Annotated in this window: 51 protein-coding genes (1 of these 51 running past the window's edge); 28 read left to right on the forward strand and 23 right to left on the reverse strand. The window is 41.2% G+C overall.

Annotated elements, in window-relative coordinates; all coding sequences use genetic code 11:
• Positions 1 to 348 precede the first annotated feature (348 nt).
• The 3 genes from C9J41_RS16010 to gadC are packed head-to-tail and all read right to left on the reverse strand — an operon-like array spanning position 349 to position 4,237.
• Complete coding sequence (locus C9J41_RS16010; RefSeq protein WP_107294785.1) at positions 349 to 1,749, reverse strand: glutamate decarboxylase; 1,401 nt, start codon at positions 1,747 to 1,749, stop codon at positions 349 to 351.
• Positions 1,750 to 1,764: 15 nt separating this feature from the next.
• A complete protein-coding gene (gene glsA, locus C9J41_RS16015; protein WP_107294786.1) occupies positions 1,765 to 2,709 on the reverse strand; it encodes a glutaminase A in 945 nt (314 codons plus the stop codon).
• 10 nt (positions 2,710 to 2,719) lie between these two features.
• Positions 2,720 to 4,237, reverse strand: a complete 1,518-nt coding sequence (gadC, locus tag C9J41_RS16020; protein WP_107247502.1) for a putative glutamine/gamma-aminobutyrate antiporter GadC — start codon at positions 4,235 to 4,237, stop codon at positions 2,720 to 2,722.
• Positions 4,238 to 4,554: 317 nt separating this feature from the next.
• Between gadC and C9J41_RS16025 the strand changes: the two genes are divergently transcribed.
• Complete coding sequence (locus tag C9J41_RS16025; RefSeq protein ID WP_107207751.1) at positions 4,555 to 4,893, forward strand: hypothetical protein; 339 nt, start codon at positions 4,555 to 4,557, stop codon at positions 4,891 to 4,893.
• 78 nt (positions 4,894 to 4,971) lie between these two features.
• Here the strand turns inward: C9J41_RS16025 and dapD are convergent, their stop codons facing one another.
• Positions 4,972 to 6,003 (reverse strand): 2,3,4,5-tetrahydropyridine-2,6-dicarboxylate N-succinyltransferase, encoded by a 1,032-nt coding sequence (dapD, locus tag C9J41_RS16030; RefSeq protein ID WP_005371559.1) that lies wholly within the window; start codon positions 6,001 to 6,003, stop codon positions 4,972 to 4,974.
• 339 nt (positions 6,004 to 6,342) lie between these two features.
• Complete coding sequence (locus C9J41_RS16035; RefSeq protein WP_107207750.1) at positions 6,343 to 6,648, reverse strand: YebG family protein; 306 nt, start codon at positions 6,646 to 6,648, stop codon at positions 6,343 to 6,345.
• 81 nt (positions 6,649 to 6,729) lie between these two features.
• On the opposite strand from C9J41_RS16035, the gene C9J41_RS16040 reads away from it, so the two are divergent.
• Complete coding sequence (locus tag C9J41_RS16040) at positions 6,730 to 7,416, forward strand: DNA-3-methyladenine glycosylase I (protein WP_107207749.1); 687 nt, start codon at positions 6,730 to 6,732, stop codon at positions 7,414 to 7,416.
• 27 nt (positions 7,417 to 7,443) lie between these two features.
• Here the strand turns inward: C9J41_RS16040 and C9J41_RS16045 are convergent, their stop codons facing one another.
• A complete protein-coding gene (locus C9J41_RS16045; protein WP_107247503.1) occupies positions 7,444 to 8,331 on the reverse strand; it encodes a LysR substrate-binding domain-containing protein in 888 nt (295 codons plus the stop codon).
• Between the two features lie 209 nt (positions 8,332 to 8,540).
• Between C9J41_RS16045 and C9J41_RS16050 the strand changes: the two genes are divergently transcribed.
• The 4 genes from C9J41_RS16050 to recD all read left to right on the forward strand — a co-directional run bounded on the left by C9J41_RS16050 (position 8,541) and on the right by recD (position 19,127).
• Complete coding sequence (locus tag C9J41_RS16050) at positions 8,541 to 9,533, forward strand: TDT family transporter (RefSeq protein WP_107207747.1); 993 nt, start codon at positions 8,541 to 8,543, stop codon at positions 9,531 to 9,533.
• A 202-nt stretch (positions 9,534 to 9,735) separates the two neighbouring features.
• Positions 9,736 to 13,188: an exodeoxyribonuclease V subunit gamma gene (gene recC, locus C9J41_RS16055; protein WP_107294787.1), complete on the forward strand. Its 3,453-nt coding sequence runs from the start codon at positions 9,736 to 9,738 to the stop codon at positions 13,186 to 13,188.
• Between the two features lie 274 nt (positions 13,189 to 13,462).
• Positions 13,463 to 17,065, forward strand: coding sequence for an exodeoxyribonuclease V subunit beta (gene recB / locus C9J41_RS16060; protein ID WP_107294788.1), 3,603 nt, complete (start codon positions 13,463 to 13,465; stop codon positions 17,063 to 17,065).
• Positions 17,058 to 19,127 (forward strand): exodeoxyribonuclease V subunit alpha, encoded by a 2,070-nt coding sequence (gene recD / locus C9J41_RS16065; RefSeq protein WP_107287836.1) that lies wholly within the window; start codon positions 17,058 to 17,060, stop codon positions 19,125 to 19,127. Before recB ends, recD begins: the two co-directional genes overlap by 8 nt.
• A gap of 67 nt (positions 19,128 to 19,194) precedes the next feature.
• On the opposite strand, the gene C9J41_RS16070 is transcribed toward recD, so the two are convergent.
• The 3 genes from C9J41_RS16070 to argA form a co-directional block, all read right to left on the reverse strand.
• Positions 19,195 to 19,743 (reverse strand): disulfide bond formation protein B, encoded by a 549-nt coding sequence (locus C9J41_RS16070; protein WP_005371573.1) that lies wholly within the window; start codon positions 19,741 to 19,743, stop codon positions 19,195 to 19,197.
• A 13-nt stretch (positions 19,744 to 19,756) separates the two neighbouring features.
• Positions 19,757 to 19,912 (reverse strand): DUF5993 family protein, encoded by a 156-nt coding sequence (locus C9J41_RS22075; protein ID WP_005371575.1) that lies wholly within the window; start codon positions 19,910 to 19,912, stop codon positions 19,757 to 19,759.
• Between the two features lie 136 nt (positions 19,913 to 20,048).
• Positions 20,049 to 21,377, reverse strand: a complete 1,329-nt coding sequence (gene argA, locus C9J41_RS16075; RefSeq protein ID WP_107207743.1) for an amino-acid N-acetyltransferase — start codon at positions 21,375 to 21,377, stop codon at positions 20,049 to 20,051.
• Positions 21,378 to 21,547: 170 nt separating this feature from the next.
• Here argA and C9J41_RS16080 point away from each other — a divergent pair, with 170 nt between their 5' ends.
• The gene (locus tag C9J41_RS16080) at positions 21,548 to 21,958 is read left to right on the forward strand and encodes a DUF2850 domain-containing protein (protein ID WP_107207742.1); all 411 of its coding nucleotides are present in this window, start codon (positions 21,548 to 21,550) and stop codon (positions 21,956 to 21,958) included.
• Here C9J41_RS16080 and C9J41_RS16085 read toward each other — a convergent pair.
• Positions 21,955 to 22,170, reverse strand: coding sequence for a hypothetical protein (locus C9J41_RS16085; protein ID WP_005371580.1), 216 nt, complete (start codon positions 22,168 to 22,170; stop codon positions 21,955 to 21,957). The two genes, C9J41_RS16080 and C9J41_RS16085, sit on opposite strands and share 4 nt — an antisense overlap.
• A gap of 299 nt (positions 22,171 to 22,469) precedes the next feature.
• Here C9J41_RS16085 and mltA point away from each other — a divergent pair, with 299 nt between their 5' ends.
• Entirely contained in the window at positions 22,470 to 23,600 is a 1,131-nt protein-coding gene (gene mltA / locus C9J41_RS16090) for a murein transglycosylase A (RefSeq protein ID WP_107207741.1), read from the forward strand.
• Positions 23,601 to 23,721: 121 nt separating this feature from the next.
• Positions 23,722 to 24,531 carry a tRNA cyclic N6-threonylcarbamoyladenosine(37) synthase TcdA gene (gene tcdA, locus C9J41_RS16095; protein ID WP_045084836.1) on the forward strand — a complete coding sequence of 270 codons (810 nt, stop codon included), beginning with the start codon at positions 23,722 to 23,724 and terminating at the stop codon, positions 24,529 to 24,531.
• A gap of 84 nt (positions 24,532 to 24,615) precedes the next feature.
• Here tcdA and csdE read toward each other — a convergent pair whose 3' ends face one another.
• A complete protein-coding gene (csdE, locus tag C9J41_RS16100) occupies positions 24,616 to 25,050 on the reverse strand; it encodes a cysteine desulfurase sulfur acceptor subunit CsdE (protein ID WP_105060883.1) in 435 nt (144 codons plus the stop codon).
• A gap of 23 nt (positions 25,051 to 25,073) precedes the next feature.
• Entirely contained in the window at positions 25,074 to 26,294 is a 1,221-nt protein-coding gene (csdA, locus tag C9J41_RS16105; RefSeq protein ID WP_107261031.1) for a cysteine desulfurase CsdA, read from the reverse strand.
• A gap of 363 nt (positions 26,295 to 26,657) precedes the next feature.
• Here csdA and C9J41_RS16110 point away from each other — a divergent pair, with 363 nt between their 5' ends.
• From C9J41_RS16110 to C9J41_RS16130, 5 genes are read left to right on the forward strand one after another with little or no spacing between them, the layout of a single operon-like run.
• Positions 26,658 to 27,578, forward strand: coding sequence for a transcriptional regulator GcvA (locus C9J41_RS16110; protein WP_005371607.1), 921 nt, complete (start codon positions 26,658 to 26,660; stop codon positions 27,576 to 27,578).
• A complete protein-coding gene (locus tag C9J41_RS16115; protein ID WP_107247510.1) occupies positions 27,559 to 28,236 on the forward strand; it encodes an alpha/beta family hydrolase in 678 nt (225 codons plus the stop codon). The genes C9J41_RS16110 and C9J41_RS16115 overlap by 20 nt, the downstream gene beginning before the upstream one ends.
• A gap of 25 nt (positions 28,237 to 28,261) precedes the next feature.
• A complete protein-coding gene (locus tag C9J41_RS16120; RefSeq protein ID WP_039872794.1) occupies positions 28,262 to 28,621 on the forward strand; it encodes a DUF423 domain-containing protein in 360 nt (119 codons plus the stop codon).
• A 10-nt stretch (positions 28,622 to 28,631) separates the two neighbouring features.
• Complete coding sequence (gene rlmM / locus C9J41_RS16125; protein ID WP_107207738.1) at positions 28,632 to 29,717, forward strand: 23S rRNA (cytidine(2498)-2'-O)-methyltransferase RlmM; 1,086 nt, start codon at positions 28,632 to 28,634, stop codon at positions 29,715 to 29,717.
• A gap of 56 nt (positions 29,718 to 29,773) precedes the next feature.
• Complete coding sequence (locus tag C9J41_RS16130) at positions 29,774 to 30,790, forward strand: hypothetical protein (RefSeq protein WP_107294789.1); 1,017 nt, start codon at positions 29,774 to 29,776, stop codon at positions 30,788 to 30,790.
• Positions 30,791 to 30,857: 67 nt separating this feature from the next.
• Here C9J41_RS16130 and xni read toward each other — a convergent pair whose 3' ends face one another.
• The 5 genes from xni to queF form a co-directional block, all read right to left on the reverse strand.
• On the reverse strand, positions 30,858 to 31,631 hold the full coding sequence (xni, locus tag C9J41_RS16135) for a flap endonuclease Xni (RefSeq protein ID WP_107207736.1): 774 nt from the start codon (positions 31,629 to 31,631) through the stop codon (positions 30,858 to 30,860).
• 74 nt (positions 31,632 to 31,705) lie between these two features.
• Complete coding sequence (ppnN, locus tag C9J41_RS16140) at positions 31,706 to 33,079, reverse strand: nucleotide 5'-monophosphate nucleosidase PpnN (RefSeq protein WP_107247513.1); 1,374 nt, start codon at positions 33,077 to 33,079, stop codon at positions 31,706 to 31,708.
• Positions 33,080 to 33,350: 271 nt separating this feature from the next.
• Entirely contained in the window at positions 33,351 to 34,910 is a 1,560-nt protein-coding gene (locus C9J41_RS16145; protein WP_107294790.1) for a GGDEF domain-containing protein, read from the reverse strand.
• A 123-nt stretch (positions 34,911 to 35,033) separates the two neighbouring features.
• On the reverse strand, positions 35,034 to 37,313 hold the full coding sequence (locus tag C9J41_RS16150; RefSeq protein ID WP_107207733.1) for a tetratricopeptide repeat protein: 2,280 nt from the start codon (positions 37,311 to 37,313) through the stop codon (positions 35,034 to 35,036).
• Positions 37,314 to 37,428: 115 nt separating this feature from the next.
• Positions 37,429 to 38,277, reverse strand: coding sequence for an NADPH-dependent 7-cyano-7-deazaguanine reductase QueF (gene queF, locus C9J41_RS16155; RefSeq protein ID WP_107247514.1), 849 nt, complete (start codon positions 38,275 to 38,277; stop codon positions 37,429 to 37,431).
• A gap of 89 nt (positions 38,278 to 38,366) precedes the next feature.
• On the opposite strand from queF, the gene syd reads away from it, so the two are divergent.
• Together syd and C9J41_RS16165 are read left to right on the forward strand one after the other, a co-directional pair.
• Entirely contained in the window at positions 38,367 to 38,921 is a 555-nt protein-coding gene (gene syd, locus C9J41_RS16160) for a SecY-interacting protein (RefSeq protein ID WP_107207731.1), read from the forward strand.
• Positions 38,922 to 38,924: 3 nt separating this feature from the next.
• Positions 38,925 to 39,701, forward strand: coding sequence for a Zn-ribbon-containing protein (locus tag C9J41_RS16165; RefSeq protein ID WP_107247515.1), 777 nt, complete (start codon positions 38,925 to 38,927; stop codon positions 39,699 to 39,701).
• Between the two features lie 38 nt (positions 39,702 to 39,739).
• On the opposite strand, the gene C9J41_RS16170 is transcribed toward C9J41_RS16165, so the two are convergent.
• The 4 genes from C9J41_RS16170 to C9J41_RS16195 all read right to left on the reverse strand — a co-directional run bounded on the left by C9J41_RS16170 (position 39,740) and on the right by C9J41_RS16195 (position 43,814).
• Positions 39,740 to 40,012 (reverse strand): hypothetical protein, encoded by a 273-nt coding sequence (locus C9J41_RS16170; RefSeq protein ID WP_107207729.1) that lies wholly within the window; start codon positions 40,010 to 40,012, stop codon positions 39,740 to 39,742.
• Between the two features lie 31 nt (positions 40,013 to 40,043).
• On the reverse strand, positions 40,044 to 40,274 hold the full coding sequence (locus C9J41_RS16175; RefSeq protein ID WP_005371635.1) for a DUF2789 domain-containing protein: 231 nt from the start codon (positions 40,272 to 40,274) through the stop codon (positions 40,044 to 40,046).
• Between the two features lie 2,166 nt (positions 40,275 to 42,440).
• Entirely contained in the window at positions 42,441 to 42,755 is a 315-nt protein-coding gene (locus tag C9J41_RS16190) for a DUF3301 domain-containing protein (protein ID WP_107207728.1), read from the reverse strand.
• Between the two features lie 18 nt (positions 42,756 to 42,773).
• Positions 42,774 to 43,814 (reverse strand): DUF3549 family protein, encoded by a 1,041-nt coding sequence (locus tag C9J41_RS16195; protein ID WP_199187114.1) that lies wholly within the window; start codon positions 43,812 to 43,814, stop codon positions 42,774 to 42,776.
• 186 nt (positions 43,815 to 44,000) lie between these two features.
• Here C9J41_RS16195 and C9J41_RS16200 point away from each other — a divergent pair, with 186 nt between their 5' ends.
• The 3 genes from C9J41_RS16200 to C9J41_RS16210 all read left to right on the forward strand — a co-directional run bounded on the left by C9J41_RS16200 (position 44,001) and on the right by C9J41_RS16210 (position 45,606).
• A complete protein-coding gene (locus C9J41_RS16200; protein ID WP_107247517.1) occupies positions 44,001 to 44,321 on the forward strand; it encodes a YqcC family protein in 321 nt (106 codons plus the stop codon).
• 9 nt (positions 44,322 to 44,330) lie between these two features.
• Positions 44,331 to 45,068, forward strand: coding sequence for a tRNA pseudouridine(65) synthase TruC (gene truC, locus C9J41_RS16205; RefSeq protein WP_105060867.1), 738 nt, complete (start codon positions 44,331 to 44,333; stop codon positions 45,066 to 45,068).
• A gap of 91 nt (positions 45,069 to 45,159) precedes the next feature.
• Positions 45,160 to 45,606, forward strand: a complete 447-nt coding sequence (locus C9J41_RS16210; protein WP_107207727.1) for a flavodoxin — start codon at positions 45,160 to 45,162, stop codon at positions 45,604 to 45,606.
• A gap of 57 nt (positions 45,607 to 45,663) precedes the next feature.
• On the opposite strand, the gene glnD is transcribed toward C9J41_RS16210, so the two are convergent.
• Together glnD and map are read right to left on the reverse strand one after the other, a co-directional pair.
• Positions 45,664 to 48,285 (reverse strand): bifunctional uridylyltransferase/uridylyl-removing protein GlnD, encoded by a 2,622-nt coding sequence (gene glnD, locus C9J41_RS16215; RefSeq protein ID WP_107287841.1) that lies wholly within the window; start codon positions 48,283 to 48,285, stop codon positions 45,664 to 45,666.
• Between the two features lie 127 nt (positions 48,286 to 48,412).
• Positions 48,413 to 49,252 carry a type I methionyl aminopeptidase gene (gene map / locus C9J41_RS16220; RefSeq protein WP_107294791.1) on the reverse strand — a complete coding sequence of 280 codons (840 nt, stop codon included), beginning with the start codon at positions 49,250 to 49,252 and terminating at the stop codon, positions 48,413 to 48,415.
• 367 nt (positions 49,253 to 49,619) lie between these two features.
• On the opposite strand from map, the gene rpsB reads away from it, so the two are divergent.
• The 9 genes from rpsB to bamA form a co-directional block, all read left to right on the forward strand.
• Positions 49,620 to 50,348: a 30S ribosomal protein S2 gene (gene rpsB, locus C9J41_RS16225; RefSeq protein ID WP_005371655.1), complete on the forward strand. Its 729-nt coding sequence runs from the start codon at positions 49,620 to 49,622 to the stop codon at positions 50,346 to 50,348.
• Positions 50,349 to 50,465: 117 nt separating this feature from the next.
• Positions 50,466 to 51,311, forward strand: coding sequence for a translation elongation factor Ts (gene tsf / locus C9J41_RS16230; protein ID WP_107207724.1), 846 nt, complete (start codon positions 50,466 to 50,468; stop codon positions 51,309 to 51,311).
• An 89-nt stretch (positions 51,312 to 51,400) separates the two neighbouring features.
• Complete coding sequence (gene pyrH / locus C9J41_RS16235) at positions 51,401 to 52,129, forward strand: UMP kinase (RefSeq protein ID WP_005371658.1); 729 nt, start codon at positions 51,401 to 51,403, stop codon at positions 52,127 to 52,129.
• A 77-nt stretch (positions 52,130 to 52,206) separates the two neighbouring features.
• The gene (gene frr / locus C9J41_RS16240; protein WP_107207723.1) at positions 52,207 to 52,764 is read left to right on the forward strand and encodes a ribosome recycling factor; all 558 of its coding nucleotides are present in this window, start codon (positions 52,207 to 52,209) and stop codon (positions 52,762 to 52,764) included.
• Positions 52,765 to 52,839: 75 nt separating this feature from the next.
• Complete coding sequence (locus tag C9J41_RS16245; RefSeq protein WP_107207722.1) at positions 52,840 to 53,601, forward strand: isoprenyl transferase; 762 nt, start codon at positions 52,840 to 52,842, stop codon at positions 53,599 to 53,601.
• A 100-nt stretch (positions 53,602 to 53,701) separates the two neighbouring features.
• Positions 53,702 to 54,550 (forward strand): phosphatidate cytidylyltransferase, encoded by an 849-nt coding sequence (locus C9J41_RS16250; protein ID WP_107207721.1) that lies wholly within the window; start codon positions 53,702 to 53,704, stop codon positions 54,548 to 54,550.
• Positions 54,551 to 54,608: 58 nt separating this feature from the next.
• Entirely contained in the window at positions 54,609 to 55,805 is a 1,197-nt protein-coding gene (ispC, locus tag C9J41_RS16255) for a 1-deoxy-D-xylulose-5-phosphate reductoisomerase (RefSeq protein WP_107247519.1), read from the forward strand.
• Complete coding sequence (rseP, locus tag C9J41_RS16260; RefSeq protein ID WP_107247520.1) at positions 55,802 to 57,157, forward strand: sigma E protease regulator RseP; 1,356 nt, start codon at positions 55,802 to 55,804, stop codon at positions 57,155 to 57,157. The genes ispC and rseP overlap by 4 nt, the downstream gene beginning before the upstream one ends.
• Before the next feature lie 35 nt (positions 57,158 to 57,192).
• Positions 57,193 to 57,671 carry the beginning of an outer membrane protein assembly factor BamA gene (bamA, locus tag C9J41_RS16265; protein ID WP_107207718.1) on the forward strand. The gene runs 1,948 nt beyond the window's last position, so 479 of the gene's 2,427 nt are visible here — the first part of the coding sequence; it begins with the start codon at positions 57,193 to 57,195; its stop codon lies off the right edge, out of view.

Here is a 57,671-nt window from a genome sequence, read left to right on the forward strand (position 1 = left end):
CTGTTTTTAGTGACTGTTTTTAGTGACTGTTTTTAGTGACTGTTTTTAGTGACTGTTTTTAGTGACTGTTTTTAGTGACTGTTTTTAGTGACTGTTTTTAGTGACTGTTTTTAGTGACTGTTTTTAGTGACTGTTTTTAGGTTATTTTATGGGAGGGTTTAAATTATTTATTAAGACTCTTTTTATTTGTTTTTATCTGCAGATAAGCTGAAGGGGCGATTGAAAGGTTACTTTGATAATATTAAAGAGAATTTGGCGATTAATAATAGTAGGCGATTTTGGTTTATTAATATTAGTTAAATAAAGGCTGGCAAAACCAGCCTTTATTTAAAATAGATGTAAATATAATTAGCGACCACTATGATCAAATGTTTTTACATCTTCAGCAGTGCATTTAGCTTGTGCATGTGTATTTAGAAAATCAATTGAACGTTTAAAGTCAGCAATCAATAAATTAGCTAAATCAATCGTTAGACCTTGTTTAACTAAGATACGTTGTACCACAAGATCTTGCGCGTTTGCAGGTAAGCTATAAGCAGGCACTAACCAGCCACGAGTCCGTAGACGATCTGCTAAGTCATATAGGCTAAATGAAACATCAGCATCATTTTTTAAGCGCCATGAAATTGCTGGAATACCTTTTTCACGGTTACCGTCAAACAAGAATTCAAACAGATTAAATTTGTTTAACTCTTTGACGAGGTATTCGCATACATCGTAACTTGCATCATGAATACGTTTGTAGCCTTCATAACCTAAACGTAGGAAGTTGTAGTATTGCGCAATGATTTGTCCTGCAGGGCGAGAGAAATTCAAGGCGAAAGTCGGCATGTCACCACCTAAGTAGTTAACATGGAATACTAAGCCTTCAGGTAAATCTTCTTTACTACGCCATACAACCCAACCACAGCCTAAAGGTGCTAGACCGAATTTATGGCCAGAAGTACTTATTGATTTAACACGCTCTAAACGGAAGTCCCAAGGATCAATTTCTGGAGCACAAAATGGTGCTAGCATTGCGCCACTTGCACCGTCAACGTGGATATCGATAGAGTTACCAGTATCATGTTCGTAAGTATCTAGTGCATCAGATAACGGTTTTACTGTTTCGTATAAACCGGTGAAAGTTTGACCGAAAGTCGGTACCACCATGATAGTGTTTGCATCGACAAGCTCTAACATGTCTTCTGGCGTCATACAGTAATGACCATCAGCCATTTTTGTTTCACGCATTTCAATGTCCCAGTAGCGGGCAAATTTTTCCCAACAAACTTGGACTGGACCACAAACCATGTTTGGTTTATCGGTTGGTTGACCAAGAGCACGACGCTTTTCACGCCAGCGCCATAGGGCAGCCAAACCACCTAACATACATGCTTCACTAGAGCCTGTAGTTGAAGTACCGACGGTAGTTACTGATTCTGGTGAATTCCATAAATCCGCTAACATATGAACACAGCGACCTTCTATTTCAGCAGACTGAGGGTATTCATCTTTATCAATCATGTTCTTATCAATGGATAGATCCATTAATTTGTGCACTTCATCTTCTTCCCATGTTTGGCAGAAGGTGGCAAGGTTTTGACGTGCATTACCATCAAGATAAAGTTCGTCACGGATCATTTGATAGATCACGTTAGGTGCTTGTTCTTGCTGTGGTAGCTTGGTAGTTGCCGCAACGTTATGAATAGTATCTGAGCCATAGATTGGATCATTACCAGTTTTACGTGTTACTTCATGAAGAGCCATAATTTTCTTCCTACCTTAGTGTTGCTTACTGTTAAACAAGTTCCAGCCCATAGTTTGAGCGACATGTTTGATCATTAATTGTCCGCGTACGCTATTACCAAATTGGTCGATACGAGGTGAGAATGCAGCGAGTGCACCTACGTTTGGAATAATGGTAACTAAACCACCACCAACACCACTTTTTCCTGGTAAACCAACATCATAAGCCCAGTCGCCCGATGTGTCGTAAAGCCCTTCCATCATCATTTCAGCTAAGATATGAGAGGCATTTTCAGGGCTAACAAGCTGTTGTCCTGAAATTGGGTTTTTACCGCCATTAGCATAAGTGGCACCTACCGTTGCCAATTCAACAGTATTGAATAGCGTCGAACACTGACGGGTATAAACATCACACGCTTCAAGTGGATCAGAGTAGATACGGTTTGATGATTCTAGTAACAAAGCAATTGCCCGATTATGGGCATTGGTTGTTTGCTCTGACTGATTCACATCCTCTGAAAGCTCAATGTTCGCCCCAGCTAGCGCTGATTGAAACGCGAGAATTTTCTGCCAGCGTTGTTCTTTATCATCAGCTTCAATTAGGCTTACCGTTGCCATTGCACCTGCATTTACAAGCGGTGTCAGTGGTTTACCGTTATGGAGTTCAAGCGCCATCACTGAATTAAACGGTAAGCCCGTTGGTTCAGCACCGACTTTACTGTGAATGGCATCTGCACCTGATTGTTCTAGTGCTAACCCTAATGTCATGATCTTTGAGATAGATTCAATGGCATATTTATAGTCAACATCTTGGATTTTAATGACTTCGCCGGTGACAGAGACGAAAGCCAATCCACATAAATCAGATGGAACCGATGCTAGGAACGGGATGTAAGAAGCATTAGCGCCATCTTTGTTGCCTTTATGCAAATCAAACGCTTGTTGCATAACGGCAGCGACATCTTTTTTACAACACGACATATTCATTTCCTTACTGATTCAATGTGTGAGTAACTTTGTCTGATGGGTTAATTACACCTGGATGAACGTTTTCAATTTCCCAAGTGAATGGCGCAAAGTCTGTAACCGCTGGATCTTTCCAGTGAGGTTTGCGGGCTTTGTAGATAAATAGCGGAACAGATACAAAGATGATGGTTAGCACAACTAAGATACCTACGTATTCTTGAGGGCTACCGACAGAGATCTGACCGGGTGGAATGAATGAGAAGATGAAGGCAGTTAAAGAGCCAACAAAACCTACGCCACCAACAAACCACATACCACCATTACCACCAGGGATTTTGAATGCACGAGGGCGGTTTGGTTGGCTATAACGTAAGTGAATGGCAGCAGCAAACATCAATAGGTACATCACAAGATATAAGATCACTGTAAGCTGACTTAAGATCTGATAAGCCGCTTGTACAGAAGGAAGTACCACAAATACGACTGATAGAGCGGTAACAAGTAGACCTTGCATCAACATGATATGTGATGCCATGCCGTGTTTGTTTGTGTATTGCCAAAAACGAGGTAAGTAACCGCCTTTTGCCACAACAAGTAGTGCTGAAGAAGGACCAGCAACCCAACCAACAACACCCGCTAGTACGCCAAGAGCTAAACATCCAGCCATGACAGGCGCAGCCCAGCTAATACCAGCCCAAGCAAACATGTCATCGTAAGTAACAAGTAAGCTTTGAGTTAAGCTAATGTCTTTTTGAGGGATAACAAACGCAATCGCTAATGTACCGAGTACGAATACACATACCGTACCAAGTGCAGCGATACCGATAGCGATAGGGTAGTTACGTGGCGCATCATCAACTTCTTTAACGTGAATAGCGTTCATTTCCATACCGGCGTAGAACAAGAAGATGCTGGCAGCAAGAACAACATTATTAAAGTTAGAGAAGTCAGGAATGAGTTTATCCCAGCCTAATTGAATTTGTGGCGTATTACCGGCGAAGAAATAAGAAAAGCCTAATACAATTAATACGATACCAGGAATAACAGTACCAATTAAACCGCCCCATTTAGCGACTTTAGAGAAAGCTTCAGTACCACGTAGAGCAATGAAAGTGGCGATCCAATAAATAGCGAGAACAATGGCAAGTACGAAGAATTTATTTTCTGATAGGGCTTGGTCAAAGGTATGGTTAGGTCCCATAAAAGCAAGGGAAACAGAACCGAATGTTAGTGCTGTTGGGAACCAAACGGTCACCTCAATCCACAACATAAAAATAGCAACAAGCGCCAGTTTTGGACCAAATGCTTCACCTACCCAGCGGAAGATACCACCTTTTTCCGACCAACCTGTTGCGAGCTCTGCGGCAACCAGTGATACAGGAATAAGAAAAACAACCGCAGCAAAAATATAATAAAAGATTGAACTTAAACCATATTCCGCTTCAGCAGGAAGACCACGTAAACTCACCACGGCAACAATGTTTAACATTGCTAAGGCAAATACGCCGATCCTCCCTTTATTTATTTTGTCGTTACTAGCCATAAAAACCTACTTATATTTCCATATTTAACATGCGTGGGTTAGGTGTCCTTGTAGGCGTATAACATTTTAATAAACGTTATATGGAGACAGGTGTTACCTAATGGCAAGAAAAGTAGCATCAAGCATTTGCATTTAACATTCCTAAAAAAAATACTTTAAGTTGCAAATATTAATGTTGTTTTAATGAATAAAAAGAGTAGAAGTGGTTGTTTTTTATGCTTATCTAAATTAAATGAGCGCTTATTAGAAATAGAACAAATAAATTTACTTGATAGCATTAATCGGTCTATGAGATTCTAAGTTTAAGGATTTAATAGATGGATAATATAGTGAAATTCTTTTTTCAACGCAGTGAAACGGACTCTGAAATACGTATAGAACTGAAGACCGCCCCTTTTTATTTGTTATTAGCAATGATTGCTGGCTGGTTAGCTATTAGTTTTATTTTGAAATCTAATGAGGCTGGTTCAATCTTTTTACCGGTACTTATAGGTTTTATCATGCTGCGATTTTTTGCTTTAATTAAAGCGCAGAAAGAAGTACTAGGGGCGATGAAAGATCGTCGACTAACGACTCAAGGTAGTAAATTTTCTTTTAATAATCCGTTTATTTATATTATTAAAAAGAAAGTAGATAACACTAAACCAGAAAAATAAGTATTAATCTTTTATAAAAAAGCGGCTCACTAAAATAGTGAGCCGCTTTTTGTTATCGATTATCTATCGACAATAAAATTAGTTATTGCTGTGTAATTCGCTGTTTAGCTCAATCGCAGTTTTGTTGGTTAGACATTCGATTTGACCTGTCATAGAGTTACGACGGAACAGTAGATCAGGCTTACCAGCAAGATCGCGCGCTTTAACCACTTCTACAGGCTTACCGTTAGCATCAAGCATTTGTACTTTAGAGCCAGCAGTTACATATAGACCAGATTCGATAGTACAACGATCCCCCATAGGGAAACCAAGACCCGCGTTGGCACCTAGTAGGCTGTTTTCACCGATAGAAACCACTACTTTACCACCGCCAGAAAGGGTACCCATGATAGATGCACCCCCACCGATATCAGAGCCATCACCCACAACAACACCTGCAGAGATACGGCCTTCGACCATACTTACACCAGTAGTACCTGCGTTAAAGTTGATGAAACCTTCGTGCATAACTGTCGTACCTTCACCCACGTGTGCGCCAAGACGTACACGAGATGTATCAGCAATACGAACACCTGTTGGTACCACGTAGTCCACCATTTTAGGGAATTTATCAACACAATCGACAGTGATCGTTTCACCGTTTAAACGGGCTTCCATTTGACGATCAGCAAGCTCAGGAAGATCAATTGGACCTTTGTTTGTCCATGCGATGTTGTGCAGTAAGCCGAAGATACCGTCAAGCACAACGCCATGAGGCTTCACTAAACGGTGCGAGATAAGTTGCAGCTTTAAGAAACCTTCAGCAACAGATGATGGAGCGAGATCTGTTTTTAGCATCACCATAACAAGCGGCTGAGAAGACAGTGTTGCTTTTGCTGCAAACTGTGCACTTACTTCATCGTCTGCATCTTCAAATGCTGAAGCGATAGCTGCACATTGTTCTGGTGTTACTTCAATCGCTTGGTTGCCGCCACGGTAGCCAACAATCGTCGCAATATCTTTTACTAATTGTTCTGATGGATGAAGCGTTGGGGTTGGGAAAAACGCTTCAATGATTTTTCCATCACGGTTTTTAGTGGCTGTACCTAGGGCAAGTGAAAAGCTAGACATGGTTACCTGTTCTCCATTACAAAAAATGTGATGTTAAATACACCTTACAGTAAGGTGGAACATCAAGATAAGCCCGAGAAATCATTTGCAACGAGCAGATAACTCCCGATTAATAAAACCATAATAAAGACACTTGGTAAGATATAGAAGAGCCGAAAGAAAAATCAGAGCAAAATGATGTTTTTTTTACGAATCTGTTGGCTTAAAAGAAGGGAATAGCCCTTTAAGATGGGACAAATTACTGGCTGATATTTGCTGTAGAATTGAGTTTTTATTGCTGAGTTATAAAAAAACCTCCAGTGAGGAGGCTTTCAACAGCGAACGGGATAATTTTAAAAATTATGCTGCGTCTTCTTGCTCTGGGGTATCAGCAACAACTTCAGGTTTTGCGACCTTCTTTTTTGCTACTGGTTTTGCTTTTTTCGCGCCTAACGCAATTAATACTTCTTCACGCTTTTGCGCTAAGAACATAGATAGTTCTTCTTGCTTGGCTTCATCTTCGAAAAGCTCACTTTCGCTAAGTAAAGTAAACATCTCGTCAGCCATATCTAGCATTTTGTCGTATGCGTCGGCTTCGGATTTAGAGGTGAAAGTCATCTTTTCTTCTCCGTTGCGCTCAACTACATATTTGACGATAACAGCCATGGTCATCCTCTCCGAAATTGATTTACTGGCTGTTTATACAGTAGCATACTAGCTTCGTCCAGTGCTAAGCGTGTTAATGTGATGACCAAAGAAAAATTTGACCAAATTTACATCAGAGCAGCAGAAAGAAAAGGGGGCGATATCGCATTAGAACAGCGATTATCACTGCCACTTAGTTGCAACGAATTAAAAGCGATCACAGATGATCGGTGGCTTGCGTGTTTAACTCAAAAAATCTTTCAGTGCGGGATTCGCTGGCAGGTTGTACGCAATAAATGGGCTGGCTTTGAAGAGGTATTTTTTGGTTTTAATATTGAAAAAATGGGTTTAATGCCTGAGGAAATGTGGGAACGTAAAGCGCAAAATCCCGAAATTATTCGTGATTTAAAGAAGGTAATGACGATCCCTGAAAACGCCAATATGATCCACCGTGCAGCAGTTGAGCATGGTTCATTTGCCAATATGGTTGCCGAGTGGCCAGAGCAAGATATCGTTGGCTTATGGTTGTACTTAAAAAAACATGGCAAACGTCTAGGCGGCAAAACTGGTGCTTATAGTTTACGTGCGATGGGTAAAGACAGTTTCTTGTTTACCAAAGATGTGGAAAGTTATTTGCGTCATACGGATATTGTGGATGGTGGACGAGACACATTAAAATCATGGCGAAATGCGCAACATGCGTTTAATGATTGGCAACAAGAATCTGGCCGATCATTAACTGAGATCAGCCAAATCATTGCTTACAGTGTGGGTGATAATCGTGTTTAACTGATGTATTTAAGACGAGTATGACGGTTAATCAAATGTCCATTGCTGGCTAAATTGAATAAAAGATTCTAGCAATGGACTTTGGTACTTTTCTTTATGGAAAATCAGCCAATATTGGCGGCGCATATCTAATGGCATTGGCAGTAATACAATGCGCTTTTCTTCAACGGCATGTAATGCCGCACGTTGTGAAATACAGGTGATCCCAAGTCCTGCGGAAACACTATTGATAATCGCTTCTGTAGTATTTAGCTCAAAAGCTGGCGTCCAATGCTCTAAACGTGGCGCTAAGCGATTTAAGAAAAACTCACGTGTGCCAGAGCCTGTTTCGCGCAGAACCCATTCAGAATCTTCCAGATCAGATAAGCGTAATGCTTCAATTTTTGTCAGTGGATGATTAGGATGACAAGCCACCACCATATTATCTTCGAGCCACGGCTGCACAATAAGATCCGGGTGCTGTACTTTACCTTCAACAAAGCCCACATCTAATTCAAATTCAGTGAGTTTCTGACATACTTGCGCAGTGTTAGAAATAAACAGTTTTTGGTGACGATGTTGGGTCGCTGAGCGGAAATCTCGAATTAAAAAAGGTGTTAGCTGATTGCCTACAGTATCACTTGAACCGATTTTTAGCTCACCAGCAATAACATCGTCTTGATCAAACAGTTTTTCGATAGTGTTAGAACGCGCTAACAGTTCGTCAGCCAAAGGCAGTAGTTTCTTACCTTGTTCGTTGATCAGTAAGCGGTTGTTGTTGCGATCAAACAGTTTATGATCAAGCTGCTTTTCTAGCTCAGACAATGCCATGCTCACTGCTGGCTTGGATAGAAATAACTTTTCTGCGGCTGCGGTAATGGTACGTTCTTGGGCAACGGTTACGAAAACTTTCAATTGTTTTAGCGCTATATTCATAACTATCCTTTGTTGAAAACTCATTGTGCAAGGTCGTTATTTATCATTAATGACGGTAAAATTTCGCCTTTAAAATATTGGTTAAGTTTAACTTAACATGTGGTTAAATATATTCAGATATTCTAAAACAATCAAGCTGGATATACTTAGTTACATCAAAAGAAACAGACAATTCGCTAAGAGCTATCAGATAAAGGCGGAGAGAGAACATGATTAAGACGACGAAAAGAAAAGTAGCAGGGGCGCCAACGCCTATGGCAGGTTTAGCACTCGGTATTGGTAGTGTTTTATGGTGCTGGGAAAATGGTGCCACACTTCATGGTTATGCACAAATGACAGGTGCAGTCATTGCGGCATTGATGCTACTCGTTTTAGTTGCAAAATTTATATTCCATCCAAAATTATTATGGGGTGATTTATCTCACCATGTAGTGGGTAGTGTTGTACCAACATTTGCGATGGCATTAATGGTGGTATCAAAAGCGATTGGTTTATATGTATCAGCGCAAGCAGGTGCTTACCTTTGGTTATTCGCGGTAATTTTACACGTTATTTTCTTAACACTATTTATTTACCACCGTGCATGTGACTTCCACCTTCACCACATGGTGCCAAGTTGGTTTGTACCGCCAATCGGTATTATTGTTGCTGATGTGTCGTTCCCAGGTATTGCAGAGCTACACCCATTAGCAAACGTATTGTTAATCTTTGGTATGTTGTCATACGCAGTCATGCTTCCAATGATGATTTACCGCTTTATGTTCCGTGATGAAGTGCCAGATGCTGCAAAACCAACCATTGCGATTATGGCAGCGCCTGCTAGCCTATCACTCGCAGGTTATTTAACAGTAACGGCAAACCCATCACCAGTAGTGGTTGCATTACTAGCCGGTATTGCAGTATTGATGACAGCGGTAATTTACTTAGCTTTCTTCCGTTTATTACGCTTAGAGTTCAGCCCAGGTTACGCAGCTTTTACGTTCCCAATGGCAATTGGTGCAACAGCACTATTTAAAACTGCAGCGTGGATGAAAAATTACGGCTTTGATGCTCACTATGTGGCACAAGTTCACGGTCTAGCAACCATTGAGCTTTATATCGCAACGATTATCATTGGCTATGTAGCAATTCGTTATTTAGCATTTTATCGTCCATTCGGACTTCTTAAAAATAACAGTGAACACTGTCCACAAAATGTCTGATAGCGATGGTAATACAGGCAGATGAGTTAAGATTATTTGCCTGTACTATCACTGATGTTTTGTGTGTTGCCCGATCGAAAGATCGGGCTTTTTTTGTTTTAGGGCTAAGACAATATTGTTAATATTTCTGCCTGTATGTATTTACAGTGTTCAATTCATGGTAGACAATTTAGTTATTCATCACCTGCTGTGAGATACCTTAGTGTTTACCGTCTACCATTCAAATCAACTCGACTTGCTTAAATCTTTGCTGGTGGAGCTTATTAAGCTAAAGCCATTAGCCAATCCATTTGAAAAAGAACAGATTCTGGTACAAAGTCCAGGAATGTCGCAATGGTTAAAAATGGAATTAGCAAAGTCATTGGGTGTGGCTGCTAATATCGATTTTCCACTGCCAGCGACCTTTATTTGGAAGATGTTTACCCAGGTCCTCGCTGATGTACCAGAGCGCAGTGCATTTAACAAAGAAGCGATGACGTGGAAGTTAATGCAAGTGCTACCAGCACAGTTTGAGCAACCTGAATTTGAAGCGCTACAGCGGTATTTAGACGGTGATGACGACAATTTAAAGTGCTATCAGTTAGCTGAAAAAATTGCCGATATTTTTGACCAATATTTAGTGTATCGCCCTGAGTGGATCCAACAATGGGAAGCGGGGGAAACGGTCGCTGAATTAGAAGATGAACATCCTTGGCAGCCTATTTTATGGCAAGCACTGTACGATCAAACCTTGGCACTTGGACAATCGCCTTATCACCGTGCCAACTTGTACGAACACTTTATTGAAACGCTACAAAACTACAACGCATCACAAGGTAAAGAAGCATTAATAGCAGCGGGCCTACCACAGCGTTTATTTGTGTTTGGTATCTCATCCTTACCCCCTCGTTATCTAGATGCGCTTGCTGCTATTGGTGAGCATATTGATGTGCATTTAATGTTTACTAACCCTTGTCGTTATTACTGGGGAGATATTCGCGATCATAAGCATCTTGCGCGATTAGCAGCAAAGAATCGAGTTAAGTTACGAGCTATCGAAAATAGTATTGACGAAGTATTGAGTGACTACAAAGATGAAGATCTGACATCTTATGATGAGATGGTTGAAAAATTAAGTGGTAACAGTCTTCTAGCCTCAATGGGAAAACTGGGGCGTGATAATGTTTATTTATTATCCGGTATGAATGTAAATACAAACGATGATGGTTTTGTAGATATTGAGCCAGATAATTTATTGCATGCTATTCAATACGATATTCTTGAATTAATTGATCGTCAAAATGATGAGTTACTTGAATCTAGTGAGCATAAATTCTCAATTGCTGCAGATGATAACTCACTCTCTATTCATGCATGTCATAGCCCAATGCGTGAAGTTGAAGTACTTCACGACAAGTTGTTAGCGATGTTTGAGGCAAACCCTAACCTGAAACCACGCGATGTGATCGTGATGGTGGCAGACATCAATGCCTACAGCCCCGCCATCCAAGCGGTATTTGGTAATGCGCCGGGCAATCGTTATATTCCATTTTCGATTTCTGACCGAACCGCAGAGCAAGAAAACCCGATATTGTTGGCGTTTTTACGTTTGTTAACTTTGCCTGATAGTCGCTGTCATGCTTCAGAACTGTTAGAGCTATTAGAAGTGCCTGCGGTGATGAATAAGTTTGGTTTTGATAGCCAAAGCTTTGAGAAAGTAAAACAGTGGATCGAAGAAGCGGGAGTTCGCTGGGGCTTAGATCAGCATACATCGAGCCAATTTAATCTTCCTGAGCAGATGCAAAATACTTGGCTGTTTGGTATTCAGCGCATGCTGTTAGGTTATGCCATGCCCCATAATACTGGTTTGTTTGAAGGCATTTCTGCTTACGATCAAGTACAGGGGATTGATGCGGAGTTAGCTGGGCAGTTAGCTGGCTTTATTGATTGCTTAATTAGTTACCGTGAAGTGTTAGCACAGCCACATTTGGTGACAGAGTGGGCGGATACACTTAACCAAATGCTGGATGATTTTTTTGCGGTGGAATTAGAAGGCGAACTGGTTCTTAAATCTATTCGCGATAACTTACACCGCTTGCACGAACAACTCGATGATGCGGGTTATAAAGGTGAGATCACACCAGCAGTGCTAACTCAATATTTACGCGATAAGTTATCGGGTGAGCGAGTAAGCCAACGCTTCCTTGCTGGACAAGTGAATTTTTGTACCTTAATGCCAATGCGTTCGATCCCCTTTGATGTGGTGTGCTTGCTTGGCATGAATGATGGTGCTTACCCTCGAAATATTGCCCCTGAAGGGTTTGATTTAATGAATGGTCGCACTAAAGCGGGCGATCGTTCTCGTCGTGATGATGACCGTTATCTTTTCCTTGAAGCATTATTATCAGCGCAAGAAACCTTATATATCAGCTACGTGGGTCGCTCAATTCAAGACAACGCAGAAAAAATTGCGTCTGTGCTAGTCAGTGAGCTGGTGGAATATTGTCAGCAAGGTTATTGCTTAGAGGGGGATGAATCTCTTCCTGTCGATCAATCAGCCGAAAACATTAAACAAAAACTGATTGAGCACCATCCCTTAGTGCCATTTAGTCCGAGTGCTTTTATCGGGAGTAATAGCAGTTATGCCATTGAATGGCTACCCGCTGCTGCTCGTGAAGGGCAAGCGAGCCAACCTTTCCAATTAGGTGAACTTCCTCCAGAACCGATTGCCGATGATCAACAACAAGTATTAGAGCTTGCTGAGTTGCAGCGTTTCTGGCGTTTACCGGTACGTTATTTCTTTAACCGTCGTCTGAAAGTCTACTTTGAGCCGCCAATGGGATTATTGGAAGATGATGAACCGTTTGTGCTGAATCATCTTGAAAGTTATCACGTTAAAGATGAGCTATTAGCATTATTGCTTGATGCTCAAATGACCAATAAAGATCCGGATCAGATCTTCAGTCATTTCGCTCAAGAGCAAAAAGCAGCGGGCAAGTTACCTGTAGCGGCATTTGGTGATATTGATTTAGATGCCAGTCGTCTAGCAGTACGTGAGTTAGTTAGCCAGATTGAGCCATTAATTCATGCGCCATTAGATGATCAGGAAGTGGCAATAACACTAACGATAAATGGTCATGCCGTATTACTTCAAGGTTGGCTGAAACAGCGCTATCAATCAGGTTTAATGCGTTTTCGTAGTGGTAAAGTGCGCTCGGTAGATTTACTCGCGGCTTGGTGTGATCACTTATGTTTAGCGATTAGCCAGCCAGAATTGAACCAGAAAACACATATTATTGGTACCGATAAGCACCTTGTCATTAATGCGATCGAAGCGAGTAAAGCACAAGGTTATTTACAAGAGCTTATCGAGTTGTATTACCAAGGTTTGAATCAACCTTTAGCGTATTTTCCGAAAACAGCACATGCAGGTATTCAAGCGTGTGTTGATAAGCAAGGTAACTGGAAAGACGATGAACAAACCATCGAGAAAGCCTACAGCAAAATGGCAGATTGTTTTAACGATGGTTACTTCTTTGCAGGTGAAGGCGCGGATGAATACATCAATCGAGTATGGACACATTGGAATGATGAACTTGCACAGAATAGCTATGTGTTGGCACTGAAAGTACTACAGGCTGCAGTATTAAATAGTGAAGAAGTAAAGCCGGAATAAGGGGTAGTGTGGCCGCCAGCAAATCATTATTAGTTGTAGGGTGCTTGCTGTACGGCCACCGGTCCAGAGGTGACCAAGTTTCTGGCGCTGATACTAACCAACCGCTGTAATACAAACCGTGAGTAAGTTCTCACAATATTAGAATATAACAAGATTTGATCGCTCAATATTCGCTTATAAGTGTTTGATCACAGTAGTGATGTGAGCAAGATCACCTTGAGCTTCAAGGGATCATTGGAGTGATCGAGTTTTACGATATGGGACAAGTAAAATCATGACGGTACAAACGCAAACCAATATTTTGCAGCCAATGGCCTTTCCATTGCATGGTACACGTTTAATTGAAGCATCTGCCGGTACGGGCAAAACATTTACTATTGCCAGTTTATACCTGCGTCTATTACTCGGTCATGGTAATGCAGAAACGCGTCATGCTGTTGAATTAACGGTTGATCAAATACTGGTGGTGACTTTTACCGAAGCGGCAACGGCAGAGCTTCGCGATCGTATTCGTGGCCGTATTCACGATGCGCGTTTAGCGTTTAGTCGTGGTGTGAGTGGCGATCCCGTTATAGCCCCGTTACTGCAAGAGTATCCCGATCATAAAGCGGCAGCCAATATTTTACTGCAAGCTGAACGTCAAATGGATGAAGCGGCTATTTATACCATCCATGGTTTTTGTCAGCGAATGTTGACTCAAAACGCGTTTGAATCAGGCTGTCGTTTCAACAATGAATTTGTCACCGATGAAAGCCAATTGAAGAACTTGGTGGTTGCGGATTACTGGCGTAGTCATTTCTATCAGTTACCACGAGCGCTTGCTTGTCAGATCCGTGATTTATGGTCATCGCCGCATGCGCTATTAAAAGATATTGGCAATAGTTTAACAGGTGCTCCCGTTAAACTTTCTGTAGCGGCTATGACGGCAAGTTTAGAGCAGTTACATCAGCAAAATATCGAACGCATTAATGAATTTAAAGCATTATGGAAACAGCACTTCGCTGATTTAGAAGCGTTAATTGCCAATTCAGACGTGAATAAACGTAGCTATACCAAAAAGAGCCTACCAACGTGGCTCGCTCAAGTGAATGAATGGGCCAATCAATCGACTGAGAATTATGAATTACCGGATAAATTAGAGAAGTTTCACCAACAGGAACTGATCACTAAAACCCCGAAAGGTGAAGCACCACAGCATGCGGTATTTGTTGCGGTTGCAGATTTACTTGATAACCCAGCGACATTACGCGATCCCTTATTAGCGCACGCGATTGAACATTGTCGTATTTTACTGGCGGAGGCAAAAGCCCATAAAGGGTGGTTATCGTTTGATGATCTCTTAACGCAGTTAGGCGCTGCGATCGACAACGATCAAGATGATCTACTGGCAAGTAAGATCCGCAGCCAATATCCAGTTGCGATGATCGACGAATTCCAAGATACCGACCCCTTGCAGTACGGTATCTTCAGTTCGGTGTATCACGATCACCCTGAATGCGGATTGTTTATGATCGGTGATCCTAAGCAGGCGATTTATGCGTTTCGTGGGGCAGATATTTTTACTTATATTCAAGCCCGTCGTCAGGTTCAAGATCATTACACATTAGGTACCAACTGGCGTTCAACGGCAGATATGATTGCGTCGGTAAATAGTGTCTTTGATACCCCTAATAGCCCGTTTATTTATGATCAAGATATTACGTTTGACCCTGTTGGTCATAGTCCGAAAGCACCAGATCGTAGCTGGTGGCTAAACGGCGAACAACAACACGCGCTCACGTTCTGGTTGCAAGATAGCCTCGATGGTAAGCCTATTACCAAGGGCGATTATGAGTCGACGATGGCAACGGCGACAGCCGCACACATTCAGCATATTTTAGAGCAGTCACAACAAGGGCAAGGCTACTTTTTAGATAAAGAAACTCAACACCCAGTGCAAGCGGGTGATATAGCGGTGTTAGTACGTACAGGACGAGAAGGTAAGTTGGTGCGTGAAGCACTGGCAAAACAAGGGATTGCCAGTGTGTATTTATCTAATCGTGATAGCGTTTTTTCCACTGCTGAAGCGGCTGATGTACAGCGATTATTACAAGCGGTACTAACACCTGATGACGATCGCGCATTGCGTGCTGCGTTGGCGTCAGGGTTGTTTTCTTTAACCGCAATAGAGCTCGATACGCTTAATAATGATGAGAATGAGTGGGAAATTGCAGTAAATAGCTTTAAGCAATACCGTCAACAATGGCTCAAGCGTGGCGTGATGCCTATGCTACGAAGCGTGATGGCGAAAAACAATATTGCTGAGCGTTTATTAGTGGAAGAAGGCGGTGAACGTCGTTTAACTGACTTACTTCATATTGGTGAATTACTGCAAGAAGCGAGTCAAACCTTAGACAGTGATTATGCGCTATTACGTTGGTTGGCTGAAAATGTAGCTGAGCCAAACGGTAATTCTGATGAACAAATTTTGCGTTTAGAGTCCGAACGTAATTTGGTGCAGATTGTTACCATCCACAAATCAAAAGGATTGGAATACGATTTAGTCTTTATGCCGTTTGTTTGTAGCTATCGTGAAGTCGATAGTAAAGGCGAAGTGAAGTATCACGATGAAGACGATAACGTGACGATTTTAGATATTACCAAGCATGCTGATTCTATTTCTAAAGCTGATAAAGAACGCCTCGCAGAAGATTTACGTTTAATTTATGTAGCGTTAACTCGTGCAGTTTATGGCTGTTTTGTTGGTATGGCACCTGTACGTAATGGTCGCAGTAGCAAAGAGCCGACTGGATTACACAAATCAGCGATGGGGTATTTAATTCAAAATGGAGAAGAGTGCGGTGTTGCAGCACTAGAATTAGCACTGGCTAAGTTATCTGAAGCGCAACCGACGATCACTATTGCTGAACCTCCAGTATTACCTGTCGATAAGTGGGCAGGACAAAATGAGCAAACTGAGGCGTTGAATCGTCGTGAATTTGAGCGTCAGATTGAACGTAATTGGTGGATGACCAGTTACTCCAACTTGGTGAAACAAGGTCATCAAGCGCATCATGATAGCAGTTTAGATCTTCCTGGATTTGATATCGATTCTGTACAGAAAGAAACGCCAGAAAACAGTGAAACGGAGGTGGAGTTAGAGCCTGAATACTCTATTTACACTTTCCCTCGCGGTGCGCGTCCGGGGACATTTTTACATACGGTGTTTGAAGAAATTGAGTTTACTCGTCCTGTCGATAGCCCAGAAACTGTCGCTAAACTGACGGAGCTATTGCAACTTGAACATTACGAGTTAGCGTGGCTACCTGTATTGCAGCAATTAATTAACGATGTTTTGCACTGTCCATTAGATGGCGAACAATTGCGATTGGCAGAAAAAACACCACAACAACGTTTAACGGAAATGGAGTTTTTACTCCCGATTGAAATGTTGCAATCACCGCTACTCAATAAAGTCATTGCTAAGCATGATTCTATTTCCGCGAAAGCTGGTGAGCTTGGCTTTAGTACGGTCAGCGGTATGCTTAAAGGTTTTATTGACTTGGTGTTTGAACATCAGGGTAAATATTACGTATTAGACTGGAAATCGAATTATCTTGGTGATGATCCACAGGTGTATCGTGGTGAGCAGTTGGTTGAAGCGATGCGCGATCACCGCTATGACTTGCAGTATCAAATTTACGCCTTAGCGCTGCAACGTTTCTTGCGTAGCCGTATTCCAAACTACGACTATGAGACCCATTTCGGTGGTGTGTATTACTTGTTCCTACGTGGTATTCAAGCTGGTAGTGACAGTGGAATTTTCCATGCGAAACCATCGCAAGCATTGTTAGAAGAACTGGATTTATTAATTGATGGAGCATTACCTCATGCTTAAACGACTTCAAGCGTTAACCAAACAAGGTGTGTTGCGTCAGCTTGATTATCAGTTCGCAAAATTTGTCGCGCATCATAGCCCCGCAGATCAAGCTGATTTAGCCGCACTTGTGGCAGCTCTTGCCAGTAATGAATTAGGTAAGGGACATGTTTGCGTAGTGCTAGATACACTTTCGCTTCAGCGTTTATTTAGTTTGCCATCACGTGTTGCAATTGAGTTGTTAGAAGGCGTGCCTGAGCCTTCACAATGGGGAGAGCTATTAAGCCATTTTGCTGTGGTATCAAGTGTGCAAACAGGCAAGGTGCAAGCGACCCCCTTAGTTATTGAACATGGTCGTTTGTACCTCAGTCGTTATTGGCAATTTGAACAAACCGTTGCCAATAAAATCCTCATGATGGCAAACAATGCAGGCTCAGAGGATGTACGATTTAGTACGACTGAGCTCAACGTTATGCATCAGGCATTAGATGATTTATTTCCTGTGACTTACGGTTACTTGTATGAAGCCTTATCAACCGCGACAACAGCTGATGCACGCCAGAGATTAGTGTGTGACATGCTTGATGTGGTGAAACCAGAGCAAGTTGATTGGGCGAAAGTCGAGCATATTTTAGTCAATGCGACATCGCAAAAAGATCTTTCTCAATTAGATGGGGTGATACCACTTGATGCCTGCTTAAATTGGCAGAAAGTGGCAGCTGCAGTGGCATTGACACGTCAGTTTGCAGTGATTTCTGGCGGCCCAGGTACGGGTAAAACAACCACCGTCGCTAAATTACTTGCGGCATTAGTAATGCAAGCCGGTGATGAGCATGTACCTAATATTATGCTGGTGGCACCGACAGGTAAGGCGGCGGCACGTTTAACAGAATCGATTAGTTCTGCGGTGAAATCATTGCCCGTAGCGGCATCAGTGAAAGAGCGTATTCCGACTCAATCGAGTACGATCCACCGTTTATTGGGGGCAATTCCGGGACGCGTTGAATTTCGTCATCATAAAGATAATCCCTTACACCTTGATGTGTTAGTGGTTGATGAAGCCTCAATGGTTGATTTACCAATGATGGCACGATTGCTCGATGCGATGCCTGCTGGCGCGAAACTGATTTTATTAGGGGATAGAGATCAGTTGGCATCGGTTGAAGCGGGGGCTGTGCTCGGTGATATCTGCTCATTTGCTAATCAAGGTTATAGTGGAACGCAAGGGCAAGTGCTTAGCCAGTTGACGGGCTATGATCTTCATAGCACCTCACTCGACTTAAGTTTGGTGGCCGATTGTTTATGCATGCTACAAAAGAGTTACCGTTTCCACGCTCAATCTGGTATTGGTCAGTTAGCGAAAGCAATTAACAGCGGTCGTCCTGCGTTGGTGGAAAAAGTCTGGCAGCAAGGCTTTAAAGATATTCATCATTACGCCTTATCTTCTGACAGTTATCAGTCGATGATTAATCAAGTGACGACCTTCTACTTTGATTATTTAGATGCGATTGCCGAACAACGTGAGCCTAAATTGGTGCTAGATGCGTTTGCGAATGTGCGCTTGTTATGTGCATTGCGCGAAGGTGATTTTGGTGTTGTAGGGTTAAACTACCGGATAGAAAAAGAGTTAACTCACCGCGGTAAAATTAACCCAGGGGACGATACGTGGTATCAAGGTCGCCCAATTATGATCACCCGAAATGATCATGCCGTTGGTTTATATAACGGTGATATTGGTATCACTATGTTAGAGCCAGAAACGGACGCCGTCGATGGTGTGCGTCGTTTGAAGGTCTATTTTGAGATGCCTGATGGTACGATCCGTGGATTCTTGCCTAGTCGTATTCCAGAGCATGAAGTGGTGTATGCGATGACTATCCATAAATCACAAGGATCTGAATTTGCTGATACCGTAATGGTGTTGCCGAATGACTTTACACCGATCTTAACTCGAGAGTTGATTTATACCGGTATTACACGTGCAAAAGCGAGATTGTATCTTTACGCTCAACCAGACGTTATTCGTCGTAGTGTGCAAGTAAGAACTGAGCGGGCAAGTGGCTTATCTGAATTGTTAGTGTAAACCTGTATCTATCAATAAAAACGCCAGCATTTGTGCTGGCGTTTTTTATTGTTCGTTATTTAAGGTATTACTTAAACATGTCTAACAACCAGTAACTAACAGGGTTATCTGGACATTGGTAAGGGCCACATTCAAGGAATGTAGAAATAACATTAATTAGAACGGCCACAATCGCTAGAATACAAACAAACTTACCAAATTTGTTCATTTGATAATTTTCGCTTGTCCATTCTTTATTCCAAAGTAGGAGAAGTAGTGCGACACCGGCGATAGCCATAGCAAAGATCACAAATGCCCATGTGTAGTAGTGCATACCAAGGATCGGGCTACCAAAACCTGGTGTGCCAGGGATAACGTGTAGTGATACTTGGCGAAGCGCTGTCGCTGCACCAAATAATGCACCGACTAAGATCACACCATAATGGCGTTGCTGAGTGCCATAAACGACATTAAGCATAAAGCCGAACATTACCATAACAAAACCAAGACGCTGCAATAAACACAGTGGACAAGGTAATTCATTCCAAGCGACTTGTAATACTGAGCCCATTAATAATACAAAGGTAATACCTAATAGACCCAAGCTATTAAGAAGGGTTACATGTTTATTATTCATTAATCATTCCCCCCTATAATAAAATCGATAGTGAATCAGTGGCATGGTGATGAAACCAATACAAACCAATAATTACGGATGCGGCAAAGAATGCATATCCTACATTTTTTTTACCAATGAAAGCGCTGACCATTGCAATCAAAAGTAATAGAAATATTAAACTCATCATAAGTTGATTTAACCTGAAGTAATTTGTGTTTTTATAATGTTTGTAGCGTTATCTTAGTTGAGCATGTTTTTAGTAAAATAACTCTACACAGACAATTTTACGCTCTTAAGTCACCATTTTGTTAATTTTGTGTCAATTATTTTATTCTTGTGATGAGGATTTTTGATCTTCTTTGGTAATTATAAAGTGCTTTTTTTGCCATTGGCAGCCTATCTACATCACATTCAGAAAAGCCCTGTTCGCGGAACCAGTGTAAGCTTCGAGTGGTTAATACAAATAAGTGTTCGAGGTTTTGTTGGCGCGCTTGTAGGCATAACTCATTAAGCAGTAATACACCGCGATTATCATCCCTAAAGTCAGAATGAATCGCGACACAAGCCATTTCAGCCATTTTCTCTTCAGGAAAGGGATAAAGCGCAGCACAGCCGATAATTAAATTGTCACGCTCTACAATCGTAAATTGAGTAATTTCTTGCTCGAGTTGTTCTCGGGAGCGTCGAACTAAAATTCCGTCTTGCTCTAATGGTTGGATCAGATCTAGAATACCACCAATGTCGTTAATGTTGGCGCGTCGCACTTTTTCTGCGCTCGCCATTACAATTTGGGTACCGATACCATCAAGAGAAAAAAGCTCTTGAATTAATGCCCCATCTTCTTTGTAGCTGATCAGGTGGCTGCGAGGAACGCCAGCTCGACAAGCACTAATAGCACCACGTAAGAAACGCCCAGTACCACAGTCCTGCGCTCGCTGTGCGACAAGTTTTTGATGGATATGATCGGCTTCGTTTGGCAGTAATTCAGAGATAATTTCATTGTTATCGCCCACGACTCCTTGCTCTGAGCAGAAACCAATAAGTTTGTCGGCTTTTAAGCGGATAGCCACTTGGGTTGCGACTTCTTCAGAGGTGAGGTTAAAGCATTCTCCGGTTACTGAACTCGCGATTGGGCCGAGTAGTACAATGGAACCTTGCTCTAACTGACGTTTAATCGCATCGGTATCAATACGACGAATTTTTCCACTATGACAATAATCTACACCGTCATCGACCCCGAGAGGTTGGGCGATAATAAAATTACCACTAATGATATTAATCTGCGCGCCAGCCATTGGAGTATTATGGATCCCCATTGAAAAGCGAGCGGTGATATCTAACTGAAGTTGTCCCGCTGCTTGCTTGGCAATTTCTAATGCTCGTTCATCGGTAATACGGATCCCTTTATGATAAGGAGAATGACAATCTTGCTCTGCCAGTAATGTACTGATTTGTGGGCGAGCACCGTAGACAATAACGATTTGAATGCCTAGGCTATTAAGTAGTGCGATATCATTGACGATATTATCGAAATTGGGATCGGCAAATGCCTCTCCACCTACCATGATCACCATGGTTTTTCCAACATGCGCATTTAGGTAGGGAGCTGATTGTCTGAATCCTTTAACCAGCGGTGTACTACGTCTTTTCACTATCTGACATCCATGTACAAAAAATTTATATGGATAAAGTAAATTAATTTGTCAATTTGTACAGTATTTAAGTGATAGTATTTACAAGATGTTATGGCGGTGATCTTTAATTAACATTGCGAACAATCTGTTAGTTTAAATTGTATTAGTAGTTTTTGTGGAGGTGATAATTGGATAAAGTACAATCATCTAAAGTCAGTACTTATTATCTGATGACAAAACATTCACAAACAATTATTTTGATCTTGCTATTAGTCGCTGGTTTAGCACTCACTGGCCTGTTTGTATCTAAAGCAGCATTATCTTCTTGGCTAAAGTCCCCTTCATCTGAAGCCATATATGGCTATTGGAAAGAGCATGATGTCGCGCAATATGTGGCAGAAAGTTTTGAGATCCGCCCGCTGGGTATTTATCGTGATGGAAGGCTAGTGACGACACAGTATTGCTGGGATGGTCAAACATTGAGCTATCAATTAGGTGAACAGCATTACTCTTATCTTTATCATGATAATAACTTTATTCGTCAGCAGCCTGCACATTACATTTCTACATTTGTACGCACACCATTACTACTTAATTAGATCAGTTTTAGTAGCTCATGGATGGAACTTTGTTTGAGTGCTATTTGTCTCAAGAGATCAGCTATCTGTGGCGTACCGCCAAGACAATGCTGGATCACGTGGTTAATTTGGTGTTGAGGGACTCCTTCGCTAGTTAAATTTCTGATCCACTGGTATTCAATAGCATTGGGATCTAACAAGGTATCTTTGCCAACTTTAAGTGGTGATTGCATCTCTTTATATCCTTATGAGTGCGTTATTTTTATTATTAGTTTGTGAGTTGTTTATTTTTTGTGACGATTTTATTAAATCGCTTGTATGTGACAATAATATGACACTGGATGAATCATTAATAATATAAATATCTATATTCGTTGAATGAAAATGTAAGCACTGCAATGACATTTAGATATAAATATGACTTAAGATTATTGCGTTATATTGTTATTGATTTGCTACTATTGCCTTCATTCACATATATCTACCATATTAGCTGTATCTCGCATTTTAAAATTTTATAGGCTTATCTATCGTGTTACGTAAAGCAGCAATCGCTATTATTATGTTTGGTTTAGTTGGTTGCGCATCGAATAATGATGCACAATCAACCAATGAACAAACCGCTATTCAAAAAAATCCATTAGCTCACCAATATCTTGGTAACTATTTTCCACATGTATTAAATCGTGTTTCAACCATTAAGTCAGATAAGCAGCGCGATTACACAACCTTTGCTCCCCAAGCTGAAATGGTAGTCACACGTTCTCCCTCAATGGCACGCAAATATGGCCCGTTATACAAGCAACTAGAAAAGTGGATCAGTGCGGGTGGTGATCCAAGTAAACTGGCTAGTTACGGTATTGAAGCGGCGCAAATGGGCGGTGGTGATAATAAAGGTAACGTAATGTTTACTGGTTATTATTCACCTGTTATTGAACTTCGTCATACACCAAATGCAGAGTTCCGTTACCCTGTATATGCAATGCCTAAGTGTAATGGTCGTTGTCCATCTCGCGCTGAAATTTACAATGGTGCGTTAAAAGGCAAGGGCTTGGAGTTAGGTTACAGCAAATCCATGCTAGATATTTTCATGATGGAAGTTCAAGGCAGTGGCTTTGTGCATTATGAAGACAATGATCAATTAGAATACTTTGGTTATAACGGTAAAAATGGTCACCGTTATGTGAGTATTGGTCGAGTATTGATTGATCGTGGTGAAGTGCCGAAAGAAAAAATGTCACTGAAAGCCATTCAAGAGTGGGTATCTACCCATAGTGATGCTGAAGTGCGTGAACTATTAGAGCAAAATCCATCATTTGTTTTCTTTAAACCAACGAAAACGTTAGATGTTAAGGGTAGCGCGGGGATTCCGTTGCTTGCTAATGCTGCTGTAGCGGCAGATCGAAAATATATTCCTATGGGCTCTGCGTTGCTTGCAGAAGTACCCGAGCTTGATGCTCAAGGTAACTGGACGGGTAAACACGTTTTACGCCTGTTACTTGCGTTAGACACGGGTGGTGCTGTGAAGAAAAACCACCTCGATCTTTACCATGGTATGGGTAAGCAAGCAGGCACTGATGCGGGTCACTACAAGCACTTTGGTCGTGTATGGCGTTTAGGCTTAGAAGGAACTGCAACACAAGACCCTTGGCTTAAGCCATAGTTTGGTACTGTTAGAAAGCATTTCCAACAAGTTTGAGTGATGCTAACAACTGGACAATCCTATTAAGAGTGCGTATAAAAACGCACTCTTTCTTTATCCATCAGATCAGTGAAGAAATACTATGCGCGAACTTGATACCCCAGCATCCGACAGTTATAACCAACGTTTTGGCGGCACACGTCGTTTATACGGCAATAGCGAAGTAGACATTCTTCGTGCTGCACACGTGTGTGTGATTGGTATTGGTGGTGTAGGTTCATGGGCGGCAGAAGCGTTAGCGCGTTCAGGTATTGGTGAGCTTACCCTGATTGATATGGATGATGTGTGTGTGACGAATATTAATCGTCAAATTCATGCCATGACAGGGACGGTAGGTAAAAGCAAAATTGAAGTGATGGCTGAGCGTATTCACCTAATCAATCCTGAATGTAAGGTCAATTTGATTGACGATTTCATCACACCTGAAAATCAAGCTGAATACTTGTCAAAAGATTTTGATTACGTGCTCGATGCAATAGATAGCATGAAGCCAAAAGCGGCACTGCTGTCATACTGTAAGAGTAATAAAATTAAGGTGATCACCACAGGTGGTGCTGGCGGTCAAATGGACCCAACACAAATTCAGATCGCTGATTTGACAAAGACAATCCAAGATCCATTGGCGAAGAAGTTACGTGATACCTTGCGTCGTCATCATAACTTCCCTAAAAACCCAAAACGTAAGTTTGGTATTGATTGCGTATTTTCAACAGAGCAACTGAAGTACCCACAAGCCGACGGCTCTGTGTGTGCAGTAAAAGCGACAGCAGAAGGGCCCAAGCGTATGGATTGCGCGAGTGGTTTTGGCGCGGCAACCGTTGTGACTGCAACGTTTGGTTTTGTCGCGGTATCACAAATATTACGTAAGCTTATCGAAAAACATAAACAGTAATCGATAGGCAGTGACATGAAAAAGGCAGATCATATGATCTGCCTTTTTTGTTGCTGTGCTATTTCTAGGACTGATAAATCTTGTTTAGCGTGCGAGTTGTTTTATTTGCTCAACAATCGCTTTTAACCCATTGCCACGAGACGGACTCAAATGGGCAATTAAACCGAGTGAATCAAAGTAGCCATCAATATCAAATTCACTGATCTCTGTACGCGTTTTACCGTGATAAGCGGCAAGTACGAGTGTTATTAAGCCGCGAACAATACGCGCGTCAGAATCAGCTTGAAAATAAAAGTGATCGCCAACTTGCTGGTGGCGAAGCCAAACTTGCGATTCACAACCACTGACTTTTAACTGCTCATCTTTGTCTTCTTCTGCCATTACCGGCAGTTTCTTACCTAGCTGAATGACAGTACGGTAGCGATCTTCCCAGCCTGAAGCGTTTTGCATTTGAGCCACAATGTCTGTATCTGAAATGTCGGTGCCGAAAGGGTGATGGGGAAGTGTAAGTTCAGTCATAGTATTCAATCCAGATAACCGCATTAAAGTAAATCACAAGCTTTATGTAGTGCAGTGATAAAGCGCTCTACATCTTGCTCGGTGTTATAAAGCGCTAATGATACGCGTAATGTTCCTGTTAAGCCTAGTGCATCAAGCATGGGATGTGCACAGTGGTGACCAGCACGCAGCGCGATATTTTGTTGATCTAATAGGGTCGCAATATCTTGATGGTGCACCCCATCAACGACAAAAGAGAATAAACTTGCCTTCGGTTGTAATCCTATAATACGTAAGCCATCAATATTTTTAATGCCTTCGATGGCTTTGTGGCGCAAGTTTTCAATATGTACTTCAGCGCCTTGTCTATCTAGTTTCTTGAGCCAATTAATTGCTGCGGCTAACGCTAAACATCCCGCTACATTTGGGGTGCCAGCTTCAAATTTACCCGGTAGTGCAGCGAAAGTTGTACCTTCAAAAGAGACTTTTTTCACCATTTTACCGCCGCCGTGCCAAGGTGGCATTGCTTCAAGTAGCGCTTGCTTGCCATAAAGAACGCCAATACCAGCTGGGGCATAAATTTTATGGCCTGAGAACACATAGAAGTCAGCATCAAGTGCAGTGACATCGATATCTTCATGAGCAATACCTTGTGCGCCATCAATTACAGCAATGGCGCTGTGCTGGTGAGCTGCGTGAATGATTTCTTCAATTGGGTTACGGGTACCCGTAACATTGGTAATGTGGGCGACTGCGACGATTTTTGTTTTATCCGATAGGAGCGAATAAAACGCATCTAGATCTAAAGTACAGTCATCGCGCATCGGGATTTTAATGACGCGTGCACCGGTTTCTGCCGCTATCATTTGCCATGGCACGATATTGGCGTGATGCTCTAATTCACTGACTAGAATTTCATCTCCTGCCGTTAGATTTGCGCGGGCATAAGTTTGAGCAATTAAATTTAATGCTTCTGTTGCGCCACGTGTCCAAATAATTTCTTTGCTGTGCGCTGCGCCAATGAAGTGTTGTACGGTTTCTCTTGCTTGTTCAAAGCGCAGCGTCGCATTTGCTGTGAGGCTATGACTGCCACGATGCACATTGGCATTATAACCACGATAGTACTCAGTGATTGTATCAATAACCACGGCTGGCTTTTGTGCGGTTGCTGCGCTGTCTAGGTACACTGGCGGTAATTCACCATCTGTGTGTTGCAAGGCAGGGAATTGAGCCAAAATAGTTGAGATATCAAATTGAGAGGTCATGGTTGTTCACATAGCTAAGATTGAACGAAGGATCATGCTAATAAATAAGTCAGAGAGCAAGTATTGATGGCTTTATATTGATAAAAAAATAGCACTGCGTTGGGGCGCAGTGCTAAAAATAGCTTTGACTTTATAGTCAAAAATACAGGAAATAAAGGATGGTTATTCCATCCGTCCGAAAGGATTCGGATAATATGCAAACACAACACGCAATATTGATTAAGCTGGTTAGCCAGAGGGCAAAGAACAGAGGATTAAATCAATATTGCGTAGAGATAATAGGGTTTCTCTAGTAGTTGAACAATGGACAATTTATAATGTTCAGGATTAAAAAAACTAATGCATTAAATGGTCGAGAAAAGTATGTCTAGACGTTTACCTCCGCTCAACTCATTAAAGGTGTTTGAGGCGGCAGCAAGACACTTGAGTTTTACTCGTGCTGCTGAAGAATTATTTGTTACTCAAGCCGCAGTTAGTCATCAAATTAAAGCGTTAGAAGAATTTCTAGGCTTAAAGTTATTCCGCCGTCGTAATCGTTCTCTATTGCTAACAGAGGAAGGACAGGGCTACTTTCTCGATATAAAAGATATCTTTTCAGCGATATCTGATGCGACTGATAAGGTCTTGGAACGTGGGGCTAAAGGTGCATTAACCATTAGTTTACCTCCTAGTTTTGCCATCCAATGGTTGGTACCACGTTTAACCGATTTTAATGAACAACACCCTGATATTGACGTGCGTATTAAGGCGGTCGATTTAGATGAAGGGTCGCTCACCGACGATGTCGATGTGGCGATTTACTATGGTCGAGGTAATTGGTCTGGCCTGCGTGCCGATAAATTATATCAAGAGTTCATGATGCCTGTTTGTTCGCCAATGCTGCTGACAGGGGCGAAACCGCTGCGCACATTAGATGATTTAAAACTACACACCTTGTTACACGATACTTCTCGAAAAGAGTGGAAGAATTATGTTCGTCATTATGACGTGCAAGGGGTTAACGTTAACCAAGGGCCTATTTTTAGTCACTCAACCATGGTGCTACAAGCTGCGGCTCATGGCCAGGGAATTGCGCTGGGAAATAATGTATTAGCGCAACCAGAATTAGAAGCTGGGCGCTTGGTGTGTCCATTTGATGAAGTGTTAGTGAGTAAAAACGCGTTCTATTTTGTTTGCCAAGAGCGCCAAGCTGATACTGGGCGAATTCAAATATTTAGAGATTGGGTGTTAGCCAAAGCACGTCGTGAACAAGAGGATATGCCTGATGTCGAACTTAGCCAGTGAATACATAATTAACGAACCTAAATCAGGTACCGCTGAAGCAACATTTTTGTTTGCTCATGGTGCAGGGGCGGGAATGGATCATGCTTTTATGATGGCAGTCGCTGAAGGTTTAGCACTGCAAGATATTCGGGTAGTACGGTTTAATTTTCCATATATGGTTAAACGTGCTGAAGATGGTAAAAAGCGACCGCCTGATCGCCAACCAAAACTCTTGATTGATTTTCAACGTCATATCGAAACCTTTGCAGGCAGTTCGTTAGTCATTGGCGGTAAATCAATGGGCGGTAGAATGGCGAGTATTATGGCAACAGAGGTTGCCGCTCAAAGCCCGGATGTAGAAAACTGCGCAGCGAAGGTGAAAGGCGTAGTGTGTTTAGGTTTTCCTTTTCATCCGCCGGGGAAACCTGAAAATTTTCGTGGTGATCATTTGGCGTCGATTACGGTACCCACATTGATCCTACAAGGTGAGCGAGACACGTTTGGTACTAAAGCAGAAATAGCACAATGGGCGTTTTCTCCCAATGTCGAGGTTGCGTTTCTTCCTGACGGTGATCATAGTTTTAAACCGCGAAAAGCCTCTGGTTTTACGGAAGCTAACAATATAGCAACTGCCATTGAGCGATTAGCGCGGTTTATTAAGGAGTGCTGTGGTGACTGAACCATTACAAAACCGAACGCGTTGGATGCTCTTTGTCGCGGCAATGAGTGGTGCATTAACGGTGGGGTTAGGGGCATTTGCTGCACACGGCTTAAAGCAGCATTTATCGCCTTATTTACTCGATGTATTTAAGACTGGCGTACAATATCAAGCGTGGCATACATTCGCGTTATTGGGTTGTGGAATATTGACACGCTTTTTGTCTTCAAAAGCTGTATCATACGCCGCTCTGTTTTTCACCCTTGGTATAATCTGTTTTAGTGGCAGTTTATATGCATTGGCATTAACAGGCATTAAGTGGTTTGGTCCCATCACACCGATGGGCGGAGTATGTTTTATTATTGGCTGGGTAATGCTTGCAGTAGCAGCCTGGCGTTCAGCTTGAGGGTTCCAACGTGAATCATGTTTTATTGTATTGTCGTCCTGGCTTTGAAAAAGAATGTGCAGGTGAAGTTCAAGACAAAGCAAATACGCTGGAATTGTTTGGTTTCCCTCGGGTAAAAAACAATTCAGGTTATGTGTTATTTGAATTTTATCAAGCAGGTGATGCGGATAAATTTATTCAGCTACAACCATTTTCACAGTTAATCTTCGCACGTCAAATGTTTGCGGCATCACAGATGTTAACGGATTTACCGGCTGATGATCGTATTTCTCCGATCTTAGAAGTGATTGGTGATGACTTCCCACGTTGTGGTGATCTCCGTGTTGAAACACCTGATACCAATGAAGCGAAAGAGTTATTAAAATTCTGTCGTAAGTTTACGGTGCCACTTCGTCAAGCAATGCGTAAGCGTGAGATTTTATACGCGAAAGATAACAACAAAAAGCCTGTGCTACATGTGTGTTTCGTCGCACCGGGTTGTTGTTTTGTAGGTTATTCATATACATCGAATAACTCACAGTTCTTTATGGGCATTCCCCGCTTAAAATTCCCAGCAGATGCGCCAAGTCGCTCAACGTTGAAATTAGAAGAAGCATTTCACGTATTTATTCCTCGCCACGAGTGGGATGAGCGTTTAGCGCCAGGTATGTGGGGGGTTGATTTAGGTGCTTGTCCTGGTGGTTGGACATATCAATTGGTGAAACGCTCGATGTTCGTTCACGCGATTGATAATGGCGCAATGGCACAAAGCTTGATGGATACAGGTCAAGTTAAATACCATGCCGTTGATGGTTTTAAATTTGAGCCAGCACGTAAAAATGTTACGTGGATTGTTTGTGACATGATTGAAAAGCCAGCGCGTGTGGCTCACTTAATGGGTGAGTGGTTAATTAAAGCGTGGGCAAAAGAAGCGATCTTTAACTTAAAACTACCTATGAAAGGTCGTTATGATGAAGTGCTTCAAGATATTGAAAACCTGAAAGTATTTCTTATTCAAAATGGTGTGAAGTTCAAGCTACAGGCTAAGCATTTATACCATGATCGCGAAGAGATTACGGTTCACATTCAGCGTCTAGATACACGCTCTCCACACTAAAATAGATTCAAAAGATAAGCCAATTTTGCTTGGCTTATCTTTTATTGGGGATATTTATGACCAAAGAAACCTCACATAAAACAAATTTAGTCTTTTTTTATTCAGAGGGTGCTCCCAATGATAATGCTTTAGACTTATGTGAAAATAAGCAGTTAGTGCTAGATGCCGCGAAAGATCATGTTGATAATATTAGTTACTACACGCCTAAAAAGTTAAGAGATCTTGGATTTGAAGGTTATGTAAGAGAATATGATAGTTCTGGTTTAGTCTCTCAAAACCCTGGAATATCTAAAATTGGTTTTTGTGCTTGGCGTCCACTTATTTTATTGCTTGAAATGGAAAGGATGAATGAAGGTGATATCTTAATTTACCGTGATTCTAATATTCTTAAATATAGAAAGCTATCTAATTATAATGATATTAAAAATATTGCGGAGCAATGTTTAACATTATGTGGGTTTGATTTTTTTATTCCTCATCATGATTCTTTAATAAAAAACCGAGAATTAACTAAAACAAATATTATTAGAGAACTCGGAGAGGATAACTTTTTTTCATATGAATACCCTGCACTGCAGGCTGCGTTTATTGTAATAAGAAAATCGGAAGCCTCCATACAGTTGTTACAAGAGTGGCTTGACGCGTGTAGTAACGAAGAGTGGATAAACGGTAAACAGTATGGTGAGTTAGATTCGCAATTTCACCACTCTACACCTGAACAAGCAATACTGAGTATAATAATTGCAAACTGGGTAAGGAAAGGAATTCACAATATACCTGTGACTTACCCTTTAATATCTATTAGAGCAGGTAGAGATATAAATAAGATTACTTTTAGAACCGACTTTTTATATCTAACTATTTTAAATAAAAGTAATGCTGAGTATATTAATCTACCCAGCTATATAAATAAAAAAAATATTAAAGGGTTACTTGAATTTTCAAGTACATTAATATCAAATTTTCTTTTAAAGAAAAATTACGAAATATTAAAATCATATAATAAGATTAAACCTAGCAAAAGTATCAATGATAAAATTATCTCTCTTAGAGAAAAGCTGGGTAAAGAATAATAATTCTTTAATCATAAGCTATCACATATTATTAATATGATAGCTTATGATATTTAGTATGTTTTATTTATTGTGGCATGATATAACGAATATCTTGTAGGTTAAAACCTAACTCTAAATCAGTTTTTAAACTTGATACCGCTTTACTTGCAAGTGCCACATCGTGGTGACCATCAATTTTCTTTTTCCATTTAGCAGGCAGATCATTTGCTGCCAAAATAGTTTCTAGCGTTGGGTATAGGTTGAGTAACTCTACAGCGGCTTTAGGACCGATACCTGCAACACCAGGGATCTTACTCGAACTTATCCCAGCAAGTCCCCAATAATCCGTTAGCTTATCTGGCGCTACGCCATATTCCTTTTCAATAAAAGCACTATCGAGCCAGCGTTCTTGGAAGTAATCACGAATGCGCAGCGTCGGTTGTAATAACTGGCAGTAACCTTTATCCGTTGAAATGATGGTGACTTGCTCACCACGAGAGGCGACTTTTAGCGCAAGGGTGGCGACGAGATCATCGGCTTCATCACCATCAGAGAGCAGTGAATCAATGCCTATCTCCATAAAGGCATCTTGAATAATATCCATTCCTGTCATGAGTTCATCAGGCATGGGTTTTCTTCCTTCTTTGTAGTGAGGAAGAAGTTCAGCTCGCCAGCCACGATCATCACCATGATGATCGAATACTGCCACAATATGGGTTGGTTGGCTGATCTTGATGATTTTTTTCAGTGCTCGACAACAAGTCTCAGCTGTCGCTTTTACATCAGGTTCACCGGGACGAGCCGCATGAACACGACGAATGAGATTAAGAGCATCAATAACAACAAGGTGGATAGCCATAAACAAATTCTTTGTAAATAAAAAGGAGCACTAAAGCTCCTTATTGTACGCAATTATAATCATCGATGTTGTGATTATTTTGTTGCTTTATTGGCTGTTATAATTTCATAACAGGGTTCATATTTGCTGCCGGGTAACTTCATTCGTTGCTGTTTAACGAAATCTTGTAACAGCTTATCCATCCGATCCATTAAATATTTATCACCATCAATTTTGAAGCGGCCATGGCGTTCAATTTCATGAATACCTTCTTCTTTGACGTTACCTGCGACAATGCCAGAGAAAGCACGGCGAAGGTTGGCTGCCAGTTTATCAACGGGTTGATCCATATGCAGATCCAAATTTGCCATTGCTTCATGAGTGGGGGCAAAAGGCATCTGAAATTCTGCAGGGATCTTGAGTGACCAATTAAAGCAGTAAGCATCTCCGATTTCTCGACGATGTTCTTTAACTTTGGTCATGGCGGTTTTCATAACTTTTGCGACTTGTTCAGGATCGTCAATGATGATCTGATAATGCTTGGTTGCTTCTTCGCCTAAAGTATTCTGAATAAAATCATCAAGCGTACGGAAGTAATCTTCACTTTCTTTAGGCCCTGTTAATACTACCGGCATCGGTTGTTCGGCATTTTCAGGCTGCATCAGCACCCCTAGAATATAGAGCAATTCCTCCGCAGTACCAGCGCCGCCCGGGAAAATAATAATACCGTGTCCAACGCGAACAAAAGCTTCTAGGCGCTTCTCAATATCAGGCAGAATGACTAATTCATTAACGATTGGGTTTGGTGGCTCTGCGGCAATAATTGAGGGTTCCGTTAACCCTATAAAACGACTGCTGCCATAACGTTGCTTCGCATGACCGATAGCAGCGCCTTTCATTGGCCCTTCCATTGCGCCAGGCCCACAACCGGTACAGACATTGAGCTCACGAAGACCAAGTTCATTACCCACTTCACGGGTGTATTGGTATTCAGTAGGGTTGATAGAGTGACCGCCCCAACAAACAACAATATTGGGATCTTCACCAGCATGAAGGGTACGAGCATTACGCAATAAGCTAAAGACAAAATCAGTGATGTGTGGCGCACTACTAAGATCTATATCGTTACGACGAGCAACATGCATATCGACATAAATAATATCGCGCAATACTGAGAACATATGCTCTTGAATACCCGTAATGATCTTACCATCGACAAACGCATGCTCAGGTGGGTTGACCAACTCTAACTTGATACCACGTTCGCGACGTTTTAGGTTGATATCAAAATCTTTGTTTTTTTCTAATAGCTCTTTTGAGTTATCGGTATGGCTACCGGAATTCAGTACTGCCAGTGAACAGTTACGATATAGGCGGTATAAGTCACTGGAAGCGGTTGCTTTTAAGCTATCAACTTCTATTTGGGAAAGCAGGGACATAGCCCCAACAGGACTGATATGTGTGATCATAGTAACCTCCCTGGAAACAATGAAAGCTCAGTTTGGTTCTTGCTATATGCGAAAATCAAGCAGAGTATGTTGATGATTTTGAGGTTATTCCCCCATCAGGTATCTACGATAGAAGGTGTTTGGAGGAAGCACTAAAATAGTGTTTGTTTTTATTACCATACACAGTGAATATGCATTTGACTAGATGTTAATAAAAAAAATCAGACGTCTGTTTTCACTATCATATTACGTTTTAAGAAAGGTATTTAAGCAAAAGTGTTTGCTTAGCGTTTTAAGAGATCCAAATTAAGCGATTAGTGCCAGCACTTTTTGCGCTTGCTAATGCTTTTACGGTTCGCTCGATAACAACATGATGGTCATCATTACCTTCAAATAAGGTCGCGCCGATAGAGACCGAAATAGACAGGTTTTGGTCTTTAAATCGGAAGGGGAGTTGGCTGATAGCCTCTCGAATATTAGCAAGCTTTTTATTGCGAGTTTGTTCATCACAATCTGGCATGATAAGCATAAATTCATCGCTGCTAAAACGTGCTAAATAATCCGTGTCAGATAAACATTGTTGAATTTTTTTAGCGATAATTTTTAATGCTTTATCACCAGCAAGGTGACCAAATTTATTGTTGATCTCACCGAAACTATCAACATCAATAAGCGCAACAGGTAGTGCATATTCATAACGTTTCCAGTTGTGATATTCATGCTCAATACGATCCATAAATGCATTACGGTTATAGGCTAGAGTTAATGAGTCTCGTAGCATGCTTTGTTCTTGATCATGCAGACGTTGACGATAATTATGGGTTTGTTGGATCAACTGTTGAATTTGTTTTTCGTTATGTTGCTGTTGCTCAATCAGTGCTCGCTCTCGTTCTTGAAGTGCGATATTTCTTTCAACAATGCTGTCTATCTCGTTTGCAGCAGCATGAAGCGTTGGACGTTTATCTTCAAGGTTGGCGTTATCAGATAAGCTTATTTTTAGTTGTTGGGTAACCTGTGATAATTCGTTATCCAACTCGCTTCTGTGTTGATGTAATATGTGCGATTTGTCTGCAGTTTGATGGGTATCTTTGTGCAGTTCGGCTAAGTCACTATTAATATTATTAAGAAAGCTTTGTGAAGCTTGGCGTTCATACAACGTGGCATCTAATATCAAACGCAATACTTGGAACTGAATTTTTGTCAGTTGTTGAGTATCAAGCTCGTTGTAAAGTTGAGATTTGATCTCAATCAGCTGATTACCATGCTCACCGTTAAAATCTATTTCAGTAATAAGATGTTGTAACTCGGCAACTAGCTCTAGATGATGTGTCGACTTTTCTACAACGTCTGCTGGATGGGTAACTTTGGTCGCAGAACCTAGTTTTATCGTTCGCTCATAAAGTTCTAACAAACGTAAAATACGGCGATGGTTGTCGAGTAAAACACCTGAGTCATGGTTCAGTACGGCGCGTAGATCACGTCGTAACTGAACAGGTAAATCACGGTGGCGAGAAAGCGTTTCTCCCGCTTGATGAATTTTTTGATTTAAACGTAGATTCTGTTTATGAACAATATCCGCTTGTTGATTAACTAAACGTTCAATAACAGCTAAGCGAGGGATAAGTTTACTGATATCTGTCGGTTGTTCTAACTCGTGACGAATACTTTCTAAACGCTCATCGAGTTCAGAATTTATTCCTTTACAAGCGATAACTAATCGTGTGATGAGGCGTTTTAAGATCACGATTTCACGGCGTGACTTTAAAGAGGCATCACGATAAGAAAGTTGAGCTTGATCTAAGCGTTGCTTCAAGTTACTCACTTCAGAAACAACCGAATTAATATCTGTCACAGGATTACGTATTCATCATTAGCATTAATATCTATCTTCTTCATTGAGCGTTTATTACCTCAATCCCTTAAATTTACACGTATCTCAACTATTTTCGACATTAAAAAAAAAAGCTTGAGTAACTTAACTTACATTTATGTCAGTACTGTGATCATTATTCCAGATAATATCGGATTTGGATGAGCTTCGTACTTTCACTAGCCCTTTATCAATGCCTTCAATGCAAGATCGACGAATGTCACCACAGACAAAGCTGGCTGCCGGTGCGGCATCGATAGCGCATAAATGTACCCAATGGCTACCCGGTTCGCTGTCATTCATTTTCACTCCCGCATTGACTGCCATCAATAAGATATCAATAAGCTCTTGATCATTAATCGCCGTATAAGCGCGGGGCAAGAATGGGTACTCTGCCATACCGATTTGAATATCATTATTGAGATTGTTTTTAAGCGCATAGTTATCAACAAGTTGCTGTAATGAATCCGCTAATTGTTTAGGATCGCAACTTAACCGTGCGTTCGGCTCTATATATAAGAACATGGCATCGGAGAAGTGATAGATCCTCGCCGGTTCTAACACTTGTTCTTGTAAATACAAACCAAAGGCCTTTTCGGCATCTAAGCCTTGCTTATAGCCTTGCTCTAAGTAAATTCGCTTTAAACAAGAGACTTCAAATAACGCAAAGCGTAATCGGTCACTTAGCGGTTCATTGATGATTTCACCTAAGTGCCACTGCTCAAAGTTAGCACTACTTTGCTGAAGTGAATTTGCTAAACGTGCATTGAGCATCCGTAAATTACGTAGACCACTACGGGGATGGGTATAATAATCCGTTCGCAGTTGCGCTAGTTGTTGTTTAAGTTGTTTATTCAGATGTTGGCGGCGAAGTAATAGCAGAAGCATAAAGGCTAAAACCCCAATTAAAACCATGGTAATTTTTTGCTGTTTATATAAGGCTTTTTCACTTTCAAATTGTTCACGCTCCATCTCTTCAAGCTTAAGCGAGCGTTCCATCATTTTTTGTTGTTGTTTAAATACTTCAACATTACTTCTTGCAATACTTTCTTGTTGGCCAGCATATAACTGTTCATAGCGGCGCTGACTTAATAACGCGTTGTAGTAATCATTTTGTTTTTCAAAGGCCTCAGAAAGAATGGATTCACCCAGGAGTTGTAATTTGACCGCGCCAATACGACTGGCTGAAATTAAACCTGCTTGAAGAGAGGTTACCGCATCATCGAGTTTGTTTTCAGCAAGCTCTAATTGACCTTGTAATATTTGGCTTTCAGCTACAATGTTTTCATTACCGGTTTGTAGCGCTAAGTTACGTGCCTGTACGATATAAGCTTCTGCTTTGGTGTAGTTGTATAAATGCAAATACACGCGAGCAATATTTAGACGTAACCGTGCAGAGCGAACATCGTGGTCAAGTTGGTTTTCTTGATCTAGCGCGTTGAAATAGTGAACCAGCGCTAAGTTATAACGCCCTTGTTGTTCATAAATAGAAGCAATTAATGTTAATGTCTTAGCTAGTTGCTGACTGCGCTTATAGCGCTCGAAAAACTCCCCCGCTTGGGTGGCATGATCGAGTGCTTTATCAAATACTTTTCGTTCATCAAATAATTCAGCTAAATAATAGTTAGCTTGGGCTATTTGTCCTTGATCATCCGTTTCTACCGCTAGCCAATAACCACTAAGTAGACGATCGAGTGCCATATCATAGTGGTGATGCTTTAAATAATGTTGCCCCAGTTTCAATTGGTAATTAATGAGCTCGTCTTGATCATCTAATGCCACTAAATAACCTTTGGCTTTGATATACAGTTTTTCTGCTTTTTCATCAGCACCAATACTTGATTCAATGTTGGCACGTAACATTAATGAACGATATTTAAGGACTTGAAGTTGCTTCGTTAGCTTGAGTGAGGGAGCTTTACGACTTTCAGTATCAATATTATCGAGCATTTTTAATGCAGTAGTGCTATTGCGAAGGTTTTCCCAATAGAATGTAGCTAGCAATAACTGGCTTTCATATAAAGGATAAATAAGGTGATGTTCAGTTGCGATTTTTTCAGCTTTTTTGATAACACCAATAGCTTGTTCTGAACGTTGTAAAATCGAGAGCGCTTTAGCTTGAATTTGGAGTGCATTCACCGTATTTAATGGTGTTCGGATAGTATGATCACTTTCTTCATTGATATGCACTCTAGCTGGGTCTTGAGGTTTACTTAAGCGACGTTGGCTAAGGTATTTTTGGGTGATAGAAAGTGCTCGCTCAGGCTGACTAAGTAGCAAGCTGTTAGCTTCAGAAAGCATCGGGACGGTGTAGGTTTTTGCTTGCAGGCTGAAAGAAATTGAGAACACAAAGAGAGCAGTGCAAAGCAAACGGCGAAAAAACATATCATCCCAATACAACAAAAAAAGAATAGGGTTGATTTTACTGGCTTAAGGCATCAAGTCCAGCAAAGACAGGTTTTTTGCTGGACTTAATGTTGATTTCGCTAACAGAGTCTAATTACTGGCGAGCGAGACGGAAGTTGTCGCTAGGTGATTTACCCATATTGGTACGATAAGGGTTAATATCTAAGCCACCACGGCGTGTATAACGTGCATATACCGTCAATAACTCGGGTTTACAGTATTTCATAATATCACTGAAAATACGCTCAACACATTGCTCATGGAATTCATTGTGATTACGGAACGAAACGACATAACGTAGCAATTTTTCACGATTAATACGTTTGCCTTTATAAGCAATACGAACACTGCCCCAATCAGGCTGGTTGGTGATCAGACAGTTTGATTTTAATAAATGGCTATGTAGGATTTCTTCTACTTCTTCCTCCTCGACACCATTTTCAAGTAGTGCAGGGTTGAAGTCATAATCCTCAATTTCGATATCTTGATCATCAATACAAGTACCAAAGAAGTTCACGATAGGTTGTTCGCTAAAATCTTCTAACGGTTGAATCGTGACATCAACATCAGCACCTGCACAACGTGACAGATCAATCTGCAGTGTGTCTGCGATACCTTGCCAACTTTCAAATCGTGTTTGATTAAAGCTATTAAGGTAAAGCTTGAAAGATTTAGATTCAATCAAGTTTGGACTTGAAGCTGGTAGACGTACTTCACCAATGGCAACTTGTGGTAGACCTTTGCTATTTAACCATGACAATTCGTACAACGTCCAAATATCATAGCCAGTGAAAGGGAGTGCATCATCACTAATATTGAGATCAGTACGGTTTAGGCTTCTCGGCACTGCTTGTAGTAGCGATGGGTCGTACTGATCTTTATACTCTGTGGTTTTACCAAGGGTTAAACCAGCTAATTCTTTAGCGTCTTTATATTTACTCATACTGTCTATGACACTCTTGGATTAGAATTGATAGTCCGTAAAAACGGTTTTCAAGTCTAAAGTTTACTGAATCTTTAATGAGGTTGCGAATGAATCATCCAGTTACCTGTGCTTTATCTGATTTTTCTTCTCGTTATTTGCAAGCATGGTGTGATGCAGATCGCGGTTTTCCAGAAAGTCAGGATCTTGTTGGCTTAGATTCACCTTGCGTTGTTCATGACTCTGGCGATGCTGTGACATGGAAACCTGAACTAAGAACCCCAATGGGGCGTTTAGACGGGGTTGAAAAAGGCATTGAACTGACATTGCATGACGATATTCATGCGTTTTACTGCTCACAGTTTAGTGGTGATATGCAGGCAAAATTTGGTGATATTGAGTTGGATTTACTACAAGCTTTTAATGAAGATGATATAGATCGTTTACAACAAAATATTTTAGGCCACTTAGTAACACAACGCCGTTTAAAACTAAAGCCAACCGTCTTTATTGCCGCATTAGAAGCTGAGTTTGAAGTGATCTCTATCTGTAATTTAACGGGGAATGTCTTACGAGAAACGCTAGGTAAAGATATTCGTGAAGTGTTAGCGGTTAATGTTGAAGAGTTCTTAACTCAGTTAACCCCCGTAATAATAGAGGAATAAATAGTGTACGTTGTAGAGTTACAGTTTGAGTGTTTTGATAATACAACGCTATCACGTGTGGATCGTGCCATTAATGGATTAATGGATGATTTACGTTATAACGGTCAAGTGCTAGGACGTGAGTTTCCGATTACGATTGATGATGGGATTTTTCGTGTACGTGCCGTATGCCCTGAAAAAGACAGTCTGCATCCCAAGTACAATAGTGAACAAGTGACACGTTGCATTGAAAAGTTGAGTGATGCTTGTTTACTGACACCAAAAATAAAAGTGTTAGGTGTTGATTTAAACTCAGAAGCGGCAGCTGAGCAGAGTAAGCCATCATGGCAAGTGCTTTATACAACTTATGTACATACATGTTCGCCGTTACGTAGTGGTGATTCATTATTGCCGATCCCACTCTATCAGACAGGCGCCCATCTTGATGGTGATTATAAAGCACTGGTTAAATGGCAAACAGAATGGCAAGCCTTTGATGAAATTCAGATGGCAAATAAGAGCCAAGCTGCAATAAAAGTGGCACTAGATGAAATTGGTGAGGTTGATAGTGAACTATTTTCTCGTGGTGAGAAATTACGTGAACAGATCGAATCAACAACCCAGATCCCTACTTATTACTACCTCTATCGTGTGGGTGGAGAAAGTCTCGAGAGTGAAATAAACCGAACATGTCCTAAATGTGATAATGATTGGCGTGTAGAGGATCCTTTACATGGTTTATTTCATTTCAAGTGCGATAAATGTCGATTAGTTTCAAACCTATCGTGGAACTATCAATAATATAAAAGGCTCCTGATTTGATCAAAGGAGCCTTGTTATTATTGCTGAGCTTCTAATTTAGCTAAGCGAGTTGAAAGTGTGATGATTTGTTGTTCGAGTTGAGTGATGCGTTCATCAGCGGTAAGCGCTTTGGTTTGCTTTTCAATCGTTGGCACTTTGGCATTTTTTTTCCATGCTTGAAGCGCTTTGATAATAACCGGGATCGGTAGAGGGCTCGCTAATCGTGACTTTATTAATGCAACAGAAGGCTCTTTTCCCTCTGAGATTAAAGAATTAATTGCGTTTTCTAATTCTTGGGTAATTGTCGACATTGTTTTAAGTATCCTACATATAACAACGCATTTACTTTCTCAGTAAAGCATCAAGTTGATCAATCACTTCGCACCAGTCAGCATCTTGTTCTTGGCATTCCTTTATAAATCGACGTTGTATAACTGAGAAAAAAGGTGCTTCAGCAATATTCTGATGTTGGGCTAGCTGATGTTGGATGATAAATGATTGTATAAACTCATCTGAATTATTAAGTCCTAATTGGCTGAATAAATGAGATAAATTGTGCTGAAATTGTTCCATCATCGCTTCCTCATAATCATGACCGAGATATTAAGCAAAGTATAGTGTATTCAAACTGTCTTTTTTACTATTCCTGTTGTGAGAGATCGCTTACAACAGCGTGAGAAAACAATCCTACAAACATAATACTTATCGTCACTTAACTTTTTATCTTATTGATTTTAAATACCTTATTTATTGATATTTATTTTATCAAAAAATGTTTTATAAATAATTGCTAGCGCTTTATTGTTTAAAAAAGCAAATCGCGTAATCTTATTGGTGTCGGAAGGAACTGACGGAACGGAACAGGAATATACTACAGGATGTAGTGGTCTCAGGATGAGAGGTTGATAGGCTAGGATGGTTTATCAAACAAGGACTGTGAAGGGAACACTCTAGGATAGAGTTCGGTAAGCAGGATGTTTACCAGTCAGGATGACAAAAGGAACACTTCAGGACGAAGTAAAGGACACCTCCAGGAAGGAGAAGAGAGTCATAACAGGATGTGGTGACGGGTTAGGATAACCAAAGGAACAACTTCAGGACGAAGCGCAAGGACAATGCTGAAGGAATCGGCAGTCAAAGGAATGAGGCAGGGAGCACTATAGTGGCGGGAATGCTGCAAGTAAGACCTAAGGGCGTGGCGAAAGTCACGCCCTCTCTTTTTGTTTAAAGGAAAATATCTTTGTTCCTTTTCCTCCTATTTATACTGAAAGTTGTTTTTATAGCGTAACGTATATGTCGATTTATGCGTAAAAAGATTAAATATAAAAGAATATTTCAGTTTTTATGTCGTTAATCTCTTGTTTCGTTGTGCGAGATCTCTTACAAAGGCGTAGGATATCTGTCGTTTAAGCAGTGTTTGATGTCTTCATTATGCTGTTAAGTGTATGATTATTATTGCCTTATTTTTTTGTGACTGTTTGGTTTATTTTTAATAGAAAATAAATGTATTTCGGTGTCTGTGTTTATTAAGGTGATTGGCGTAATATTAATGGTGTCGGAAGGAACTGACGGAACGGAACAGGAATATACTACAGGATGTAGTGGTCTCAGGATGAGAGGTTGATAAGCTAGGATGGTTTATCAAACAAGGACTGTGAAGGGAACACTCTAGGATAGAGTTCGGTAAGCAGGATGTTTACCAGTCAGGATGACAAAAGGAACACTTCAGGACGAAGTAAAGGACACCTCCAGGAAGGAGAAGAGAGTCATAACAGGATGTGGTGACGGGTTAGGATAACCAAAGGAACAACTTCAGGACGAAGCGCAAGGACAATGCTGAAGGAATCGGCAGTCAAAGGAATGAGGCAGGGAGCACTATAGTAGCGGGAATGCTGCAAGTAAGACCTAAGGGCGCGACGAAAGTCGCGCCCGCTCTTTTTTATGCCTTTCTAACTTTTCATATCTCTTTTTTATACTTCTTTTAATGCGTTAATCTCACATTCAACGCCTCTCTTCTCTCTATTTTGTCTTTATTTTTATGCTTTATCGCTTTTTATCTATTCACTTTGTAAGAGATCTCTTACATCACTGTGGGATTAATTCTTTTTTTTAATCGTAAAAATAGTAATTGGAAATAGATTGTTATTTAAGATCAATTAGTTAGATTGGCGGTTGGCGATTTAATAAAGAGTCTTTATTTTTCATAATCTATATATGTGTTGTTCATGATTACTAATCTAGTAATATCTACCTTGTCGAAAGGGAACGGCATTAGGAAACGGAACAGCTAAGGATTAGCTACCTCAGGATGAGGATAGATAGCGGAGCTATCTAACAAGGATTGTGCAGGGAAAACTACAGGATGTAGTGAGGTAAATAGGATATTTACTGGTCTGGATGACATGGAACACTTCAGGATGAAGTTTAGGGATAGCGCTCTAGGATGGAGTAAGTGGAACACTCTAGGATTGAGTAGGGATTAATCTTCATTGATGAAGTCAGGAACAGCTTTAGGATGAAGTAAAGGACACCTCCAGGACGGAAGAGAGAGTCAATATTGGAATATTGATGGGTCAAGGAACTACCGAAGAGCAACTCTAGGATAGAGTTTGGAGCTACACTGGGGATTTAAGTATATCAAGGATTGATGGCAAGGAGCACCATAGTAGCGGGAATGCTGCATGTAAAGCCATAGGGCGCAACGAAAGTTGCGCCCGTTCTTTTTATCACTATAAAAAATTAATACTCTTCACCCTCAGGAAGACGATGAGGGGGAATATAAAAATGGCTTGCTCTAAGTCGCTTCATTTCTAAATAACCTTGATAGGCATCATGCCCGTCGGCAGAGAACTCAAAGACAAAGATAGTACGCCATCCCCATTCTCCACGATGATCTTTGATTTTATGTGTTCCTCTCGCAAAGCTCAGTAATTGCAGTCCCATATTTTTACAGCGTTGCTCTATAAAATATTGCGCTAGCTCTGTTTGTCGTCTTTGCTGCCAAAATAAAAAACCGATGATCGCGATAAGCAGTATTCCGAATAAATTGTCCAAATTTTTATTCCTATTCTCTTATTGCCCACGAGCATGTTGCTGTAATTTCTCAATCGCGGCGACTAAAGCAGGTTCAGCTTGACCATGTAATACTTGAAGCATGGTGCCGCGTAATACAGGAAGCATAACTAAATCTGCAAATAATTGATTGAACAGTGCTTGATCGTTTGTTTCAGCAAGGCGTAATAAAAATCTTGCAGCGTTGTCTGTTGTTAATAGCCCCGACCAGCATCGACCAGCAATAGCGATTAACACTTCACGATGACACAATTCAGGTTGGGCTAAAATACTTTCAAGAGCAAGGTTTAAGATTTTGCTATCACTGCCAGATATTGCACGGATCAACGCTGAAACTAAAAATAGATCCGGATCTTGACTATTGATTTCAGCACTTAAATGTTCACTGATACGAGTACTTAAAGGATCGGGTAATGAACAGTGCTCTAAGCAGCCAAGCAAGGCATAAAGTGGTGTCATTGGAAGGTTTGCAATTGCTTTACGAATAAAGGTAGCATTATTTTCTTGCTTCATTCGCGCACAAATATCGGCAATGCCTTGTAAACCAACACCTTGCCACTGTTGCCAATCTAATTTACCGGATAAATATTGCTGAGCATGTTCGTAATATTGGCTTGCTGGTAAATCCAATTGATGACGGATCTGGGCGTGAAAAATAGCCATCTTGTCATCGGTGGGTTTAAACGTGTAAGGATTAGCCGCTAGCTTTTCTTGTTCTTCTTCTGTCGGCTCGCTATTAAGTGTTGCGCCCATCGCTTCAATCACATACTTAATAAAATCACCAACAGCTGCTTGTTTTAATAAGCCACGCTCATCGAGTGGTAATCGAAGAAACCAGATCCACGGTGTATGTTGAGGTTGCCAAAAAGAAATAGCTAAATGCGCATGTTGCTGTAATGGCCATGGATAAGGCTGGCGATTTTCTTCGACAGCTTTAAATTGTGAAACATCAATTTCATTCACACGGCGGCCGAGATCAAAAATGTTGTATTGGCAGCCTGCATTATCAAGTAATTGGGTCAGGGTATGAAATTTATCCATGGTCATATCTGTGCTCCTAAGTCAGAAAGTCAGTATAACTTTTGCGGTGAGCCAAGCATACCTATTAACTAAAGGATTTATATTGGGTAGGCTAAAGGTTTCATAACCGCGATGCTAAGACGCTTGAATTACTTGGGGCATCTCGTTTCAAGTGCTATTCTGCGCGGCTTACTATCAGGGGGGAAGATGGATAAATATCATCATAGTCAACGTTTACTTGAAGAATTAGAGTTGGTACTACGTCAACATTCTCATTGGCAGTTAACGCCTCCTGATGAGCCGTTACTTACAAGCACCGAACCATTTGCAATTGATACATTAGATTGCCACCAATGGTTACAATGGATTTTTATTCCCAAATTCGGACAACTGATTGCTTTACAATTACCGTTACCAGCACAGTTTGAGATTAGTCCTTATATTGAAGAAGCAATGAAAGAAAAAGTAGGGGTTAACGATATTTTATCGGTCACACGTCAGCTAGATTTACTATTTAAACAACACTGAGTGAATGTAATGGAACTTGAAATTTTATATCGCGATGACTATTTGATTGCGGTTAACAAGCCTGCCGGTATGTTGGTTCACCGTTCATGGCTAGATAGTCATGAGACTGTTTTTGTGATGCAAACATTGCGAGATCAAATTGGCCAGCATGTCTTTCCATTACATCGTTTAGATCGCCCAACATCGGGTGTTTTGTTGTTTGGATTATCCAGTGAGATTGCATCACAAATGATGCCACTTTTTGCTGGGCGCGATATGCATAAAACGTATCATGCCGTGGTGCGTGGTTGGATAAAAGAAGCGGCAGTGCTCGATTATCCGTTGAAGGTTGAGCTTGATAAGATCGCTGATAAAAATGCATCAGAAGAGAAAGAAGCACAACCAGCTGTAACGGCTTACGAGCCATTAGCAACGGTTGAAACAGATATTGCGGTAGGGCGCTACTCAACCAGTCGCTATTGTTTAGTTGAAATGAAACCAGAAACTGGGCGGAAGCACCAGCTACGTCGACATATGCATCATTTAAGTCATCATATTATTGGTGATGTAAATCATGGTGATGGACGCCATAACCGTATGTTCCGTGAACATTATGATTGTCACCGTTTAATGCTGCATGCATCAAGATTACAATTTGATCACCCGATCACAGGTGATTCTATTGATATTCGTGCAGATATTGATGAGACGTGGCGTAAAGTCATGACTGCGTTTAATTGGTCCCCCAATCTATTAGTGCGAGACTAATTGAAGTTTAATTATATCGGATCATAGTGCTTGATTTTTAAGCTTATCATTGCCACATTGGTGATAGTTTATAGTGGCAATGGAGGGCATTATGGCTCGATTAGGTATTTTTATCGGATCTGTTTATGGTGGTGCGGAAGATCTGGCAGAAGCATTAGCAGAGAGTGCGACGTCAATTGAAACGCAGGTCTATTTTGACCCCACGCTAGATGATTTTCTTGATTACAAAGATGATAATGTACTGATCATTTCATCGACAACGGGACAGGGTGAGATCCCTGAAAACTTGTTACCGCTTTATGTTGCACTGCAAGATCAATTCCCTCTTTTACCTCAACAGCAATTTGGTGTGATAGCGTTAGGGGATTCAAGCTATGGTGAAGATCGCTTTTGTGGTGCTGGGCGTCAATTTGATGCGTTATTAGTGGAGTTAGGCGCTAAACCTGTACAAGATCGCCTTGATATTGATGCGGGCATCCATTTTGAGCCGTTAGATGTCGCTAAAGGTTGGTTTGACACCTTTATTGCACAGATATAAAAGAGAAAGCCTGCAGTAATTGCAGGCTTTGTTATTTTTACCCTAATACGTTATCGGTTATGCGTGTTGATTGATTGTGCGTATTAGCGACGCTTCCAATACTTCTTGCTGCTCAACGCTAAGATTACAACCTTGATCATTAACCAGAATAAAGAAGTCCTCAGCGCGCTCACCAATCGTGGTTATTTTTGCCGCTTGCAAACTAATATTGTGTTCGGCAAATACAGCTCCCACTTTGGCTAATAATCCTGGCATGTCTAACGCAACTAATTCCATCATCGTTTTCTTGCCTGTTTTGGTCGGTAGAAAACTGACTTTAGTTTTTACATTAAAGTGTAATAGCTTACGTGGTGCTCGACGGATTTTTCGTTCAGATTTCATCACGGTTAACGCTTTGGTTAACGTGCGTCGAATAGTGGTATGACGGTTTTCATTGATTGCTTTACCGTTAGGATCTAACACCATAAAGGTATCAAGTGTGTAACCATCTTTACTATTCATTATTTGCGCGTCATGGACACTTAAGTTCTTTTTATCTAGCTCTGAAACGACGATAGCAAAAAGCTTGGCTTTATCTTTGCTATACACGAATACCTCAGTACCGCCACGGGTTGCTTTTTTACTGAGTAAGATGAGCGGTTTGTCATGATCGTGCGTGAGTAATGCTTCAGCATGCCACGCCAGTTGTTTGTGGGTATGGCGAAGAAAGTAATCAGCTTTAAAGCGTTGCCATAACACTTCAATTTCTCGTGGCTGAAAACCTTTACTACGTAGCATAGCAGAGGCTAATTGTTGATTGTGACGAATACGGTCACGCACATCTGGTGTATTTTCTAAACCGCGACGTAATGCTTTTTGGGTTGAGTGGTAAAGCTCGGAGAGGAGAGTGCGCTTCCAACTGTTCCATAAGTCTTGGTTCGTGGCACAGATATCAGCAACGGTTAAGCAGACTAAATAGTCCAGACGTTCTTCATCTCGCACTTCTTTAGCAAATTCAGTGACCACTTCGGGATCGTAAATATCGCGACGTTGTGCGGTTACTGACATGAGGAGGTGTTTTTTAACTAACCATGAAACAATATTTGCTTCTGGTCGTGATAGCCCATGTTGGATACAAAATTCATAGGCATCGACAGCACCGAGTTCAGAGTGATCGCCTTTTCGACCTTTGGCGATATCGTGAAAAATAGCCGCTAGAATTAATAATTCTTTCTTAACTATGCGGGGATAGATCTCACAGCAAATCGGGTGACGTTGTTGATTTTCTGGATCGCTAAATTTATTCAGGTTTTTGATCACACGAATACTGTGTTCATCGACGGTATAAACGTGGAATAAATCAAATTGCATTTGCCCAACAATGTGGCTCCATTGCGGTAGATAAGCGGATAACACGCCGTGACGATGCATCAAGCGAAAGGCTTTTTGCAAGGCGTTGGGTTGTCGGACCAACTCCATGAACTTTTCACGAGCGGTTGGGATTTCAATTAGGAAGAGATTCAGTCGCCGACGGGCGGTGCGAAGTTGACGCAGTGTTGGCGCCGCAATACCTTCAATCTCAGAGTTTTTAGCAACATGAAGGAACATATCTAAAATAGTTTCAGGGCGAGCTTGGAATAGCGCTGGCTTGGTGGCTTCAATTAAATGCCCCCTAATTTGAAAGTCTTCATCAAGTACCGTGGGTACGGTATCTTTTGGTTGAGTAATAATCGCTTGTTCAAATAGCTGTAGTAGCATTTTATTGAGTTCGGCTACTCGACGAAGCGTACGGTAGAACTCTTTCATCATCATTTCAACATGGCGATTACCTTCACCTTGATAACCTAAGTTGTTAGCCACTGATGCCTGATGATCAAAAGTAAGGCGATTATCATAACGACGAAGTTCGATATGTAATGCAAAGCGAATTCGCCACAGCTCATTTTGACATTCAACCAGTTCACGATACTCAGCATCAGTTAAAAAACCATGGCGACTCATTTCAAATAAGCTGGTGGCGCCAAAGTGTCGGCGTGCAACCCAACTTAAAGTATGAATATCTCGCAGTCCGCCAGGGCTAGATTTTATATCAGGTTCTAAATTGTAGGTGGTATCGTGATAACGAGCGTGACGTTTTTTTTGTTCTTCTAACTTGGCTTTATAAAACGTATGACTTGGCCAGAATGCGCCATCATTAATGGATTCAATAAGGTGATTATAGGTGCCTTTATTGCCGCATAAATAACGGGCTTCGGTTAAGTTTGTTGCAACGGTTAGGTCATTTTTGCCTACATCAATACATTCAGCAACAGTACGGACACTTTGTCCTACTTCTAATCGAAGATCCCACAGTAGCGTAATAAATTCACTGACTTTAGTGCCAATCTCATCGCTAATGGGTTGTTCACTTAAAATTAAAATATCGACATCCGAAAGGGGATGAAGCTCACCACGGCCATAACCACCGACGGCAACAAAAGCTAAATCTGATTGCTGTGAAAATCCATAAAAATGCCATAAACGTTGTAGTAGTTGATCTATATAGTTACTGCGAGCGGTAACTAGATCGGCAATAGGGACATGCTGAAAAAAACTTTCTTTTTGTTGTTCTGCAAAGGTGGTTAATGCATTACGTAAATTATCGAGGGTGATGTCTTGATCAAGGTAACGATCAAGTTGAAGAGAGAGGGTATCTGTCATGGCAGTCCGTGCTATTGCTAAATCTTATCTTTACTATAACGACTACCAGTGAGGAACAACATGTATAGGGAGAAAAAAACCGACACAGAAGGTCGGTTTTTATGATCGTGTTAACGAAGTCGGTATGTTATGCGTTATGCATAACGCGTGGAAGTGTCTCTTCTGTACGAAGTGTTAAAATTTCACAACCATCTTTTGTCACTAGCAGGGTATGTTCCCACTGTGCTGATTTCTTACCATCGACAGTGTAAACAGTCCAACCGTCTTGATCATCAGATTCACAACCGAATTTACCAGCGTTGATCATTGGCTCGATAGTGAAACACATGCCTTCTTTTAGTACGGTACGATCGCTGTTTTTGTAGTGAACTACTTGTGGTTCTTCGTGGAACTCATTTCCGATACCGTGACCACAGTAATCTTTAACAATAGAGAAACGGCTATTACCAGATTTGATAAACTTCTGAATAGCGGTACCAATATCACCGACACGAGCACCTGGTTTTACTTTTTTAATGGCTAAGTAAAGGCTTTCTTGTGCCACTCGACATAGACGCTTGTCTTCAAGTGATACTTCACCTACTTCAAACATTTTTGATGTATCGCCATGGTAACCATCTTTAATAACGGTTACGTCGATATTAATAATGTCACCATCTTTTAGCACTGCAGGCTTAATGTACTTGCCATTTGCTTCTGGTACTTCTTCATCAGTTAGTGCTGGAATACCATGACAGACTACGTGGTTAATTGAAGTACAGATTGATTTTGGAAAACCATGATAATTCAGTGGTGCTGGAATAGCTTGCTGATCTTTAGTGATGTAGTCATGACAAATACGGTCAAGCTCTTCTGTAGTTACACCAGCTTTAACGTAGGGTTCGATCATTTCTAGCACTTCAGCAGCCAAACGGCCCGCAACGCGCATTTTTTCAATTTCTTCAGCCGTTTTGATCTTAATGCTCATATAATCGTCTCTATTTGTATGTTTTGCTATAACACTATATTACCAGTCGCTTAGGGCTAATGGAAAGATAAGATTCATTCTCATAACCAGATTTGACTAGATTTAGCGCCTAAATATGTGGTATAAAGCGCGCCGTGATCGGTAATTTTGTTTCTTTCGATAACATATGTTTTTGCGTAAGCACTAATATTAGATACGAAGGTGCGACTTGATTGAGTCACACATACTTATTTTATTATTCACACATATCGACACATCTGCCGGGGTGCTCGGTTACCTAATAAGGTAACAATAGCTTTATATAGTTATTATCGGGTCGGTTTTAAGATGGGATATGTGGACGCCTAACCCCATAGAGGATTATTCAATGGCAACTGTATCAATGCGCGACATGCTTCAGGCTGGTGTACACTTTGGTCACCAAACTCGTTACTGGAACCCAAAAATGAAGCCATTCATTTTCGGCGCTCGTAACCGTGTACACATCATCAACCTAGAAAAAACTGTACCAATGTTCAATGCAGCACTAGCTGAAATTGAAAAAATTGCAGCTCGTAAGGGTAAAGTTCTTTTCGTTGGTACTAAGCGCGCAGCTAGCGAATCAATCAAAGAAGCAGCAATCAGCTGTGATCAGTACTACGTAAACAACCGTTGGTTGGGTGGTATGTTGACTAACTGGAAAACTGTTCGTCAATCAATCAAGCGTCTTAAAGATCTTGAAGCTCAATCTACTGATGGTACTTTCGACAAGCTAACCAAGAAAGAAGCGCTAATGCGTACTCGTGAAATGGAAAAGCTTGAGAAGTCACTAGGTGGTATTAAGAACATGGGCGGCCTACCAGACGCAATGTTCGTAATCGGCGCTGACTGTGAGCACATCGCAATCAAAGAAGCTAACAACCTAGGTATCCCAGTATTTGCTGTTGTTGATACTAACTCTGATCCAGACGGCGTTGACTTCGTTATCCCAGGTAACGATGACGCAATCCGTGCGATCCAGCTTTACACTGGTGCTGTAGCTCAAACTGTTAAAGAAGCTCGTAACCAAGATATCGCTGTTCAAGCTGAAGAAGACGGTTTCGTAGCTGAAGCTTAATAAGTACTTGTTACTTACCGAGCCTCTTAAGTTACCTTGTGTAAACTAAGAATGGTTACCAGGGGCCGATAGGGCCCCTGATTTTTACTCGAAGAATTAAATCTGAGGATTATGACAATGGCAACAGTTACAGCTGCCCTAGTTAAAGAACTGCGCGAGCGTACTGGCGCAGGTATGATGGATTGTAAAAAAGCGCTTGTAGAAGCTAATGCTGATATCGAGCTAGCGATCGAAAACATGCGTAAGAGCGGTGCTGCAAAAGCTGCTAAGAAAGCAGGTAACGTAGCAGCTGAAGGTACTATCATCATCAAAGAAGCTGCTGGTAAAGCTGCTCTTGTTGAAGTTAACTGCCAAACTGACTTCGTTGCTAAAGACGGTAGCTTCCTAGCATTCGCTAACGAAGTTGCTGATGCAGCACTTGCGAACCATGCGTCTATCGAAGAGCTTCAAGCACAATTTGAAGAAGCACGTATCGCGTTAGTTGCTAAGATTGGTGAGAACATCTCTATCCGTCGTGTAGATTACATCGAAGGCGAGAAAGTTTCTGCTTACACTCACGGTGCTCGTATCGCTGTTGTTGTTGCTGGTAACGGCGACGAAGAAACATTAAAGCACATCGCAATGCACGTTGCTGCATCTAAGCCTGAATACGTTAACCCATCTGACGTACCAGCAGACGTAGTTGCTAAAGAGCGTGAAGTTCAAGTTGAAATCGCAATGAACGAAGGCAAGCCTAAAGAAATCGCTGAAAAGATGGTTGAAGGCCGCATGAAGAAGTTCACTGGCGAAGTTTCTCTAACTGGTCAAGCTTTCATCATGGAACCAAAGAAAACTGTTGGTGAAGTACTGAAAGAAACTGGTGCTACAGTAACTAACTTCATTCGTCTAGAAGTTGGTGAAGGTATCGAGAAAGCTCAAGAAATGAGCTTTGCAGAAGAAGTAGCAGCTGTTCAGAAGGGTTAATCCTTCTTTATAAGAATGCCAAAGACCGTAGCCAAGGCTGCGGTCTTTTTACAACTCCATATCTCAAGTTAGCCTGGAAGGTAAAACACATGACCACAAACCCAAAACCAACTTATCAACGAATTTTGCTTAAGCTAAGTGGTGAAGCACTACAAGGCGAAGAAGGTTTCGGCATTGACGCACAAGTTCTTGACCGTATGGCTCAAGAAATCAAAGAACTCGTTGAACTGGGTGTTCAAGTAGGCCTAGTTATTGGTGGTGGTAACTTATTCCGTGGTGCTGGCCTTGCAGAAGCAGGTATGAACCGAGTTGTGGGCGACCACATGGGTATGCTAGCAACTGTAATGAACGGCTTAGCAATGCGTGATTCTTTGCATCGTGCCTATGTGAACGCTCGAGTGATGTCTGCTATTCCTCTCAATGGTGTTTGTGATAACTACAACTGGGCTGATGCAATTAGCCAGTTACGCCAGGGCCGTGTCGTGATTTTCTCTGCAGGTACTGGTAACCCATTCTTTACTACTGATTCTGCAGCATGTTTACGTGGTATCGAAATTGAAGCTGATGTTGTACTAAAAGCGACCAAAGTGGATGGTGTTTACACAGATGATCCAGTTAAGAACCCAGATGCAGTACTTTGTGATAAGCTAAGCTACCAAGATGTACTTGAAAAAGAATTAAAGGTAATGGATTTAGCGGCCTTTACACTTGCTCGTGACCACAATATGCCAATTCGTGTCTTTAATATGAATAAACCAGGCGCACTACGTCGCGTAGTGATGGGTGAGCAAGAAGGTACGCTAATCACTAGCGCTTAAGCAAAAGTGGGCAACTGATTAATTGAAAAAAGTACGATTACTTTTTTACTGTGACCGAATTATCAAGGGTATTTATCGTGATTAACGAAATCAAACAAGACGCGCAAGTGCGCATGGAAAAAAGTGTTGATGCACTACGAAATCAACTAGTAAAAATCCGTACAGGTCGTGCTCACCCAAGCCTACTTGATACGATTCATGTTGAGTACTACGGTGCGAACACTCCGTTAAACCAAGTGGCAAACGTGGTTGCTGAAGATGCTCGTACTCTTGCTATCACTGTATTTGACCGTGAACTAGCACCAAAAGTAGAAAAAGCGATCATGATGTCGGATTTGGGTCTAAACCCAATGTCTGCAGGTACTGTGATCCGTGTTCCTCTTCCACCACTTACAGAAGAGCGTCGTCGCGATCTTGTTAAGATTGTACGTGCAGAAGCAGAGCAAGGCCGTGTTGCTGTTCGTAACATTCGTCGCGATGCAAATGCAACGGTTAAAGGTTTACTAAAAGATAAAGAAATTTCTGAAGACGATGATCGTCGTGCACAAGATGAAATTCAGAAATTAACCGACGATGCTATTAAGAATATCGATGCAGTTCTTGAAGTAAAAGAAAAAGAGTTAATGGAAGTTTAAAACTATATTCGTTAGGTTTTAAATGGCTAGAGGCGCTGTGCGTGCAGCACAGCGCCTTTTTTTTGAGGGATAGAGATGGCAGAGCATTCAATCGAGGCTGGGCTTTCGGCAGATTGTCTTCCTAAACACATTGCTGTGATTATGGATGGTAATGGTCGTTGGGCAAAAGCCAAAGGCAAAGCTCGGGTGTTTGGTCACAAGGCTGGCGTAGAAGCCGTGCGAAAAACAGTCTCTACTGCTAATCGTCTTGGTATAAAAGCTTTGACACTATTTGCTTTTAGTAGTGAAAACTGGCGTCGTCCCGAGGCGGAGGTTTCACTATTGATGGAGCTCTTCATGACGGTATTAAGTCGTGAAGTAAAAAGATTACATAAGAATAATATTCAATTACGTATTATTGGTGATAAGCGTCGTTTTAGTCAGCGCTTACAAGATAAAATTTCAGCGGCAGAGGAATTAACCGCTGACAATACCGGTATGGTATTGAACATTGCAGCAAATTACGGCGGGCAATGGGATATTTTAGAAGCGGCTAAAAAGCTAGCTCAGCAGGCGATTGATAATGAACTTGATCTCGCAACCGTAACGGAACAAGATTTAGAGTCAGGGCTCTCAACGTATGGGTTACCAGAGGTTGATCTATTGATCCGTACCAGTGGTGAGTGCCGAATTAGTAACTTTATGTTATGGCAGGTAGCTTATGCGGAGTTATTTTTCACAGAAGAGCACTGGCCTGATTTTGATGAATCAAGTTTATTGAATGCTGTTGCTTGGTTCGTGACTCGTGAACGCCGTTTTGGCTGTACTGGCGAACAAATACAAGCATTGTTAAAATAAGAGTTATTACTTTTCGCCAATGCACAGTGATGTGTGTTGGCGTTATTATTTACAGTAAATATGGCCTTTGCCTATACAATAATTATATAGAGGACGCAGTTTGCTAAAGCAACGAATTATTACCGCATTAATCCTCGCACCACTTGTTATTGCGGGGATCTTTTTCTTACCATTTCCAGCCTTTGTGGCAGCCATTGCGGCAATAACATTATTGGGTTTTTGGGAATGGACACAGTTTATTAATACATCATCTCGCATCCGTGCAATGATTCTACCTGTGATTGCATTAGGTGCTAGCCTAGTGTTATTACCAGTAGATACAGCGTCTCTTTCGGCGATGAGTAATGGGTTACATGGCATGTTATTAGTAGGCGGAATATGGTGGCTAATTGCATCTATATTAGCGATTACATATCCTAAAACTGATAAGTTATGGGCATCTAATTCTTTTGTTAAACAGATTTTTGGCTTGTTAACACTGCTCCCGTTTTTTTGGAGTATTTTAATGTTACGTGCTGTAGATTACAGCATCGATTCGTATCATGGTGCTAAACTTGTTCTATTGGTTTGTTTCTTAGTTTGGTCTGCAGATACTGGCGCATACTTTTCAGGTAAGCGTTTTGGTAAGCATAAAATGGCGCCAGCCGTTAGCCCAAATAAAACGATTGAAGGTTTAGTCGGTGGGGTAATTTTAGCTGTTATTATTACTTGGCTAATGGCCCAACTTCTTTCTATCCCGTTTGTCTCAATTTCAAGCTTGTTATCGATAGCTATTATTACTGTTGTCATCTCTGTGCTTGGTGATTTAGTTGAAAGCATGTTTAAACGTGCTTCTGGCGTTAAAGATAGCGGTAACATATTACCCGGACATGGTGGGATCTTAGATCGTATTGATAGCTTAACCGCAGCAATACCTGTTTTTGCATTACTTTATCTTTGGTTAATGTAAGCCACCTCTTTTCTAAGGCAGCCATTACGCTGCCTTTTTTGTAAATGTAAGTGATTTTATGCGTAAGTTAACGATCCTAGGAGCGACGGGCTCAATAGGTAGCAGTACTTTAAATGTCGTTGCTAAAAACCCTGAGCTATTTGAAGTAGTAGCACTTGCTGCTGGTTCAAATGTTGAAAAAATGTTTGCGCTTTGTCAGCAATGGCAACCGAAATTTGTCGCAATGTTTGATAGTAAGGCTGCAGCAGAATTGGCGACCTTATTAAAGCAGCAAGAAATTGCTACAACAGTTCTTACTGGTGAGCAAGGTGTTTGTGAAGTCGCAGCACTTGATGATGTCGACACTGTAATGGCGGCGATTGTTGGCGCAGCGGGTTTATTACCAACAATGGCTGCAGTGAAAAAAGGTAAACGTATTTTACTTGCTAATAAAGAAGCGCTGGTGATGACTGGGCAAATGTTCATTGATGCTTGTGAACAGTATGGCGCTGAATTATTACCTGTTGATAGTGAGCATAATGCAATTTTTCAATCGTTGCCGACCAATATTCAGCAGTGTATGGGACGTTGTGATTTATCAGCATCAGGCGTGAGTAAAGTGCTATTGACGGGGTCTGGTGGTCCGTTTCGATACACTGATATTGCAGAGTTAGATAATGTGACACCAGCGATGGCGATTGCTCATCCTAATTGGTCAATGGGGCCAAAAATCTCTGTGGATTCAGCCACAATGATGAATAAAGGTCTAGAGTATATTGAAGCGCGCTGGTTATTTAATGCCAGTCGTGAGCAAATGGATGTCATTATTCATCCGCAGTCTGTTATTCACTCAATGGTGCAATATAAAGATGGTTCTGTTATTGCACAAATGGGGTTACCCGATATGTGTACGCCGATTGCTTGTGCAATGGCATACCCAGAGCGTGTCGATGCAGGCGTTGCTCCGCTTGATTTTAGTCAAATTGGTGAATTTACTTTTATGAAACCAGACTTTGATCGTTATCCATGTTTAAAGCTCGCTATTGATGCGTGCTATCAAGGGCAAGCGGCAACAACGACGTTAAATGCTGCTAATGAAATGGCTGTTGCGGCATTTTTAGCAGGTGAAATTTGCTTCACAGATATTGCTAAAGTGAACCAAAAAGTGCTAGAAATAGCCGTGCTTGTTGAACCTCACAATATTGCAGAGGTAATGGAAATAGATAAACAAGCTCGTCAACTTGCTTCAGATGTCATCACCAAGGAATTTGCATGATTGAATTTATCCGCAATTTAAGTGCTTTTTTAGTTGCTCTAGGAATATTGATTGCTGTCCATGAATTTGGTCACTTTTGGGTTGCTCGCCGTTGCGGTGTATATGTTGAACGCTTTTCGATTGGTTTCGGTAAGGCACTTTTTCGTCGTAAAGGAAAAGACGGAACAGAATATACATTGGCAATGATCCCGCTGGGCGGCTATGTAAAAATGCTTGATGAGCGGGTAGAAGAAGTGCCTGCAGAAAAGCGTCATATGGCGTTTAATAACAAAAAACTTTGGCAACGAAGTGCAATTGTTGCTGCCGGTCCTTTAGCTAACTTTATTTTTGCTATTTTTGCATATTGGGTTGTGTATCTTATTGGGGTTCCTGCACTAAAGCCGTTTATTGGTGAAGTGGCTCCACAATCGATCGCGGCACAAGCAGGAATTACACCTGGAATGGAACTTAAATCTATTTCAGGAATCGAAACATCAGATTGGGAATCAGCCAATATGGCAATGGTTTCTCATATTGGTGATAAGAGCATGGTGATCACAGCGACAGAGCCTGACAGTAATGTCATCGTGACGCGCACTTTAGATCTATCTCATTGGTCTTATGATCCTGAGTCTCAGCAAGTACTAAAAACATTAGGTATTACGCCTTATCGGCCTAAAATTACGTTAAATGTCGCGCAATTGGTTGATAATAGTGCTGCAGTAGATGCAGGATTTAAATTAAATGATAAGATTGTAGCAATTGATAAAAAGCCTGTAACTGAATGGCAGCAGTTTGTTGATGCGGTGCGTACGCACCCTGAGCAACCGCTTTCAGTTGAAGTGTTGCGAGATGATGAACCAGTGATGTTATCATTAGTTCCTCGTAGCAAGGTTGAACCAGATGGTAATCAAGTTGGCTATGTAGGATTAGCACCTGCGATTGAACCGTGGCCTGAATCTTATAAAGTAAACTTGCAGTTTGGTCCAATTGAAGCTGCGGTTAAAGCAACAGAAAAAACTAAGCAATTAGTGACGCTAACTTTTGATATGGTCACTAAACTGTTTACAGGTGATGTTGCAATTAAAAACCTCAGTGGACCGATATCCATTGCAAAAGGTGCAGGAATGACCGCCGACTTTGGTCTGGTCTACTTTCTTGGATTTTTAGCACTGATAAGTGTCAATTTAGGTATAGTTAATTTGTTACCGCTTCCGGTGTTGGATGGAGGACATTTAATGTTTTTCGCCATTGAAGCTGTAACCCGTCGTCCTGTGTCAGAACGAATTCAGGATATTGGCTATAGAGTGGGATCAGCCGTTTTGGTTGCGTTAATGGCCGTTGCGCTATTCAATGATTTTACCCGTCTTTAATAATGCGTTTTTAGCAAGGAATAATCAGAACAGTAATGGCGATTAAAAAACTGTTGGTCGCATCGCTGCTTTTAACCAGTAGCGTTGCGCATAGTGCGGAAGATAAATTTGTAGTTGATAACATTCGTTTTGAAGGACTTCAGCGTGTTACGTTAGGTGCGGCATTGTTAAAAATGCCTGTCCGCGTTGGAGATACTGTTGATCAACAGGATATTTCAGAACTAATAAAATCACTTTATTCTTCAGGCAACTTTGAAAATATTCGAGTATATCGTGACGGTAATACGCTTCAGATCGATGTAACAGAGCGTCCTACTATTGCTGATATTACTTTCTCAGGTAACAAAGCAATCAAAGCTGAGCAGCTAAAAGAAAATTTAGAAGCATCAGGTTTGCGAGTGGGTGAAGCGCTTGATCGTACGACGTTACGAAAAATTGAAAAAGGGCTAGAGGATTTCTATTACAGTGTTGGTAAATACAACGCAACGGTAGAAGCTGTTGTTACGCCTCTGCC

Source organism: Photobacterium sp. GB-50 (assembly GCF_003026755.1).
Classification (GTDB): domain Bacteria; phylum Pseudomonadota; class Gammaproteobacteria; order Enterobacterales; family Vibrionaceae; genus Photobacterium.

Bases quoted from the DNA above. Each gene is read 5' to 3' on its own strand.
- C9J41_RS16050 (WP_107207747.1), top strand. From the start codon at position 8,541: ATGATTAAGACGACGAAAAGAAAAGTAGCAGGGGCGCCAACGCCTATG.
- C9J41_RS16130 (WP_107294789.1), top strand. From the start codon at position 29,774: ATGACCAAAGAAACCTCACATAAAACAAATTTAGTCTTTTTTTATTCA.
- C9J41_RS16070 (WP_005371573.1), bottom strand. From the start codon at position 19,743: ATGAATAATAAACATGTAACCCTTCTTAATAGCTTGGGTCTATTAGGT.
- C9J41_RS16195 (WP_199187114.1), bottom strand. From the start codon at position 43,814: ATGGATAAATTTCATACCCTGACCCAATTACTTGATAATGCAGGCTGC.
- C9J41_RS16085 (WP_005371580.1), bottom strand. From the start codon at position 22,170: ATGCAATCACCACTTAAAGTTGGCAAAGATACCTTGTTAGATCCCAAT.
- C9J41_RS16045 (WP_107247503.1), bottom strand. From the start codon at position 8,331: ATGAATATAGCGCTAAAACAATTGAAAGTTTTCGTAACCGTTGCCCAA.
- C9J41_RS16040 (WP_107207749.1), top strand. From the start codon at position 6,730: ATGACCAAAGAAAAATTTGACCAAATTTACATCAGAGCAGCAGAAAGA.
- C9J41_RS16170 (WP_107207729.1), bottom strand. From the start codon at position 40,012: ATGTCGACAATTACCCAAGAATTAGAAAACGCAATTAATTCTTTAATC.
- tsf (WP_107207724.1), top strand. From the start codon at position 50,466: ATGGCAACAGTTACAGCTGCCCTAGTTAAAGAACTGCGCGAGCGTACT.
- C9J41_RS22075 (WP_005371575.1), bottom strand. From the start codon at position 19,912: ATGATGAGTTTAATATTTCTATTACTTTTGATTGCAATGGTCAGCGCT.
- ppnN (WP_107247513.1), bottom strand. From the start codon at position 33,079: ATGATCACACATATCAGTCCTGTTGGGGCTATGTCCCTGCTTTCCCAA.
- C9J41_RS16010 (WP_107294785.1), bottom strand. From the start codon at position 1,749: ATGGCTCTTCATGAAGTAACACGTAAAACTGGTAATGATCCAATCTAT.
- recD (WP_107287836.1), top strand. From the start codon at position 17,058: ATGCTTAAACGACTTCAAGCGTTAACCAAACAAGGTGTGTTGCGTCAG.
- truC (WP_105060867.1), top strand. From the start codon at position 44,331: ATGGAACTTGAAATTTTATATCGCGATGACTATTTGATTGCGGTTAAC.
- dapD (WP_005371559.1), bottom strand. From the start codon at position 6,003: ATGTCTAGCTTTTCACTTGCCCTAGGTACAGCCACTAAAAACCGTGAT.
- xni (WP_107207736.1), bottom strand. From the start codon at position 31,631: ATGGCTATCCACCTTGTTGTTATTGATGCTCTTAATCTCATTCGTCGT.
- glnD (WP_107287841.1), bottom strand. From the start codon at position 48,285: ATGACAGATACCCTCTCTCTTCAACTTGATCGTTACCTTGATCAAGAC.
- pyrH (WP_005371658.1), top strand. From the start codon at position 51,401: ATGACCACAAACCCAAAACCAACTTATCAACGAATTTTGCTTAAGCTA.
- csdE (WP_105060883.1), bottom strand. From the start codon at position 25,050: ATGACTGAACTTACACTTCCCCATCACCCTTTCGGCACCGACATTTCA.
- map (WP_107294791.1), bottom strand. From the start codon at position 49,252: ATGAGCATTAAGATCAAAACGGCTGAAGAAATTGAAAAAATGCGCGTT.
- C9J41_RS16175 (WP_005371635.1), bottom strand. From the start codon at position 40,274: ATGGAACAATTTCAGCACAATTTATCTCATTTATTCAGCCAATTAGGA.
- tcdA (WP_045084836.1), top strand. From the start codon at position 23,722: ATGCGCGAACTTGATACCCCAGCATCCGACAGTTATAACCAACGTTTT.
- C9J41_RS16245 (WP_107207722.1), top strand. From the start codon at position 52,840: ATGGCAGAGCATTCAATCGAGGCTGGGCTTTCGGCAGATTGTCTTCCT.
- C9J41_RS16120 (WP_039872794.1), top strand. From the start codon at position 28,262: ATGCTCTTTGTCGCGGCAATGAGTGGTGCATTAACGGTGGGGTTAGGG.
- C9J41_RS16210 (WP_107207727.1), top strand. From the start codon at position 45,160: ATGGCTCGATTAGGTATTTTTATCGGATCTGTTTATGGTGGTGCGGAA.
- C9J41_RS16110 (WP_005371607.1), top strand. From the start codon at position 26,658: ATGTCTAGACGTTTACCTCCGCTCAACTCATTAAAGGTGTTTGAGGCG.
- ispC (WP_107247519.1), top strand. From the start codon at position 54,609: ATGCGTAAGTTAACGATCCTAGGAGCGACGGGCTCAATAGGTAGCAGT.
- glsA (WP_107294786.1), bottom strand. From the start codon at position 2,709: ATGTCGTGTTGTAAAAAAGATGTCGCTGCCGTTATGCAACAAGCGTTT.
- recB (WP_107294788.1), top strand. From the start codon at position 13,463: ATGACGGTACAAACGCAAACCAATATTTTGCAGCCAATGGCCTTTCCA.
- C9J41_RS16025 (WP_107207751.1), top strand. From the start codon at position 4,555: ATGGATAATATAGTGAAATTCTTTTTTCAACGCAGTGAAACGGACTCT.
- C9J41_RS16115 (WP_107247510.1), top strand. From the start codon at position 27,559: ATGTCGAACTTAGCCAGTGAATACATAATTAACGAACCTAAATCAGGT.
- gadC (WP_107247502.1), bottom strand. From the start codon at position 4,237: ATGGCTAGTAACGACAAAATAAATAAAGGGAGGATCGGCGTATTTGCC.
- C9J41_RS16150 (WP_107207733.1), bottom strand. From the start codon at position 37,313: ATGTTTTTTCGCCGTTTGCTTTGCACTGCTCTCTTTGTGTTCTCAATT.
- syd (WP_107207731.1), top strand. From the start codon at position 38,367: ATGAATCATCCAGTTACCTGTGCTTTATCTGATTTTTCTTCTCGTTAT.
- C9J41_RS16200 (WP_107247517.1), top strand. From the start codon at position 44,001: ATGGATAAATATCATCATAGTCAACGTTTACTTGAAGAATTAGAGTTG.
- queF (WP_107247514.1), bottom strand. From the start codon at position 38,277: ATGAGTAAATATAAAGACGCTAAAGAATTAGCTGGTTTAACCCTTGGT.
- rpsB (WP_005371655.1), top strand. From the start codon at position 49,620: ATGGCAACTGTATCAATGCGCGACATGCTTCAGGCTGGTGTACACTTT.
- csdA (WP_107261031.1), bottom strand. From the start codon at position 26,294: ATGACCTCTCAATTTGATATCTCAACTATTTTGGCTCAATTCCCTGCC.
- rseP (WP_107247520.1), top strand. From the start codon at position 55,802: ATGATTGAATTTATCCGCAATTTAAGTGCTTTTTTAGTTGCTCTAGGA.
- C9J41_RS16035 (WP_107207750.1), bottom strand. From the start codon at position 6,648: ATGGCTGTTATCGTCAAATATGTAGTTGAGCGCAACGGAGAAGAAAAG.